This window comes from Providencia sp. PROV223 (genome assembly GCF_028479245.1).
In the GTDB taxonomy this organism is placed as follows: Bacteria; Pseudomonadota; Gammaproteobacteria; order Enterobacterales; family Enterobacteriaceae; genus Providencia; species Providencia rettgeri.
In genome coordinates, this window is record NZ_JAMPNG010000010.1 from 115344 (window position 1) to 172880 (window position 57537).

60 protein-coding genes and 1 other RNA gene are annotated in these 57537 nt (G+C 41.7%); 30 read left to right on the forward strand and 31 right to left on the reverse strand.

Translation table 11 applies throughout. The features are described 5' to 3' along the window. The first annotated feature begins 63 nt into the window (after window positions 1-63). The 9 genes from PR767_RS12855 to dagF all read left to right on the forward strand — a co-directional run bounded on the left by PR767_RS12855 (window position 64) and on the right by dagF (window position 8292). Entirely contained in the window at window positions 64-2034 is a 1971-nt protein-coding gene (locus PR767_RS12855) for a BglG family transcription antiterminator (RefSeq protein ID WP_109911696.1), read from the forward strand. A 482-nt stretch (window positions 2035-2516) separates the two neighbouring features. Next, a complete protein-coding gene (locus PR767_RS12860) occupies window positions 2517-2855 on the forward strand; it encodes a PRD domain-containing protein (RefSeq protein WP_004908366.1) in 339 nt (112 codons plus the stop codon). Window positions 2856-2887: 32 nt separating this feature from the next. After that, window positions 2888-3253, forward strand: a complete 366-nt coding sequence (locus tag PR767_RS12865) for an SFCGS family glycine-rich protein (protein WP_004908363.1) — start codon at window positions 2888-2890, stop codon at window positions 3251-3253. Further along, window positions 3253-3549, forward strand: a complete 297-nt coding sequence (locus PR767_RS12870) for a DUF4312 family protein (RefSeq protein ID WP_004258180.1) — start codon at window positions 3253-3255, stop codon at window positions 3547-3549. The genes PR767_RS12865 and PR767_RS12870 overlap by 1 nt, the downstream gene beginning before the upstream one ends. A gap of 26 nt (window positions 3550-3575) precedes the next feature. After that, window positions 3576-4367 carry a DUF4311 domain-containing protein gene (locus PR767_RS12875; protein ID WP_004258184.1) on the forward strand — a complete coding sequence of 264 codons (792 nt, stop codon included), beginning with the start codon at window positions 3576-3578 and terminating at the stop codon, window positions 4365-4367. A gap of 2 nt (window positions 4368-4369) precedes the next feature. After that, on the forward strand, window positions 4370-5020 hold the full coding sequence (locus tag PR767_RS12880) for a DUF4310 family protein (protein WP_004908356.1): 651 nt from the start codon (window positions 4370-4372) through the stop codon (window positions 5018-5020). Between the two features lie 294 nt (window positions 5021-5314). Next, window positions 5315-6454 (forward strand): amidohydrolase/deacetylase family metallohydrolase, encoded by a 1140-nt coding sequence (locus PR767_RS12885; RefSeq protein ID WP_109911695.1) that lies wholly within the window; start codon window positions 5315-5317, stop codon window positions 6452-6454. Further along, the gene (locus tag PR767_RS12890) at window positions 6438-7550 is read left to right on the forward strand and encodes a DgaE family pyridoxal phosphate-dependent ammonia lyase (protein ID WP_004908346.1); all 1113 of its coding nucleotides are present in this window, start codon (window positions 6438-6440) and stop codon (window positions 7548-7550) included. The genes PR767_RS12885 and PR767_RS12890 overlap by 17 nt, the downstream gene beginning before the upstream one ends. Window position 7551: 1 nt before the next feature. After that, window positions 7552-8292, forward strand: a complete 741-nt coding sequence (gene dagF / locus PR767_RS12895) for a 2-dehydro-3-deoxy-phosphogluconate aldolase (RefSeq protein ID WP_109911693.1) — start codon at window positions 7552-7554, stop codon at window positions 8290-8292. A 137-nt stretch (window positions 8293-8429) separates the two neighbouring features. Here the strand turns inward: dagF and PR767_RS12900 are convergent, their stop codons facing one another. From PR767_RS12900 to rsmI, 3 genes are all read right to left on the reverse strand, one after another. Then, window positions 8430-9506, reverse strand: coding sequence for a 4Fe-4S binding protein (locus tag PR767_RS12900; RefSeq protein ID WP_272520410.1), 1077 nt, complete (start codon window positions 9504-9506; stop codon window positions 8430-8432). A 455-nt stretch (window positions 9507-9961) separates the two neighbouring features. After that, window positions 9962-10335: RNase P RNA component class A (gene rnpB / locus PR767_RS12905), an RNA gene on the reverse strand. A 94-nt stretch (window positions 10336-10429) separates the two neighbouring features. Beyond that, window positions 10430-11302, reverse strand: coding sequence for a 16S rRNA (cytidine(1402)-2'-O)-methyltransferase (gene rsmI, locus PR767_RS12910; protein WP_109911691.1), 873 nt, complete (start codon window positions 11300-11302; stop codon window positions 10430-10432). A 61-nt stretch (window positions 11303-11363) separates the two neighbouring features. Here rsmI and PR767_RS12915 point away from each other — a divergent pair, with 61 nt between their 5' ends. The 4 genes from PR767_RS12915 to dolP all read left to right on the forward strand — a co-directional run bounded on the left by PR767_RS12915 (window position 11364) and on the right by dolP (window position 14771). After that, window positions 11364-13061 carry a penicillin-binding protein activator gene (locus tag PR767_RS12915; protein ID WP_109911690.1) on the forward strand — a complete coding sequence of 566 codons (1698 nt, stop codon included), beginning with the start codon at window positions 11364-11366 and terminating at the stop codon, window positions 13059-13061. A gap of 39 nt (window positions 13062-13100) precedes the next feature. Next, window positions 13101-13481 carry a YraN family protein gene (locus PR767_RS12920; RefSeq protein ID WP_004908329.1) on the forward strand — a complete coding sequence of 127 codons (381 nt, stop codon included), beginning with the start codon at window positions 13101-13103 and terminating at the stop codon, window positions 13479-13481. A 114-nt stretch (window positions 13482-13595) separates the two neighbouring features. Next, window positions 13596-14186: a DnaA initiator-associating protein DiaA gene (gene diaA / locus PR767_RS12925; RefSeq protein ID WP_004908326.1), complete on the forward strand. Its 591-nt coding sequence runs from the start codon at window positions 13596-13598 to the stop codon at window positions 14184-14186. Window positions 14187-14195: 9 nt separating this feature from the next. Next, the gene (gene dolP / locus PR767_RS12930) at window positions 14196-14771 is read left to right on the forward strand and encodes a division/outer membrane stress-associated lipid-binding lipoprotein (protein ID WP_109911689.1); all 576 of its coding nucleotides are present in this window, start codon (window positions 14196-14198) and stop codon (window positions 14769-14771) included. 63 nt (window positions 14772-14834) lie between these two features. Here the strand turns inward: dolP and mtgA are convergent, their stop codons facing one another. From mtgA to arcB, 3 genes are all read right to left on the reverse strand, one after another. Beyond that, window positions 14835-15557, reverse strand: a complete 723-nt coding sequence (mtgA, locus tag PR767_RS12935) for a monofunctional biosynthetic peptidoglycan transglycosylase (protein ID WP_272520411.1) — start codon at window positions 15555-15557, stop codon at window positions 14835-14837. Between the two features lie 8 nt (window positions 15558-15565). Next, entirely contained in the window at window positions 15566-16216 is a 651-nt protein-coding gene (gene elbB, locus PR767_RS12940) for an isoprenoid biosynthesis glyoxalase ElbB (RefSeq protein WP_272520412.1), read from the reverse strand. 232 nt (window positions 16217-16448) lie between these two features. Continuing rightward, window positions 16449-18794 carry an aerobic respiration two-component sensor histidine kinase ArcB gene (arcB, locus tag PR767_RS12945; RefSeq protein WP_004908312.1) on the reverse strand — a complete coding sequence of 782 codons (2346 nt, stop codon included), beginning with the start codon at window positions 18792-18794 and terminating at the stop codon, window positions 16449-16451. A 300-nt stretch (window positions 18795-19094) separates the two neighbouring features. On the opposite strand from arcB, the gene PR767_RS12950 reads away from it, so the two are divergent. Beyond that, window positions 19095-20501 carry an FAD-dependent oxidoreductase gene (locus tag PR767_RS12950; protein ID WP_272520413.1) on the forward strand — a complete coding sequence of 469 codons (1407 nt, stop codon included), beginning with the start codon at window positions 19095-19097 and terminating at the stop codon, window positions 20499-20501. A 72-nt stretch (window positions 20502-20573) separates the two neighbouring features. Here PR767_RS12950 and sspB read toward each other — a convergent pair whose 3' ends face one another. The 5 genes from sspB to zapE all read right to left on the reverse strand — a co-directional run bounded on the left by sspB (window position 20574) and on the right by zapE (window position 24524). After that, window positions 20574-21065: a ClpXP protease specificity-enhancing factor gene (gene sspB, locus PR767_RS12955; RefSeq protein WP_004908309.1), complete on the reverse strand. Its 492-nt coding sequence runs from the start codon at window positions 21063-21065 to the stop codon at window positions 20574-20576. Window positions 21066-21072: 7 nt separating this feature from the next. Beyond that, on the reverse strand, window positions 21073-21714 hold the full coding sequence (sspA, locus tag PR767_RS12960) for a stringent starvation protein SspA (protein WP_004908304.1): 642 nt from the start codon (window positions 21712-21714) through the stop codon (window positions 21073-21075). A 536-nt stretch (window positions 21715-22250) separates the two neighbouring features. Then, a complete protein-coding gene (gene rpsI, locus PR767_RS12965; RefSeq protein WP_004258235.1) occupies window positions 22251-22643 on the reverse strand; it encodes a 30S ribosomal protein S9 in 393 nt (130 codons plus the stop codon). 14 nt (window positions 22644-22657) lie between these two features. Continuing rightward, window positions 22658-23086 (reverse strand): 50S ribosomal protein L13, encoded by a 429-nt coding sequence (gene rplM / locus PR767_RS12970; protein WP_004258237.1) that lies wholly within the window; start codon window positions 23084-23086, stop codon window positions 22658-22660. A 307-nt stretch (window positions 23087-23393) separates the two neighbouring features. Then, window positions 23394-24524: a cell division protein ZapE gene (zapE, locus tag PR767_RS12975; RefSeq protein WP_109911685.1), complete on the reverse strand. Its 1131-nt coding sequence runs from the start codon at window positions 24522-24524 to the stop codon at window positions 23394-23396. A gap of 355 nt (window positions 24525-24879) precedes the next feature. Between zapE and zapG the strand changes: the two genes are divergently transcribed. The 3 genes from zapG to degS all read left to right on the forward strand — a co-directional run bounded on the left by zapG (window position 24880) and on the right by degS (window position 28237). Continuing rightward, complete coding sequence (gene zapG, locus PR767_RS12980) at window positions 24880-25284, forward strand: Z-ring associated protein ZapG (protein ID WP_004908297.1); 405 nt, start codon at window positions 24880-24882, stop codon at window positions 25282-25284. Window positions 25285-25662: 378 nt separating this feature from the next. Then, a complete protein-coding gene (locus tag PR767_RS12985; RefSeq protein ID WP_004908295.1) occupies window positions 25663-27057 on the forward strand; it encodes a Do family serine endopeptidase in 1395 nt (464 codons plus the stop codon). A 115-nt stretch (window positions 27058-27172) separates the two neighbouring features. Beyond that, the gene (gene degS / locus PR767_RS12990) at window positions 27173-28237 is read left to right on the forward strand and encodes an outer membrane-stress sensor serine endopeptidase DegS (protein WP_109911684.1); all 1065 of its coding nucleotides are present in this window, start codon (window positions 27173-27175) and stop codon (window positions 28235-28237) included. Between the two features lie 107 nt (window positions 28238-28344). On the opposite strand, the gene murA is transcribed toward degS, so the two are convergent. The 7 genes from murA to mlaF form a co-directional block, all read right to left on the reverse strand. Further along, on the reverse strand, window positions 28345-29607 hold the full coding sequence (gene murA, locus PR767_RS12995) for a UDP-N-acetylglucosamine 1-carboxyvinyltransferase (protein WP_115167915.1): 1263 nt from the start codon (window positions 29605-29607) through the stop codon (window positions 28345-28347). Window positions 29608-29659: 52 nt separating this feature from the next. Next, window positions 29660-29914 carry a BolA family iron metabolism protein IbaG gene (gene ibaG, locus PR767_RS13000; RefSeq protein ID WP_004258269.1) on the reverse strand — a complete coding sequence of 85 codons (255 nt, stop codon included), beginning with the start codon at window positions 29912-29914 and terminating at the stop codon, window positions 29660-29662. A gap of 222 nt (window positions 29915-30136) precedes the next feature. Further along, entirely contained in the window at window positions 30137-30427 is a 291-nt protein-coding gene (mlaB, locus tag PR767_RS13005; RefSeq protein WP_109911682.1) for a lipid asymmetry maintenance protein MlaB, read from the reverse strand. A gap of 1 nt (window position 30428) precedes the next feature. Then, window positions 30429-31058, reverse strand: a complete 630-nt coding sequence (gene mlaC / locus PR767_RS13010; RefSeq protein ID WP_004908281.1) for a phospholipid-binding protein MlaC — start codon at window positions 31056-31058, stop codon at window positions 30429-30431. Between the two features lie 35 nt (window positions 31059-31093). Further along, on the reverse strand, window positions 31094-31597 hold the full coding sequence (gene mlaD, locus PR767_RS13015; RefSeq protein WP_102137924.1) for an outer membrane lipid asymmetry maintenance protein MlaD: 504 nt from the start codon (window positions 31595-31597) through the stop codon (window positions 31094-31096). 3 nt (window positions 31598-31600) lie between these two features. After that, window positions 31601-32383 carry a lipid asymmetry maintenance ABC transporter permease subunit MlaE gene (gene mlaE, locus PR767_RS13020; protein WP_004908276.1) on the reverse strand — a complete coding sequence of 261 codons (783 nt, stop codon included), beginning with the start codon at window positions 32381-32383 and terminating at the stop codon, window positions 31601-31603. Window positions 32384-32389: 6 nt separating this feature from the next. Continuing rightward, window positions 32390-33193: a phospholipid ABC transporter ATP-binding protein MlaF gene (gene mlaF, locus PR767_RS13025; protein ID WP_004908275.1), complete on the reverse strand. Its 804-nt coding sequence runs from the start codon at window positions 33191-33193 to the stop codon at window positions 32390-32392. 479 nt (window positions 33194-33672) lie between these two features. Here mlaF and kdsD point away from each other — a divergent pair, with 479 nt between their 5' ends. The 11 genes from kdsD (at window position 33673) to rnk (ending at window position 41330) form a co-directional block, all read left to right on the forward strand. Further along, window positions 33673-34641 (forward strand): arabinose-5-phosphate isomerase KdsD, encoded by a 969-nt coding sequence (gene kdsD, locus PR767_RS13030; protein ID WP_004908272.1) that lies wholly within the window; start codon window positions 33673-33675, stop codon window positions 34639-34641. Window positions 34642-34655: 14 nt separating this feature from the next. Continuing rightward, the gene (gene kdsC, locus PR767_RS13035; protein WP_272520414.1) at window positions 34656-35216 is read left to right on the forward strand and encodes a 3-deoxy-manno-octulosonate-8-phosphatase KdsC; all 561 of its coding nucleotides are present in this window, start codon (window positions 34656-34658) and stop codon (window positions 35214-35216) included. Between the two features lie 16 nt (window positions 35217-35232). Next, the gene (lptC, locus tag PR767_RS13040) at window positions 35233-35808 is read left to right on the forward strand and encodes an LPS export ABC transporter periplasmic protein LptC (protein WP_004908267.1); all 576 of its coding nucleotides are present in this window, start codon (window positions 35233-35235) and stop codon (window positions 35806-35808) included. A gap of 1 nt (window position 35809) precedes the next feature. Beyond that, window positions 35810-36370: a lipopolysaccharide ABC transporter substrate-binding protein LptA gene (gene lptA, locus PR767_RS13045; RefSeq protein WP_004908264.1), complete on the forward strand. Its 561-nt coding sequence runs from the start codon at window positions 35810-35812 to the stop codon at window positions 36368-36370. A 5-nt stretch (window positions 36371-36375) separates the two neighbouring features. Next, window positions 36376-37101 (forward strand): LPS export ABC transporter ATP-binding protein, encoded by a 726-nt coding sequence (gene lptB / locus PR767_RS13050; RefSeq protein WP_004908261.1) that lies wholly within the window; start codon window positions 36376-36378, stop codon window positions 37099-37101. A 41-nt stretch (window positions 37102-37142) separates the two neighbouring features. Continuing rightward, window positions 37143-38588 (forward strand): RNA polymerase factor sigma-54, encoded by a 1446-nt coding sequence (rpoN, locus tag PR767_RS13055; protein ID WP_109911679.1) that lies wholly within the window; start codon window positions 37143-37145, stop codon window positions 38586-38588. A 22-nt stretch (window positions 38589-38610) separates the two neighbouring features. Then, window positions 38611-38898 (forward strand): ribosome hibernation promoting factor, encoded by a 288-nt coding sequence (gene hpf / locus PR767_RS13060; protein WP_004258306.1) that lies wholly within the window; start codon window positions 38611-38613, stop codon window positions 38896-38898. A 93-nt stretch (window positions 38899-38991) separates the two neighbouring features. Next, window positions 38992-39459, forward strand: a complete 468-nt coding sequence (gene ptsN, locus PR767_RS13065; protein WP_004258311.1) for a PTS IIA-like nitrogen regulatory protein PtsN — start codon at window positions 38992-38994, stop codon at window positions 39457-39459. Window positions 39460-39578: 119 nt separating this feature from the next. Continuing rightward, window positions 39579-40430 carry an RNase adapter RapZ gene (rapZ, locus tag PR767_RS13070; protein WP_004258318.1) on the forward strand — a complete coding sequence of 284 codons (852 nt, stop codon included), beginning with the start codon at window positions 39579-39581 and terminating at the stop codon, window positions 40428-40430. A 5-nt stretch (window positions 40431-40435) separates the two neighbouring features. Continuing rightward, a complete protein-coding gene (gene npr, locus PR767_RS13075; protein WP_004258320.1) occupies window positions 40436-40708 on the forward strand; it encodes a PTS phosphocarrier protein NPr in 273 nt (90 codons plus the stop codon). A 211-nt stretch (window positions 40709-40919) separates the two neighbouring features. Continuing rightward, window positions 40920-41330 carry a nucleoside diphosphate kinase regulator gene (gene rnk / locus PR767_RS13080; protein WP_004908251.1) on the forward strand — a complete coding sequence of 137 codons (411 nt, stop codon included), beginning with the start codon at window positions 40920-40922 and terminating at the stop codon, window positions 41328-41330. Between the two features lie 131 nt (window positions 41331-41461). Here the strand turns inward: rnk and PR767_RS13085 are convergent, their stop codons facing one another. Together PR767_RS13085 and pmbA are read right to left on the reverse strand one after the other, a co-directional pair. Further along, window positions 41462-41929 carry a helix-turn-helix domain-containing protein gene (locus PR767_RS13085; RefSeq protein ID WP_109911678.1) on the reverse strand — a complete coding sequence of 156 codons (468 nt, stop codon included), beginning with the start codon at window positions 41927-41929 and terminating at the stop codon, window positions 41462-41464. A 197-nt stretch (window positions 41930-42126) separates the two neighbouring features. Then, window positions 42127-43467 (reverse strand): metalloprotease PmbA, encoded by a 1341-nt coding sequence (pmbA, locus tag PR767_RS13090; protein WP_164529166.1) that lies wholly within the window; start codon window positions 43465-43467, stop codon window positions 42127-42129. 185 nt (window positions 43468-43652) lie between these two features. On the opposite strand from pmbA, the gene yjgA reads away from it, so the two are divergent. Next, a complete protein-coding gene (gene yjgA, locus PR767_RS13095; protein WP_004258329.1) occupies window positions 43653-44198 on the forward strand; it encodes a ribosome biogenesis factor YjgA in 546 nt (181 codons plus the stop codon). Between the two features lie 71 nt (window positions 44199-44269). On the opposite strand, the gene PR767_RS13100 is transcribed toward yjgA, so the two are convergent. From PR767_RS13100 to PR767_RS13150, 11 genes are all read right to left on the reverse strand, one after another. Then, entirely contained in the window at window positions 44270-44857 is a 588-nt protein-coding gene (locus PR767_RS13100) for an RBBP9/YdeN family alpha/beta hydrolase (protein WP_004908243.1), read from the reverse strand. Between the two features lie 60 nt (window positions 44858-44917). Next, complete coding sequence (locus PR767_RS13105; RefSeq protein ID WP_004908240.1) at window positions 44918-45205, reverse strand: barstar family protein; 288 nt, start codon at window positions 45203-45205, stop codon at window positions 44918-44920. A gap of 12 nt (window positions 45206-45217) precedes the next feature. Further along, a complete protein-coding gene (locus PR767_RS13110; RefSeq protein ID WP_110731670.1) occupies window positions 45218-45706 on the reverse strand; it encodes a ribonuclease domain-containing protein in 489 nt (162 codons plus the stop codon). Between the two features lie 109 nt (window positions 45707-45815). Next, complete coding sequence (gene tldD, locus PR767_RS13115; RefSeq protein WP_004908235.1) at window positions 45816-47261, reverse strand: metalloprotease TldD; 1446 nt, start codon at window positions 47259-47261, stop codon at window positions 45816-45818. A 5-nt stretch (window positions 47262-47266) separates the two neighbouring features. After that, on the reverse strand, window positions 47267-48118 hold the full coding sequence (gene nit1, locus PR767_RS13120; RefSeq protein WP_004908231.1) for a deaminated glutathione amidase: 852 nt from the start codon (window positions 48116-48118) through the stop codon (window positions 47267-47269). Continuing rightward, a complete protein-coding gene (gene yhdP, locus PR767_RS13125) occupies window positions 48118-51909 on the reverse strand; it encodes an AsmA2 domain-containing protein YhdP (RefSeq protein WP_272520415.1) in 3792 nt (1263 codons plus the stop codon). Before yhdP ends, nit1 begins: the two co-directional genes overlap by 1 nt. A gap of 13 nt (window positions 51910-51922) precedes the next feature. Further along, window positions 51923-53392 (reverse strand): ribonuclease G, encoded by a 1470-nt coding sequence (rng, locus tag PR767_RS13130; protein WP_004908223.1) that lies wholly within the window; start codon window positions 53390-53392, stop codon window positions 51923-51925. Further along, window positions 53389-53976 (reverse strand): Maf family protein, encoded by a 588-nt coding sequence (locus tag PR767_RS13135; RefSeq protein ID WP_109911673.1) that lies wholly within the window; start codon window positions 53974-53976, stop codon window positions 53389-53391. The genes rng and PR767_RS13135 overlap by 4 nt, the downstream gene beginning before the upstream one ends. Before the next feature lie 35 nt (window positions 53977-54011). Beyond that, window positions 54012-54500, reverse strand: coding sequence for a rod shape-determining protein MreD (mreD, locus tag PR767_RS13140; RefSeq protein ID WP_004908217.1), 489 nt, complete (start codon window positions 54498-54500; stop codon window positions 54012-54014). Window positions 54501-54544: 44 nt separating this feature from the next. Continuing rightward, window positions 54545-55513, reverse strand: coding sequence for a rod shape-determining protein MreC (mreC, locus tag PR767_RS13145; protein WP_109911672.1), 969 nt, complete (start codon window positions 55511-55513; stop codon window positions 54545-54547). Window positions 55514-55598: 85 nt separating this feature from the next. Further along, window positions 55599-56642 (reverse strand): rod shape-determining protein, encoded by a 1044-nt coding sequence (locus tag PR767_RS13150; protein ID WP_004908213.1) that lies wholly within the window; start codon window positions 56640-56642, stop codon window positions 55599-55601. A 605-nt stretch (window positions 56643-57247) separates the two neighbouring features. Between PR767_RS13150 and PR767_RS13155 the strand changes: the two genes are divergently transcribed. Then, window positions 57248-57537: alcohol dehydrogenase catalytic domain-containing protein (locus tag PR767_RS13155; protein WP_198635209.1), on the forward strand; the 290-nt coding region annotated here is incomplete at its 3' end.

Below are 57537 nucleotides of genomic sequence, written 5' to 3' on the forward strand. Positions count from 1 at the left end.
TTGACACGCTTGTGTTAGAGTCCTGCCATTAGCGAGCAAAAAAGACGTAATTTTATTGCTCAAATGCTTTTTCGTTTTGATTTTAAAGGTGTTTCCGTGGCTCTATTCACTCAACAGCGACATAATCAAATTTTTGCTCAAATTCTGAATGAGGTTGTTCCTCAAGACGAATTAGCAAAAAACTTTTCCGTTTCTACTCGAACTATTCGTTCTGATATCAATGAAATCAATGAATTGATACAGCCATATAGTGCACATATTGTGTATGAACGAGGTCGTGGTTACCGGTTGAACATTGAAGACGAAGCCCTATTTGCGACCTTTACTCAACAAAATGATGAAGACGATCATATCCCTCGAACGAGCAAAGAGCGCATTGATGCACTGCTATTAAAGCTCTTAATGCTATCACTTCCCGTAAAGCTTGATGATATCGCTGAGGAATGGTTTATCAGCCGAGGCACTTTACAACAAGATATGGGGGCGGTGAGAGAACAGCTGCAAAAATACCAAATTGCATTAGAAAGTATTCCTCACCAAGGTATTCGTTTGAATGGTAGCGAGTGGGCAGTTCGAGCTTGTATGACTGAAACTTTATGGCGTCGTTATTGCGCACAGATATCGCCTGATTTAACCACTTTCCGCCCCGATTGTCTGGATAATTTAGACCTGTCATATATCGATAAAGTATTACATAACAGTTTGAATCGTTTTGATATTCGGATTAGCAATGAAGGCCATTTATACCTAGTTTTTAATTGTGCGGTCACTATTTTGCGTATCACTCGCGGCCATGAGCTCACCACTGCGGTCAAAAACGATGACAGTGAAGAAGTGATCCGTAAAGCGTGCGATGAAATCTCCAAAGGTTTGATCTACTTTCTTGGCAATGACCTTTCTGGGGCGGAACTCAGCTATTTGCATGACCAAATTGTTGCCCAACGTATTAGTAACCAAGACTCTAGCACGCAAAAAAGTGGTACTCATAATGAGCTATGTGAATATATTTTAAATTATATTAATGAATTATATAATTATGACTTACGAAATGATGAAAAGCTCAAAAAAGATCTCAATACGCATCTTGCGGCCTTAATCACTCGCCTGCAGTATCATATTTCTACACCAAATCCGCTATTATCTGATATTAAACAATACTATCCGTTTGCCTATGACGTCACACTCAGCGCATTAACCAGCGCAAGTAAACAATTACTCCCCCACCCAATCAGTGAAGATGAACTGGGTTATCTTGCAGTTCATATCGGTGTTAGCCTCGAACGTAACTATGGCGCAGGGTCAATTCGCCAAACAGAAGTACTGGTAGTCACCGATGCAGGAAACTCCACGTTTCGCGTGGTTGAATCTAAAATCATGCGTGAGTTTCCACAACTCAAATTTAGTCGAGGGTTAACATTACAAGAGTATGAATCCTTGGATGAAGTCACTGAAGATTTCGTGATAACCACAGTACGAATTTCAGAGAAAAACAAGCCTGTTATTAAAATCGCGCCTTTCCCAACGCCCTATCAGCTAGAGCAAGTTGGCCGCCTAGCTATGGTTGATCAAACTCGCCCTTATATTATTGAGCGTTTTTTTGATGAACGGTTCTTCATGGTAATTAATGAAAAAATTAGCCAAGAAGAGCTCTTTCAAATGGTTTGCCATAAATTACAACAAGAAGGCTATGTAACCCCCGATTTTTATCCATCACTACAAGAACGTGAATCAATTGTTTCCACATTGCTCGGGGAAGGCATCGCATTACCCCACTCTTTAGGCTTACTTGCCAATAAAACGGTGGTTGCAACCGTTGTGGCCCCAAAAGGCATTGAATGGAATAAAGAAACCAAAGAGAACGCTTATGTCATTTTCTTGTTGGCTATTAGTAAAACAGACTATGAAGAAGCGATGGCTATTTATGATTTATTCGTTACCTTTGTAAAGGAAAAAACGACTCGTCGCTTAGTAAGTGTCAAAAATTTCAATGAATTCCAAGTGATAGCTAAAGATAGCTTAGCACGTATCCTCTAATCTGATAGCAACTTCCACTTCGTAGTGGAAAAGTGGAAGTTGCTGACTTTTACGTGATCCTAACCACAACTCTCGCAAATATTTTCCTATCCTAAACGGCCTGTTTTACGCACAGAGTAACTAAGTGGAAGCTATTACAATCAACACAACATAATTTCCATTTATTGTTTCCACTTTTCTTTCCAGTTCCTTTTTTCAATTCCATTTTTTATGTAAAAAAATAATCAATTGATAAACAACATATTTTATTCGAAGTATTGTTATTTTTATCCTTTTTAGATAATTGATTGATGTCAATTTTTCCACTTAACTTCCACATAGAACAAAAAACATACCAATCCAACTAATATTTATTTCCAAATAATTTCCACTTTGAAGTGGAAATTCACTGCCTGCAAAAAATACCAATAAACGTCTAATGTATAAGGCATGAAGGAACAGAGTAGTCTAACTTGCAATATTACTTTGGATTTTAAATAGTTATGAGTGAATCAGTTGTCGTTTTTAAAATGTTAGAACATAACCTTGATATTGATGAGGTGACACAAAAACTGCTAGCAGTGATTACTGACTGGCTCAAGCAGGAGGATTGCTACACCACGGATGTACAACAACAGATGTTGGAATCTCATTTACGTGCCATGGTCGGTAGAGCAAAAACGGGTGAAGCCTTACCAGAAGTTGATATCAGCCTATTTGATGAAATCTCTGAACATTCGATTACGCTCGCGCAACGGGTTGTTGACACACTTCCCGGTTTAGCACCTGAAGAAACCTATTTACTCTCTGTTCACTTTGAAGTTGCACGTTCAAATGATTAATTACTAATTTGGTAGGATTTGGAGAATATTTTATGAAACAGATAGTTGTTGTTATCGGTGACCGTTTAGGTAAAGGCCAAAAAGTAGCGGCGGGTGTTGAAGCTGCTGGCGGTAAAGCGATTGTTGTTCCAGGTGTCGCCGCTGACATGAAACTTGGCGATGTGATGAACGCAGAACAAGCCGATTTAGGTATCTCATTTTGTGGAAGTGGTGGCGCTGGTGCAATCACAGCTCAAACTAAGTATGGCTATAAAGCTCGCTATGGGATGCGCTCCATTGAAGAGGGAGAAACCGCAATTGCAGACGGTTGCAATGTATTAGGTTTCGGTTTTATGGACAAGGAAGAGTTAGGCGAGCGCTTAGTAAAAGCATTCAATAAAAAATACGGCAACGCTTAATGAAAAAATCTATCGAAACGGTTGTACGGGTTACAGGGCAAGGCGACACTAAGCAAAAAGCGATAGCTGACGCCTTAAATTCAATTCAAAAAACCGTACTGAAAAACAGCACAGACATCATCCTACGAATTGAACCAAAGGATGTTGAAGTGATTAGTGCTCACTCTCATTCGCGGACAGAAAAATTTCTTTTTCTCTTTTTGCCACGCAAACGTGAACATTTTCGTGTTGTACTCGACGTTTCGCTGGATGTCACTTTACTTTCTGTCAACGAAATACCATTTACAGAACAATAATAGCAATCAGGTCTGGAGTTAATTCCATGAGTGAAACTGCATCTTTTCTAGAAATATTGGGCATGTCCCTGATCATCGGTGGGCTCTGCGGCTTTGGCTTAGGCGCAGGGGCTGCGCGTATGTTCCACGCACCAACCGTACAAGGTATGGGGGCATTCCGTACATTGGGTGAGCTGAACGCGTGTGAAGGCGACCCAGCATCTCACTTTTCTTTTGGCTTAGGATTTTTCTTTAATGCATGGGCATCATCAGTTGCTGCAGGGGCATTTACACAAGACGTTGACCACCGCATCATCCCAAACTGGGGTGCGGCAGCGCTGTTAACCAAAAATCGTAGTGTCGCTGACACACTGCATAACCCGAAAAAAATGGCGATTGCTTGTGCCATCATCGGGGCATTAGTTGTCGCCTTCTTAAACACAACCGCTTCCGCAGTTCCGGCTGCACTGCAAACGACAGCCATTAATGTACTAGTGCCTGCCGCAAACTTGTTAGTTAACACAGTGATGCCAGTCATCTTCTGGTTAGCTGCTATGGATGCTGGTCGTCGTTCAGGTTTCTGGGCAACATTATTTGGTGGTTGTGCTCAGTTAATCATGGGGAATGCTATCCCGGGTTTAGTTTTAGGTATCTTGATTGGTAAAGGCGTTGATGACAACGGCTGGAACCGTATCACTCGCACAATGATGATAACCGTGGTTCTCTTGTTCGTTCTCAGCGGCTTCTTCCGTGAGTTCGACCTGAAGATGATCACCTCTTTCAACCTAGATAAACCATTGTGGCTTGAATACGTCCACGGTCTGCTGAGCGGGAAATAATCATGACAACTGAAATTAACAAACAAGATTTTTGGTACGCAGAATGGTCCTTCCCGATTTTTGTTGGATTGCTATCTGCTGGGATCTTCGCCGGTACCCACATGTATGTCGTCTACGGCTTTGGTGCATTTAACGAAGTAGCGTTCGTCGCCATGTTACGTGCAGGCTTAGATACAGGGGTTTACGGTGCAGTCGCCGCATTCGGTGCAAGTTTCTTATTTGCTCGAATCATCGAAGGGTCACTGGTTGGTATTTTAGATATTGGTGGGGCGCTACAAACTGGTATTGGGCTGGGTGTTCCTGCTCTATTCCTCGCTGCGGGTTGGGATATTCTAGTCACTAACTTCTGGCTTTCATTAGTGACAGGTTTATTCCTTGGGGTATTAATCGGTTTACTGATTGTCTTTGCACGTAAATTTACCATTGCCCAAGCCAACTCAACCTTTGGTGCAGACGTCATGATGGGTGCGGGTAATACTTCAGGTCGATTCTTAGGCCCATTGATTATCTTAGCCGCCATGGCAGCTTCTATTCCAATCGGAATTGGTTCTTTAATCGGCGCATTGATTTTCTATGTATGGCAAAAACCGGTTGCCGGTGGCGCCATTTTAGGTGCGATGTTATTTGGTTATTTCTTCCCAATCGTCGCCTAACTAGTATCCTCCCGGAGCATCTGCTCCGGGTTACTGAATAACATCATTAAAAACAGGCTCGAAATAGTTCAAAGAGTAGCGTAAGAGTAACCAACAACGCTGCGATTGGCATTATTTAGAACAAGTATTCAAGTATTTTAGCATGCTCTAGATAATTCAAATTGCAGCTAGGCGACAAACGACGATATCCCTAGGAGCATACAAAAGTATGTGACTAGGGTAGCGGAAGTGCTGCCAACAACGCTGCGGTTTGAAGTATGACGAGCATCGAGTATGAGTATAAAGAGGGCAACTATGTACACTCTAATCATCAAACAAGGTAAGCGTATCGATGGCTCGATTATCGATATTCTTATCAAAGATGGAAAAATCGAAGCAGCAGGCCCTGAGTTAGCCTGTAACCAGCAAGCTGACAAAATTATTGATCTCCAAGGTAAAACTTATGTCAGCGCCGGATGGATTGATTCTCACGCACACTGTTTTGTTGAGTCACCTATTTACTTCGATGACCCTGATTTAGCAGGAGCCGCTGGCGGAGTTACCTCACTGGTTGATGCAGGCAGTGTCGGTGCTGATGATATTGATAAATTTTATCAACTGACACAAAAATCGAAAACCAATGTCTTTTCTCTGTTAAATATTTCACGCATTGGCATCATTGCACAAAATGAATTGTCCGATATGAACAACATCAATGATGCCTGCTTTCAAGACGCTATCGAGCGCCACTCAGGCTTTGTTGTTGGTATGAAAGCCCGTATGAGTAAAAGTGTGGTTGGTGAAAATGGTATTGCACCACTGATTAAAGCTAAAGAAATGCAGAAAAAACACCATCTTCCACTCATGGTGCATATCGGCAACAACCCACCGGATATCGATGAAGTCGCTGATTTACTGACACGTGGCGATATCATCACTCACTGCTTTAATGGCAAACCCAATAAAATTTTAGGCGAAGATGGCTACCTAAAGCCCTCAATTGCTCGCGCACTCGCACGCGGAGTCATATTAGATGTTGGCCATGGCGGTGAGAGTTTTAGCTTTAAAGTTGCCGAACAAGCCATGCGCATCGGCACTTACCCTGACATTATCAGTTCCGATATTTACCACCGCAACCGCGTTAATGGCCCTGTTTATAGCCTCGCTTTTGTGATGACCAAATTCCTGTGTATGGGCTTTAGTGCGGAACAAGTGCTTCGCTGCGTTACCGAAAAAGCCGCCAATTTCTTATCATTACCCGCGAAAGGCTATTTAAGGCCCGGCTTTGACGCCGACATAACCCTTTTTGACCTTAAAGAAGAGCAAACCGAGCTCACGGATGCAGAAGGCGAACACCGTATAGGCACTCACCGCTTCGTACCATTGGCTGCTATCGTCGGTGGAAAACACATTATTCATGCACAAGGTGAATCAGAACATGCAATCGATTTATGATAAATATCAGTTAAAACACGTTATTAATGCCTCTGGCCGCATGACAATTCTGGGTGTTTCAACGCCAACTCCGGAAGTTGTTGAACGTGTTGCTTACGGATTAAATAATTATTTTGAAATTAAAGACTTAGTTAATAAAACTGGCGAATACATTGCTAATCTATTAGATGTTGAAGCCGCAGTTGTTGTTTCCTGCGCATCTGCCGGTATCGCACAAGCTGTTGCAGCGGTAATTGTACAAGATGATGATGATTTACTGCTTAATTTGCATTCATCCGACAAAGTTGTGCCTCGTGAAATTATTTTACCTAAAGGCCATAACGTTAATTTCGGTGCTCCTGTCGATACAATGGTGAGCTTAGGTGGTGGTAAAGTGGTCGAAGCGGGCTTTGCTAACGAGTGCAACGCCGCCCAGTTAGCTGCAAAAATCACCCCCAATACCGCCGCTATTCTGTATATCAAATCCCATCATACCGTACAAAAAAGCATGTTAACCGTGGAACAAGCCGCCAAAGTGGCTCATGACCACCAGCTACCACTGATCGTTGATGCTGCCGCTGAAGAAGAGCTCACAGCTTACTACCAAGCAGGCGGCGATATTGTGATTTACAGTGGCGCAAAAGCGATTGAAGGCCCAACAAGTGGCCTAGTTATTGGTAAAAAACAATATGTTGAGTGGGTAAAACGCCAAAGCCAAGGTATTGGCCGTGCGATGAAAGTGGGTAAAGAAGGTATTTTAGGCCTCACTCTTGCTATCGAACAGTACCTGACAGCGACAAAAGAAACTGGCCCAGAAATGGTCAATCGAATGAGTAAATTCATCAGCGATTTGAATGCAATTAAAGGTATCTCTGCTCAAGTGGTCTGGGATGGCGCTGGACGTGATATTGCTCGTACTGAAATTAGCTTTGATGAAAAAACAATAGGCAAAACTACCTACCAAATCATGGCTGAGTTAAAACAAGGTGATACCGCGATTTACTTCCGTGAGTACAAAGCCAACGAAGGAAAAGTGGAAGCTGACATTCGTAGTGTTAGTACTGAACAACTTGATGTTATTTCTCAGAATATTCGTTTGTTAGTAGAAGGAATTTAAAATGAAATTGTCACCGAATTTTTATCGTGACCGCGTGTGTTTAAACGTCTTGGCAGGCAGCCATCAAAATGCAAAAGATATCTATGCTGCAGCAGAAACCTTTGTTGTTGTTGGTGTTTTATCTAAAAATTACCCTGACTTAGAAAGCGCGATTGCAGATATGCGTATTTATGCCCAAAAAACCGATAATGCATTATCAGTTGGCCTGGGTGCTGGCGACCCAAATCAATCAACCATGGTATCGTTGATTTCAAAAGAAGTGCAACCGCAGCACGTTAACCAAGTATTCACTGGTGCCCCAATTAGCCGTGCACTATTAGGCCAAAACGAAACCTTCGTGAATGCGCTCATATCACCGACAGGCACGGTGGGTATGGTAAAAATTTCCACAGGCCCATTAAGTTCTCAAGCGCCAGATGGCATTGTTCCGATTGAAACTGCCATTATGATGCTTAAAGACATGGGTGCTGACTCTGTTAAATTCTTTAATATGAAAGGGTTAACATATATTGAAGAATATAAAGCCATTGCCAAAGCTTGCGCTGACTTTGATTTTTCTTTAGAGCCTACAGGCGGCATTGATTTAGATAACTTTGCTGAAATTTTGCAAATTGCTCTTGATGCAGGCGTGAAAAAAATCATTCCTCATATCTATAGCTCAATTATTGATAAAGATACTGGCAATACGCGCCCTGAAGATGTACGTCAGTTATTGCAGATGGTTAAGCAAGCGGTTAACTGATGGGGTAGTAAGTAGTATGTAAGAAAATAAATATAAGCGAGAAATAAGTATAAATAAGCAGTACAAAATCTGTCATCACGACAAAACAACAAGTTGCCCCGCTTATTATCATATGTAGCGGGGTTTTTTATTGTGCATCAATGGCCTATCATTCTTGCATTTGGAATAATATGAAACCAATAATTATCGGGTACTGGGCTATCCCAAACGCCAAAATACATAGCAACCCCAATAGTGATAAATAAAATTGCCAAGGTTAAAATAGCCATCATCCTACCCGATAACCGAAATTGATGTTTTTTTGCTGGCAATTGCAATGAAAAATCCAGTGTTGATGCAACAGGGCAAGATTCCACGCAAGTCATACACCCCGTACATTCGAGCGTTCTTACCTGAATTAATTTATCAACAGGGATGTGGGATGGGCAGTTTTTCGCACATTTTCCACAATCAATGCAACTTTCCACATTTCGCCGAATTTTAAATGGTGAAAATAACGAAAACAGCCCTAGCAATGCACCATAAGGACACAAATAACGGCACCAAGCATTACGAATAAACAAGCTTGCCACCACTAAAACCGCAACACTGACCAGCGCAAACAAGCTAATATAGCGAAAGAAATCCAACATTTTGACGTCAATGATGATCCCATAAGGTGACATCATAAAGTATTGGATCATCTGCGCAGACATGGAAAATGCAATATAGAGAAAGAAGCTTAATAGTAAATATTTTAAACCTCGTAGGGGGATATCTAGCCATTTAGGTAAACTGATTTGTTTTTGATAACCAAACAGTTTTTGGCCTATTTTTCCCGTATATTCCGATATAGTGCCTATCGGGCACATCCATGAACAAAATGCTTTTTTGAGCAGTAAGCTAATCAAAATAAAAGAAACAAGCAGAAACATTGAAGCCGCATGAATTGGCGGGAAACTCCCCGTCTCCAACGTATATTTTAAATTCATTAACCCCGCAATCGGCAGCCAACCTTCAATTCCACCAGGGCGAGGAAGGTGAACTGTCGCTCCTCCGGTTTCGTAGTAACGCACCCAAAAATAGAAGGTGATGCCAATATAAATATTGATCGCCAATAGCGTTAACTGTACAAATTTACGCCATGTTGATGCATTACGCCAATCATTCCAAGGGAGCTTACCCCCTGTAGTACCAGGGCGACGTTGGTACCTTACACGTGGTTTTTCTTTCATGTCCGCACATCTCTTTAACATGCATTATAAATACCACTATTGTATTTACATATTCACAGGGCGCATTGATTTGCATCAGAGGGTTGTGATGTTGATGAGTTGATGAGTTGATGAGTTGATGAGTTGATGTATCAAATGGTGAAGACAAGCCAGAAAAGAAAGAAGAGAAGTATTTTTATATTAAATCAAAAGATTATGATTTTTTCTAAATAGTTCGTGTTATACCGAGGCGGCAAAATGAAGACAGCGCGGGGAGCATACAAAAGTATGTGACCCGTGTGGCTGAATGCAGCCAACACAGGTACAGCTCGAAGCATTATAAACTGAAATTTTTTCTAAATAATTCGAGGTGTGCCAAGGCGGCAAAATGAGGAAATCCCTAGGAGCATACAAAAGTATGTGACTAGGGCTGACGAGTGACGCCAACACAGGCACAGCTTGAAGTATGACGAAAAAATGGGAGTTGGCCGATAAGCCGGGTTCTGTCTTGGACAACCATTCATCTAGGCCAGCACTTACGCACTGGCTCCAGCAACCTACCCGAGTTCAATGCGGGCCGCACCATATGAACCCCTATTTGGTCTTGCTCCGGGTGGAGTTTACCGTGCCACGAACTGTTGCCAGTCGCGCGGTGCGCTCTTACCGCACCCTTTCACCCTTACCTGATCCTGTAAACAGGCCATCGGCGGTTTGCTCTCTGTTGCACTAGTCGTAGGCTCGCGCCTCCCAGACGTTATCTGGCACCCTGCCCTATGGAGCCCGGACTTTCCTCCCCTCTACCCGTCTCCCGAAGGGACTACGATAAAGCAGCGGTTGTCTGGCCAACTCCGCGGCGAATTATAGGCACTTTGCTGAGTCTTGTACAGACTCTAACGACTTTCATTTACCACTTATATAAATGAACTCGTCTATTTGCTCAAGAATCATTCACTATCTTGATTATCAAGCATCAATTTATACAGCATATTTTTCTTGAGGCCATAAATTTCAGCCGTGATCGCCGCCGCTTTTTTAGGGGGTAATTCTTTTTGTAATAAATTTAATGTTCTCACCACTTCAGGGGAAACTGCGGAGTCATCGACTGGTTTTTTATACCCTTCGACAATCAACACCATTTCGCCACGGTGACGATTTTCATCTTCTTTTACCCAAGCGAGTAACTCTCCCACAGGGCGACCTTCAATAGACTCCCATGTTTTAGTGATTTCACGCGCTAAAACAACATGACGCTCCGGCCCCCAGACTTCCACCATATCTGCTAAACTGTCTAACAAACGGTGGGTTGATTCATAGAAAATCAGCGTGCGGGTTTCTTGTTCGAGTGATTGCAATACATCTTTACGGCCTTTCGTTTTAGCCGGTAAAAAACCTTCATAACAAAAACGGTCTGAAGGTAAACCCGCGGCGGATAACGCAGTAATAGCAGCACAAGGCCCCGGTAAAGGTACAACACGAATACCCGCTTCGCGACAACGATTGACGAGATGATAACCCGGATCATTAATTAAAGGTGTACCCGCATCGGAGACTAATGCGATACTATCACCTTGTTGAAGTCGACTAATTAATTGATCTGCCTTTTGCTGTTCATTATGATCATGCAGAGCAAACAACCGTGCATTTATCGCAAAATTCTGTAATAGAATGCCTGAATGCCGAGTGTCCTCTGCAGCAATAAGGTCAACATGTTTAAGAACATCCAACGCACGTTGCGTGATATCCCTCATATTACCAATTGGGGTAGGAACGATATACAGCGTGGATGCCATAACCACAGCTTGATTAGGTTGGTTCATTGTTTCATCCGAATAGCCGGTTTAAAATTAAGCAATTGAAAAATACACCATTGGATACAGTATGCGTCCTTCAATTTTTTTGCATTTGAAAAAAGGGTTAATCTGCACAGCAATGCTGTCCACATTTGCTCTGTCTGGGTGCCAAATTGTCTCGGAATATTTTCCGTCAACCCAAAAAACACCTGAGCAAAGCGCATCTGATGATGCTAGCCGTTACCAAGCAATCATTGATGCAGCACAAGGTAAGCCTTCAATGGAGGCGATACGTGCCTACATTAGCCAAGAACCTTTATTAAAAACAACCACTGAACGCCAAGCTAACATTGATGGGTTATGGCAGATGTTAACACAGTTAACGCCAGAACAAATTCATGGAATTAGTGCCGATGAAAATATTCTCCAAGGCTGGGTCGATCTTTTAGATATTTATCAAAATAACCGAGATGACACAGATGCCTTACTTGCTGGCTACAACGATTGGAAAATGCGTTACTCAAATAACCCTGGAGTGACGACAACACCAACCCTTTTACTGCAAGCGATGATACCTCAAGTGGGTAAAAATCCTAAGATTGCGTTGTTTTTACCCATGAGTGGGCAAGGACAAGTATTCGGCCAGGCGATTATGCAAGGCTTTATGGATGCGCAAAAAGGTCTGCCTCAAGGGTCTCCCTCTCAAGACGCTATAGATCCCCCAAGTAGTGGAAATGATGTCCTCGACCAAATTTATGAACAAGTTGCTGCAACAACAGGTAATACCCCTACTGCTAGCGATAGCGATGTAGTGGCATCCACTTTACGTATCGATGCAGCCCCTGTGAATACCCAAAGCGTCAAGGTGTTTGATACCACTAATAAACAAATGCCTGCGCTTATTGAGCAAGCAAAAAATGAAGGCTTTAACCTGATTGTTGGGCCATTATTAAAAAGTGACGTTCAAGTTATTACCCAAATGGGGGCTCCAGTTAGCGTGCTTGCGCTCAATGAGCTTGATGCGAACCAATTACAGCCTCGACCAAATCTTTGCTATTTTTCATTATCACCAGAAGATGAAGCACAGAATGCGGCCGCTTATATGAAAGCTGAAGGTAAGCAAATGCCATTGGTATTAGTTCCCGCTAATGCTTTCGGCGATAGGATAGCCAAAGCCTTTGCTCAAGGGTGGCAAGAAAAAGGGGGGGGAACCGTTTTAATGCAAACCTTTGGGTCCATCCCTTCACTAAAAGAGTCAATTAATCGTGGTGCAGGTATCCGTATGACAGGAACGCCAGTGAATACCGGAGCACAATCGATAGATTCACAATATGTCGATTCAACCGGTGCGATTGACGGTGTTTATATTGTTGCCACTCGTGATGAGCTCACCTTAATCAAACCAATGATTGAAATGGCGATTAGTTCCCGTTCCCGCCCTGCACTTTATGCAAGCTCTCGCAGTAACCAAGCCGGATCTGGCGCAGACTACCGCTTTGAAATGGATGGCGTTAAATTTAGCGAAATTCCTTTACTCGCAGGTGCAAACAATAACTTACGTAAACAAGCCCAACAAAAGCTGAACAATGATTACTCGTTATTCCGCTTATATGCCATGGGTATTGACGCATGGTCTTTAGCCAACAATTACGACAAGCTTCAACAATCGGGGCAATTTCGTATTAATGGCGCATCTGGAACCTTAAGCACCACACCAAACTGTGTGGTGTTCCGAGAATTACCTTGGTTACAATTTAAACAAGGTAAAGTGGTTTCCGCGCAATAATATTGTTCAATACTTCATCTTTTTTCAGACAAGGACGTCATGAAAATTATGCCAAAAGCCATACAATGGTTAACAGGCCGGTACTATGAAAATCAAGTGCTCGCTTTCCTGAAACAGCAGGGACTAACATTTGTCGAACGTAACGCAAGAAACCGAGGCGGAGAAATCGACCTCATTATGCGAGATAATACAGGTTGGGTATTTGTTGAAGTTCGTTTTCGCAAAAATTGTGATTACGGAGATGCACTTTTATCAGTAAACTGGCGCAAACGTCGAAAGCTATTAGCTGCCGCCAAATTTTGGCTCTCACAAAGGCAAGAAAGTTTTGAAACCAGCGCATGCCGTTTTGATATCTGCGCCATCACTGGAAACCAATTTGATTGGATACAAAATGCATTTAACGAAAATGATGTTTATTAACAAATGTGATAATCAGCTTTATATACTGATCATGCAGTCAACAAAGCTATAATTCAAATATAATAGCGACACAAAAATGATTTGAATTATATCGAGGCGACAAAGGAAAAACTCGTGCTAGACCGAATAAAAGTTTGTTTCACTGAAAGCATCCAAACTCAAATAGCAGCGGCTGAAGCGCTGCCTGATGCCATATCAAGAGCCGCAATGATGATGGTTCAATCTTTACTCAATGGCAACAAAATTCTATGTTGTGGTAACGGTGCTTCCGCCGCTACCGCACAACGTTTTGCTGCGAGTATGATCCATCGCTTTGAAACTGAGCGCCCTAGCTTACCCGCCTTAGCGCTTAATACCGATAATGCCGTGCTAACTGCGATTTCAGGTAGTAAGCAACCTTCTGAAATTTATGCGAAACAAGTTAGAGCATTAGGGCAACATGGTGATGTTTTGATGGCGATTTCAACCCATGGTAATAGTAGTGATATTATTAAGGCCGTTGAAGCTGCGGTGACTAGAGACATGACAATTGTCGCGTTAACAGGTTATGACGGAGGGGAACTCGCTGGCTTACTGGGTCCTCAAGATGTTGAAATCCGCATACCATCCCAACGAAGTGTTCGAATTCAAGAAGTTCATCTTCTTACTGTAAATTGTCTGTGTGACCTTATAGACAATACTCTTTTCCCACATCAGGACGATTAAGGAGACAAAATGCGATTAATACCGATTTTTGCCATAGTCATCAGTACTGTTTTATTACAAGGCTGTATTGGGGCTGCAGTCGTAGGTTCTGCTGCTGTTGCAACGAAAAGTGCCACAGATCCTCGCAGCGTTGGCCAGCAAGTTGACGATGGAACTTTAGAAGCTCGAGTTAGTGGGCAGCTGAATAAAGATAAGGAAATCACAGGTAAGGCTCGTATCATTGCGACCGCTTATAAAGGTAATGTCCTGTTAACTGGCCAAAGTCCTGATATGGCTTGGGCTGAACGAGCAAAACAAATCGCCTCTAACGTTGATGGCACCATCGCAGTCTATAATGAAGTTCGTAGCGGTGAGCCCGTTGATTTGGGTACGGCTTCAAAGGACACTTGGTTAACAACCAAAGTGAAATCGAAAATTCTTGCTAGTGATAGCGTTAAATCTGGTAGTGTAAAAGTCATTACTGAAAACGGTGAGGTTTTCTTGCTAGGTGTTTTAACAAGGCAAGAAGGTGATGCAGCGGCAAAAATTGCTAGTGAAACAGACGGTGTTCGTCGAGTTACGACCGCTTTCACTTATCTTAATTAATCATAAACAATAATATATTGTTATAAAAACAAAAGCCGTGGGTTAAAAACCATGGCTTTTTTCTTATTCATCCACTAATTGGTTTATTTTCAGATAATTCTTACCTCCTAATAAGTGCATTTGATTCAAGATCCAAGCCTGCCTTTTGAGAACATAAGAAGATGGGTTTTTCACGCTATACCTATGAGGATTAGGTAAAACTGCTGCTAATAGTGCTGCTTCATTCATTGAAAGCTTGCTAGCCGGCTTATTAAAGAATTTATTTGCAGCCTCTTCTACACCAAAAACACCATCACCAAACTCAACTATATTAAGGTAAACTGTCAATACTCTTTGCTTTGACCATAAGAGCTCCATAATAGGAGTCATTACTGTCTCCAGCCCCTTTCTTAACCAGCTTCTTCCACCCCATAACCACAAGTTTTTCACTGTTTGCTGCGAGATCGTTGAAGCCCCTCTAATTGTTTGTTTATTACTCAAGTTGTGTTTGTAAGCACGCTCTATTGCATCAAGGTCAAAACCCCAGTGATGAGGAAAATTTTGATCTTCCGCAGCAATTACTGCTAAATAAATATACGGAGAAATGTGATTTTCATCTACCCATTCAGAATGAGATACATAAGAAAAATTTAAGTTTATCCATGCGGTGATTTGTCGTTCAATCATCACTGCAGAAAAAGGCACTGGTATGTATTTAAATAAAACGACTGAACAAATCCACACCACAAGTAATGAAAATGTGATCTTCTTTAACCAGTGCCATAATTTAGAAACAATAGTTCGCATTCAAATAATCACGCCATTTCCAATACTTTCTTAACAAGCTTATTAATACCCGTATTTGCTTCAGAAATTGATTGAGCCAGCATATAAGCAGGTGTTGTAACAACTCGGTTAACTTCATCAATTACAATATCATCAACAGCACATTTAATATGTTTCCCACCCATAAGTTCTATTTGAGCAATCGTTTCACTATCATCACCAATAGTTAGTACTACTGATGTATTTAACATTTTAGGAAGCATCACAGGAGCAATACACATCAGTCCTAGCGGCTTTTTTTGTTGGTGCATTTGGCGTACTAAACTTAATAGTTCTTTATTAATTTCACACTCACTTCCTTTAACGGCGAAATCACATAAATTTTTTGCCACACCAAAACCACCAGGAATTATGAGGGCATCCAGCTTTGAAGCATCAGCTAAGGATAAAGGCGATATTTTTCCACGTGTAATGCGTGCAGACTCTTCCATTTGGTTACGTTTTTCTGATTTTAACTCACCATTAATATGATTAATAACAGTAAATTGAGAATCATCAGGCGCAAAAAAATGAACTTCAGCATTATTTTGGCTCAAAGCTAGCATAGTTAATACTGACTCATGGATCTCACTTCCATCAAAAACACCACAGCCACTTAAAATAACCGCAATTGATTTCATATCTTCCTCCATTTGTAGTAAATTATCTCTCAGGCGCTAAGGTGCACAAACATCAATCTTCATCACAGATTTTAATGAATCTTGTAACAGATTCGCAAAATTTTGGTATCTTGATGTTGCCCTTTACAGTGATATACCTAATTTAGTGATTTGCAAAATACAAAAAAAATATGCAAATCAATGATTTCCCTGGTGTTGGCGCAGTATTCGCGCACCCCAACTTCGGTTGGGGTTATTTTTTTGTACGCTGATCAACCCAGTTTCTCAAAGTTTCTATATCTGCTTTCCAATCCTGTTTTAATTCATCCACCCATTCCTGTACATTGTCCCACCATGCTGGTAAATCAGGAGATTGAATCTGTTGTGCAATTTTCTGTAAGTTCTTTAAGCCAACAGAACCTGCCGCTCCTTTGATTTTATGGGCTTCCTCCACAATGCCTTTTTGGTCTTTAGCCACCATGTTCGAATCAAGAATAGCTAAGTAGCCTGGAAGCATTTTTTCAAAGACATCTAGCCCGTCATAAATAAGCTTAGGGCCAACTAATTCAATATACTGCTCTAGCATATCGCAATCTAATTTGGATTCATCAACACTTGAAGCCTCATGCTTACTCGGTGCTTCTTCAGGTCGCAAGGATTGATCCCCCCAAAATTGTTCAATAACCTGGGTCAGTGCTGGAACTGATAATGGCTTACTCAATACGCCATCCATACCGGCATCAAAGTATTCTTTTTTGTCTTTCAGAACATTTGCAGTTAATGCAATTAATGGTGGTAAATCTTGCTTATCGTACTGCTGTTTGAGTTTCCTAGAAATATCAAGGCCTGTCATATCAGGTAATTGGATATCCAATAACACTAAATCATATTCACCAGGAGCAAACATCTCGAGGGCATCTTTACCATTCATTGCCACATCAACGGTATTACCTAAATTTTCTAATACAGAACAGGCAACAACGACATTCAGTTCGATATCTTCTACGAGTAAAATATGTAATGCAGGCAATGGGTAATCGTCTTCACTCTCTTGCTGTTCAACAACATCACTTTCAACCACAGGCGCTGTAATGGATAAAGTAAAAGTAGAGCCTTGCCCTATTTCACTTTCAACTTGAATATCGCCGCCCATATTTTGTGCTAAACGACGAGATACAGAAAGCCCAATCCCCGTTCCAGTAGCCGGTTTACCGCCAGCAGAATCTGTCACTTGATAATACATTGCAAAGATTTTATCTAGCTCATCCCTAGGGATACCTATGCCACTATCCTGAACCCTGAAAAACAGTTTATTTTCAGCTTCTTGCCAAATACTAAGCTTCACTTCACCTTTTTGCGTAAACTTAACTGCGTTACCAATTAAATTCCACAATATCTGCCGCAAACGGGTCCCATCAGTTAACACCGTTTTTGGTAATGCAGGAGCGACATCCATGACAAATTTAAGCCCTTTCGGCTGCACTAATAACCCACTTAAATTCTCTAAATCATTCACAAATTCAGATAATGTGATTGGTTGGTTATCTAACTGAACCTTGCGACGCTCAATTTTGTCCATCTCTATAATATCATTGAATATATTACCCAATGTAACCGCACTTACATGGATCGTTTTTAAATAGCTAGATTGTTCCGAAGTTAAATCTGTGTCTAATAAAATCCGGCTCAAGCCAACAATGCCGTTAAGGGGTGTACGAAGCTCGTGGCTGATTGTAGAAATAAAGGTGGTTTTCTCCCTACTCGCGTTCTCTAACGCCTCCTGGTAGCGTTTACGTTCCGTTATATCGCGCCCAAAGCCCATCAGACCATGTCGTTTGCCAACTCGATCATAAAAAGGCACTTTACGGAGTTCAAAACAGGCTTTACGGCCGTCTGGATATACCAACCATTGCTCATAGGTAAGAGAAACATTATGACGAAAAACTTTTTCATCGGTTTCCATAACCTTAGAGGCAATTTCAACATCATAAATATCTAACGGAGTTAACCCAACTAAGTGTTTTTCACTTTTTCCAGTCAACAGTTCCATTGCCCGGTTACAACCTGAAAACTCATTATTTTCGTTGCGGTAATAAACCAAGTCAGGTGAGGCATCAAGAAATGAACGAAGTAAAACAGATTGCTGCTCAAGTTCAATTTGTGTTTGCTCACGATATTTCATTTCTTGCTTTAATTGTTCAAGGAGCTCTAAATGAGCACGCTCAGCCTTTTCTCGCTCTTGAATTTCAAGGTTAAGCTGTTCAATATTTCCCTGTAATTGAGTGTTTAAATCAGCATCACGCTTTCTCATAACTTCAAGTTTATCAACCATTCGCGATAAACGCTGCCGAGATTCCTCAAGTTGCTCAACCACCACGGACAAAAAATAAACGGCTAACGGAGTGATGATTAACCCAAAGAAAATTGACCCGACCATATCGAGGCTATCAACATGCCCTCTTAAAAAAATTGTCACTGCCATTTGCATTATCATGGCGAGAACAACCAGTGCCGATGCGAGTAATAGGGAAAAACGCACTAACCCGAGCTTCATCATTAAATCGACATAGTATTGCGCAAGGCCGCGAAGTACTTTCATAACCACCCCTTAGTTAAATTCTCTTTGAATCATATATCAAACAAGGCAGTTTCGGATGATTATTCACTCGAAATGTCGATCCCGCTCATTCAATAGCCATTTTTTACTATTAATGATAAAAAACAATCAGGTATTTTCTTTGTGTTAGATAAAGTAAAAATTTACCTTGGATAGTTTTTAATCATAATTACATAAAAATCAAAATAATAACGCTATTGTTCCTTGGGCAAGACCGCTAAAATCAAAGAAAAAGCCCCTGCTATCTCAAGTAAAATCAGACAAAATTCAGTAAGGAATGCCATGAATTCAAATATTTTCGGTTCCCAACGTCGCGAGCCGCCCAAAAAAGCGCTGGCAATCCGCAAAATAGCGTTTACTGAAATCTATGCGCCCGATAATGCCGTCGATGCACAACAGCAAGCGAGCCGCTGTCTATCTTGTGGTAGCCCATTTTGTGAATGGAGGTGCCCACTACATAATCCAATATCAAAGTGGCTCAGGCTTGCTGCTGAAGGAAAAATTATCGAAGCTGCTGAATTATCTCATCATACCAATAGTTTACCTGAAATTTGTGGGCGTGTTTGCCCACAAGAAAAACTGTGCGAATTAGCATGTGTACTTAATGATACAACTGGTTCTATCACTATCGGTCATATTGAGCGGTATATTAATGATGCTGCTTTTGCGATGGGGTGGCGCCCAAACCTTTCCCATATTAGCCCCGTTAACAAACGTGTCGCCATTGTTGGCGCAGGCCCGGCGGGTCTTTCTTGCGCCGATGTGCTTATTCGTAATGGTGTAAATGTCGTCGTTTTTGATAAGCACCCTGAAATAGGTGGGCTACTAACCTTTGGTATTCCGTCATTTAAGCTAGAAAAGGAACTGATGATCCAACGACGGGAAATATTTACAGAAATGGGCATTCAATTTCAATTAAATACCGAGGTAGGTATAGATGTCTCTCTAGATGAGCTTCTTTGCAGTTATGACGCCATTTTTATTGGTACAGGTACTTACCAAGCAATTCGAGGCAACTTACCTAAAAAATCGATTCAGGGCGTTTTTGAAGCACTTCCCTATCTAATCGCAAATACACGCCATTTAATGCAACTTCCCATCTCTAAAAACGAACCCTATGTTAATTTACACTCAAAAAGAGTTATCGTATTAGGAGGTGGAGATACCGCGATGGATTGTGTACGTACCGCTATTCGTCAAGGCGCAAAGCAGGTTAGCTGTCTCTATCGTAGAGATGAACAAAGTATGCCAGCCTCACAAAAAGAAGTCGCCAATGCGTTAGAAGAAGGCACTCAGTTCCATTTTAATATACAAGTCACTGAATTTGTCGTTAATGAGCAGCAACAACTTATAGGCGTTTATGCCACTCGTACACAAAATGGCGAATTAGAAAATGGTCGTTATCAAGTAGAACCACTTGAAGATTCAACCTTTTTTATCGAAACCGACACCATAATTGTCGCTTATGGATTTGCCCCTCATAACCAAACTTGGTTAGAAAAACCGTTAATTAAGCGTGATAAGTATGGTCATATTTTAGCAAACCGTAATAGCCGATTTCCGTTTCAAACTTCTCAAGAAAAAGTATTTGCCGGAGGGGATATAATCAGAGGCTCAGATCTTGTTGTGACTGCTGTTGCTGATGGGCGTAATGCTGCCGAAGGTATTTTATTATTTCTAGAAGTTTAATTTCTTATTGATATAAAAAAACAGAGGGTTTTGCCCTCTGTTGATTAATATACTGTTAACCTGACCAATGGATTATTTGACAATCCTTAATGAAGGCCGACCTTTTGGTGGCCGCGGTGGCTCATCATCTGATGGCTCATGTGAATTTTCATCCACAGATTCAGCTTCATGAACTAAAGCAATGTTGTCTTCAAGCTCTTCAACTTGTTCAAAACCTGCTGATAACTCTGCATCATACGCAGCTTCAGGCTCAAACATCATTCCAGCCCCATTTTCACGTGCATATACCGCCATAATTGCGGCCATTGGGACATAAACTTGGCGAGGTATTCCACCAAAGCGAGCATTAAAACGCACTTCTTCATTGGTTATTTCAAAATTACCAACAGCTCTTGGCGCAACATTCAATACAATTTGCCCATCACGAGCAAATTCCATAGGAACGTTAACAGCAGGAACGGTGACATCAACCACCAAATGCGGAGTCATATCGTTATCGAGCAACCATTCATAGTGAGCGCGTAACAAATAAGGGCGACGTGGTGACATTGCTGTCATTTCCATCATTCTTTTAGCCTCTTGTAGACAAACGCATTTCGCGCTCAGATTCAGTCAACGATGCTAAAAATGCGTCACGTGCAAATACACGTTGCATATACAACTGCAAGTATTTGCTACTAGATGGGTTCAATTCAATACCAAGTACAGGTAAACGCCATAGTAACGGCGCTAAATAGCAATCTACGAGACTAAATTCTTCGCTCATGAAGAATTCCATTTCAGCAAAAACAGGTGAAACCGCGATCAGCTCTTCAGATAGTTGACGGCGGGCATTTGCTGCCTCTTGCGCACTACCGTTCTCTATTTTGCTCATTAATGAATACCAATCGCTTTGAATACGGTGCATCAATTGACGACTCGTCCCACGTGCAACTGGGTAAACAGGCATTAATGGTGGATGAGGAAAACGCTCATCAAGATATTCCATGATAATGTGTGGGTCATAGAGAGTCAGGTCACGATCGACTAATGTTGGAACACTCTGGTATGGGTTGAGATCGATCAGATCTTGAGGCAGATGACCGGGTTCAACATGTTCAATTTCAACACTTACCCCTTTTTCAGCCAGAACAATCCGTACCTGATGGCTAAAAATGTCAGTAGGGCCAGAGAACAATGTCATTACCGAGCGTTTATTAGGAGCGACAGCCATTAAAACCTCCAAAATACAAAATGGACGAAATGTAATTAATTTTTAATTACCCATTACCCATTTTAAAATCCCCTGTGTTTAACTTTCATTTATCCATATTGGAAGTCAACACAACCCTCCCGCACAGTAAAGGCGAGAAATGCGAAATAAAAAAACAGGGGCGTATTCTAACAGATTTTGTACAACTTAGGGGGGCTACATCGAAAAAATCATAGATTTATTTCATTTTAAGGATAAAATAGTAAAAAATTTAGAGTTATGACAATATAAAAACAAAAAATACAGAATAAAAACCTTAAAGTTAACTCTATAGTTTGGACTATGTTTAATTAAAGTATCTCAGTATCGCTCACTAGTGATTATTTTAGACTAAATTATGATGTTTAACTTTAGATTATATTCGTTCTTTTATAAAGAGTCATAATTAGACACTGTTACCTGTCATAAATAATAAAAATGTAAGTAAAACAATAGGCAATAAAAAACCCGCCATAAGACGGGTTTTTTCATCAATTTTATACCCAAAGGGTAATAAATTAACGTTTGGAGAACTGTGGACGACGACGTGCTTTGCGCAGACCCACTTTTTTACGTTCAACAGAACGCGCATCACGGGTAACGAAACCAGCTTTACGCAGATCAGAACGAAGAGTCTCATCATAAGCCATCAGTGCACGTGTAATACCGTGACGGATTGCGCCTGCCTGACCTGAAATACCACCACCTTTAACAGTGATGTACAGATCCAGTTTTTCCAACATTTCAACCAATTCTAACGGCTGACGAACTACCATGCGCGCAGTTTCGCGACCAAAGTATTGTTCCAGTGTACGTTGATTGATTGTGATGTTACCGCTACCCGGCTTAATAAAGACACGAGCAGATGAGCTTTTGCGGCGACCAGTGCCGTAGTATTGATTTTCAGCCATTGCTATAATCCCGATTAAATGTCAAGAACTTGCGGTTGTTGAGCCGCGTGGTTGTGCTCATTACCTGCGTAAACTTTCAGTTTACGGTACATTGCACGACCCAGAGGTCCTTTTGGCAACATGCCTTTAACCGCGATTTCAAGCACACGCTCAGGACTGCGAGCAATCATTTCTTCGAAAGTTGCTTGCTTGATTCCACCTACATGGCCAGTATGGCGATAGTAGATTTTGTCTTCGCGTTTATTGCCGGTAACAGCAATTTTTTCTGCATTCAGAACGATGATGTAATCACCAGTATCCACGTGCGGAGTATATTCCGCTTTATGCTTACCGCGCAGACGGCTAGCAATTTCAGTTGCAAGACGGCCTAAAGTTTTGCCATCTGCATCAACAACGTACCAGTCGCGTTTTACGGTCTCTGGTTTAGCTGTAAAAGTTTTCATTAAAACTTACCCAATATTGAAGTTACACGTTGGTGAACACTCATGTTCATAAGCTTTCTGAGGTTCACACGACTCTTTGTCCAGTAAACCTACCCCTTCGAGCAGCCTAACTGGCATTAATGCGTTATTTTTTGGGAAATAAAAAACAACGCTGTAACGTGGGGTCGCAAGATTATAGAGAAGTCAGAAACAAAAATCGACCCCAAATGCATTTTTTTTACGTTTGCTCAAATAAACATCGCATCTTGTATTTAAATTATGCGATTTAGATGATTTGTTCGCTAACAACTCGGTTTTATCGTTAACCTTAAGTTAAATGCGGTATTTTCAGGTACTCTTCACTTTGCATTTCTTGCAATCGAGATAAGCAACGTTGGTATTCGAATGCTAACAATTGCCCCTGATACAGCGATTCCATTGGCACTTCAGCGTTAATCACTAATTTAACTTTTCGTTCGTAAAACTCATCAATTAACGCTAAAAACCGCCGAGCCGGGTTTTCATCGTTGGTTCCCATCACAGGTACATCGTACAGTAAGACGGTGTGATAACAGTTGGACAGGTAAATATAGTCATTTTGACTACGAGGCTCCTCACACAATACTTTGAAGCCTATCGCAAGAACACCTTCTGCAGCACGGATAACGGGCATTTTTCGGTGGTTAACCTCTAAAACAGGGTTCACCTCACCTTCTTTTCCTGCCAATTTTACAAACACCTCATCAAGATGTTGTCGGTTTTCATGGTTAATTGGCGATAAAAATAAATGTGCTTGCGTTAAAGTTCTTAAACGGTAATCAATACCTGCATCGACATTCATCACATCACAGTATTTTTTAATTTGCTCAATCGCAGGTAAAAAACGTGCCCGCTGCAAGCCATTTCGATAAAGATTATCAGGGATGATATTTGAAGTGGCGACAAGAGTGATGCCCCGAGCAAAGAGCCCTTCTAGTAAAGTGCCTAGGATCATAGCGTCTGTAATATCTGACACAAAAAATTCATCAAAACACAAGACATCTGTTTGTTTTTTAAACTCATCCGCAATGATATCTAGTGGGTTCTCTTGCCCTTGCAGTGCCATCAAATCTTCTTGTACTTTTTTCATAAAGCGATGAAAATGTAAGCGAAGTTTACGCGTACCCGGTAAACTTTCATAAAACATATCCATTAGCCACGTCTTTCCACGCCCCACCCCGCCCCACATATATAGCCCTTGTATGGGGACAACCGGTACTGTTGACGTTTTACCTAGAAGGCGGTTAAAGCGCTGCTTTAAACCTGAAGGCTTATCTTGTAAAGTGGAAGAGGTTGCATTAACAAGCTGCTGATATATTTTATCTAGGCGTTCTACAGCGAGCTTTTGTACGTCATCTGGCTGATAGTTTCCATCAGCTAGCGCTTGTTGATAACGCATTGTAGGGGTCATCGGCGACATTAACTGAATAATCCTTAAAAATTTTTCGGTTTTTTTACCGTTATTTGATATACACTGCCTTTATTATAACCAGATTCAGTTATCATTTAACTTTCGGTTAACGAGCCGCTATAGAGTAAGGAAATTCGATTTAAGATTCCACTCTTAATATCTTAATAAGTTGTTGACTATTTTAGCCTGTCTAATTCAAAGCTTGTCGATTTTGTCATCACTTAACTAGTCAAATTACAATATGTTAAGACGCTTTACTTGACGCTTACATGCAACTTGAATTATTTAAGGTATAGTAACGGTAACAACACTACGTTTCTGCGAACATTGAATCTGTGAACATTGAAGTAATGAAGGAGTCAGCATGACCTGGGAGTATGCATTAATCGGATTGATTGTGGGTTTTATCATCGGTGCATTAGTTGTGCGCTATGGCAACCCAAAGCTTCGCCAGCAAAAAACAGCGCAGGCTGAGCTAGACAAAAAAAGTACTGAACTTGAAGAGTACCGTAAAGAGCTTGTGAGCCATTTTGCTCGTAGCGCAGAATTATTGGATAAAATGGCGCGTGATTACCGTCAGCTTTATCAACACATGGCACAAAGTTCGTCTGAATTAATGCCTGATATGCCAGCGCAAGACAACCCATTTAACTATCGTTTAACCGAATCTGAAGCAGATAACGATCAAGCGCCAGTTAAAATGCCACCAAGAGATTACTCAGATGGTGCATCGGGTCTTTTCAGGCCTATCGAAGAGAAAGAGAAGTAAGTTTTTATCTTTTATCACCAGTAAGCACCACTTACTGGTGATTTTCTACCAAATGCACTAAATTTAGTCGCTTTCCGTGTATCTTTCATGATTAAATTTTTATTTAATAATTCTGAACAAGATTTCCATCCAAATATAAATTAATAATTTATTTACCTACTGTATAGAAGTTATGGTTTCACTTAAGTTGCATGTAAATAGATGTAAAAGAGTGGATATTCGCTACCCGTAAGGGGAACTTTTGCGCATAATCGGTAGTCATAGTCATCAGTAAAATTGAATCTGATACCAACCAATATTATCTCAACGCATTGTGTTTCTTCTAAAATTGTATCTACAATGAGTTGATAATTTATTCTTAAGAGAATCGACTAAATTATGAAAAGAAAAAACTTTTTTCTTACCGCGGTAGCAATGAGTTTAGGTTTATCTTTAGCGGCTATCCCTGCCGTAAGTAGCGCAGCATTACCTGCAACTTTACCTGCAACAGCACAAAGCCAGAACATGCCTAGCTTAGCTCCAATGCTTGAAAAAGTATTGCCTGCTGTAGTTAATATTCACGTGTCAGGTACGCGCGTACAAAACCAACAAATTCCAGAAGAACTTAAATTCTTTTTTGGCCCAAATGTACCACAACAGCAACAAAGCGTACGCCCATTTGAAGGCTTAGGTTCGGGGGTCATTATTGATGCTCAGCAAGGTTATATTTTAACCAATAACCATGTTATTGATGGCGCTGACAAAATTCAAATTCAATTAAATGATGGCCGTGAAATTGCCGTTAACTTAATTGGTAAAGACCCGCAAACAGATATCGCGTTATTGAAAATCAGTAATGCAAAAGATATCAAAAACTTAACAGCTGTTAGTATTGCAGACTCCGACAAATTACGTGTGGGTGATTTTGCGGTTGCCGTCGGTAACCCATTTGGTTTAGGGCAAACAGCGACATCAGGCATTATCTCCGCATTAGGCCGTAGCGGTTTGAACCTTGAAGGTCTAGAAAACTTTATCCAGACCGATGCTTCCATTAACCGTGGTAACTCTGGTGGCGCACTCGTTAACCTAAACGGTGAATTAATCGGTATCAATACCGCAATCTTAGCACCTGGCGGCGGTAATATCGGTATCGGCTTCGCGATCCCAAGTAATATGGCTAAAAACCTTAGCGAGCAGTTAATTAAGCATGGTGAAGTAAAACGCGGGATCTTAGGTATCAAAGGTACTGAAATGAACTCCGATATCGCTAAAGCATTCAATATTGATGCACAGCGTGGCGCTTTCGTGAGCGAAGTTTTACCTAAATCATCCGCAGCTAAAGCAGGCATTAAATCCGGTGACGTTTTAGTCTCTGTTGATGGTAAACGTATTAATAGCTTTGCAGAGTTAAGAGCTAAAATCGGTACTAGCCAAATTGGTAAAGAAATTACTATTGGCTTGATTCGCTCAGGTAAACCAATGGAAGTCAAAGTGGTTCTCGAGAACGACGAAGGCTCTGCAACTAAAGCCGAAAAATTGAGTGAATCTTTATTAGGTGCAACGATTTCGAATGCAACGGTAAGCAACACCAAAGGTGTTCAAGTTGATAGCGTCGCGCCTAAATCACCGGCGGCTGCCATTGGCCTAGTAAAAGGCGATTTAATCTTTGGTGTCAATGACGCTCGTGTTGAGACGATTGAACAATTCCGTAAGATTATCGATGCTAAACCTCCGGTATTAGCCATGAAAGTATTGCGTGATGGTGAAACCTTATATTTACTGATGAGAAATTAATTCATCAAAAACCATCTGAAAACCAATAAAACAGGTACAGTATCACTCTGCTGTACCTGTTTTTTTATGTTATGCTCTGAACATGTTTAAGCAATAACTAAATATTCTATATCCTATGGTGAAGAAGCTAACTTTATCTGTCATGCTTGGCCTGTTGACTGCATTGATTATTATCGTTGCGGTTCCTTCTTTGCGCCCTCAAGGTTTAGCCGACTTATTATATGGTAAAACAAATAGTGAGCCCGTCAGTTATAATAAAGCGGTACGTCGTGCTGCACCTGCAGTGGTCTATGTTTATAGCAGTTCAAAAGGCAGTTTTTCTCAATCAGGACGTGAATTAAAATCCCTCGGTTCAGGTGTGATCATGAGCCAAAATGGCTACATCATCACGAATAAACATGTGGTTGATAACCCAGACCAAATTTTAGTGGCTTTACAAGATGGTGCTATTTTTGATGCCCTCCTAGTTGGCTCAGACCCATTGACTGACCTCGCCGTATTGAAAATTGATGCCGATAACTTACCTGTTATTCCAATTAATACGCAACGAGTCACTCATGTTGGTGATGTCGTACTGGCAATTGGAAATCCTTATAACATAGGTCAAACCGTTACTCAGGGGATTATCAGTGCGACAGGTCGTGTTGGGTTAAGCTCTACTCGCCGACAAAACTTTCTTCAAACCGACGCCTCAATCAACTCAGGTAACTCTGGCGGAGCATTAATTAATACCGAAGGTGAGTTAGTAGGCATCAACACGCTTTCTTTCACTGCAGGTCAAGGCATTAGTTCTGAAGGGCTAAGCTTTGCTATTCCTACCGCACTAGCCACCAAAATCATGGATAAGCTAATTCGTGATGGCCGAGTGATCCGCGGTTATATTGGTATTACCGCACGCGAATTGCCTCAAATTAGGTCAAATAACAATAATATCAATCAAATACAAGGCTTACGGGTTTTCCAAGTTGCCCCAAATGGGCCAGCGGCTAAGGCTGGTATACTGCAAGGGGATATTATTTTATCGGTTGATGGTAAACCGGCTATTTCAGCCGCGGAAACTATGGATTTAGTTGCAGAAATCCGTCCCGGAAGTAAAACGGCAGTACAAATTTTACGAGATGGCGAAATTAAAAATATTGATGTGATTATCGAAGAAATTCCTGAAGAACAGGCTGGGTAATCATTAGAAATACATTTGCATAAAAAAGGTTGTTCGATATCGAACAACCTTTTTTGATTCATCGAATAGGTAAATAAAGCCACCAGCCTATTTACCTTATCAAGGTATTAATCATCTGAGTGCACGCGCTGAATATCAGCACCTAAACCACGTAGTTTATCTTCGATATGCTCATAACCACGGTCAATATGATAAATACGGTCAACTGTCGTTGTCCCTTCCGCAATACAACCCGCTATAACTAAACTCGCAGAAGCTCGTAAATCCGTTGCCATCACCTGTGCACTGGTTAATTTTTCAACACCATGACATAACACAGTATTACTTTCAATTTCAGCATGAGCCCCCATACGGATTAGCTCAGGGATATGCATAAAACGATTCTCAAAAATCGTTTCAGTGATCATGCCAGCACCATCAGCAACAAGATTAAGTAAGCTAAACTGTGCTTGCATATCCGTTGGGAACCCTGGGTGTGGCGCCGTACGTAATGTCACTGCTTTCGGGCGTTTGCCTTCCATATCTAGGCTAATCCAGTCATCACCTATTTCAATTTTAGCTCCTGCTTCACGCAATTTAGCTAACACCGCATCTAAAGTATCTGGACGAGCATTACGACAGATAACCTTGCCGCGCGAAACCGCGGCTGCAATTAAAAATGTTCCCGTTTCAATACGGTCAGGTAGTACTTTATAAACACCCCCACCTAAACGTTCAACACCTTCAATAACAATACGGTCAGTCCCTGCACCCGTAATTTTTGCACCAAGGGTATTTAAGAAATTAGCAGTATCTTCAATTTCAGGTTCACGTGCCGCATTTTCAATTGTTGTGGTTCCTTCAGCTAAAGTCGCAGCCGTCATAATAGAGACTGTCGCACCCACACTGACTTTATCCATCACAATGCAAGCACCTTTTAAGCGGCCATCGACCGTTGCTTTTACATAACCATCTTCTAAAGCAATCTTTGCGCCTAATTGCTCTAAACCTGAAATATGTAAATCAACTGGACGAGCACCGATAGCACAGCCACCTGGTAAAGAAACTTCACCATGACCAAAACGAGCGACCAATGGCGCCAAAGCCCAAATGGATGCACGCATGGTTTTAACAAGGTCATAAGGTGCACAGTATGTCGTTACAGTGCTTGCATCGACGTACACTGAGCCATTGCGTTGTACTTTAGTACCAAGTTGATTCAGTAATTTAATCGTTGTGTCGATATCCCTCAAATGAGGGACATTCTGTATTTCTACTGGCTCTTCAGCCAACAGAGCAGCGAACAGAATTGGTAATGCCGCATTTTTTGCGCCAGATATAGTGACCTCACCCTGTAAGCGGGTTGGTCCTTTAACTAAAAACTTATCCATTCAAGTATTCTCGTATGTCGAATTTTACAGTCTGTTCGCTTAGGCTTTGTAATCAAAGGCCACTAAGTTTACGATCGCGCTCCCATTGCGCAGGGGTGTACGCTTTAATAGACAAAGCATGAATGCGGTTATCCGCAATATACTCCATTAAAGGCGCATAAATTGCTTGCTGTTGCTTAACACGGCTCATACCGTCAAACATGTCACCGACCGCGATAACCTGAAAGTGGCTACCATCACCAGTAACAATAGCCTCATTCAGAGACAATTTTTCCATCAATACTTGCTTAATTTCGTTGGTATCCATAATGACTCAATTTATTAATTATTTGTGATTTATAATTTTACTCTAAATAGTGCAAATTGCATGCATAGCATACAGAGGCATCGCAATAAGAACAGTCAGAGCTCAATCCTCTATCCTAAAGGATTAGGCTTAACACTTAAACCAAAGAAAACGCCTCTCGTGCCGAAAAGCACATAGAGGCGCTTATTTTTACATAACTTGACCCAATTTAGGATATTTAACCTAATTGAGGATAACCCCTTGAACCCCGTATAGCTCAATCAATGTGTTCAAGTTATCACTGACACCGGTTATATTCAGTGAACGGTTTTTAGCTTGGAATTCACCTTTTAAGCGAACTAGCATCGCCAACCCTGTTGAGTCAACATGTTTGAGACCAGAAACATCTATATTTTCAATGCGTTCCAGCGATGAGTCTTTTTTATCCCAAAACGACATTAGCGAATCACGGTCTAACGTCCCGGTGAGATAAAGTGTTGTTTCATTGAGTTCCCATGCTAACAACTGACTCATATTACTTTTTCTCTTCTAAAGTAATTGGCGCTTTTGCACTGATTTCTAACTGTTTTGTTAAGCCATCGACACCTTGCTTACGTAAAATATCACCCCACTCATTTTGCTTAGTCGTGATCATACTCACGCCTTCTGCAATCATGTCGTAAGCTTGCCAGTAACCTGTTTTACTATTTTTACGCCATTGGAAATCTAAACGGACGGGAGGACGGCCGTTGGTATCAACAATAGTCACGCGAATGGCGACAATGTTTTTATCTCCCAACGGTTGCTCTGGGGCTATTTGATACGTTTGGCCATGGTACATTGCCAATGCTTGACCATAGACTTGTTCGAGGTAATCTTCAAATGCGTTGAAATAAGCCTCACGCTGTGCTGGAGTTGCCCCTTTATAATAGGTTCCTAACACCAAAGCCCCTGCATATTTAACTTGTACATAAGGTAATAATTCCTCACGAACAATTGTTCTAAGATACTCGGGGTCTTGCTTAATTTTCGGTTGCTCTGATTTCAAGCGGTTAAACGTTTTCGCCGCCGCTTCATCCATTAATTTATAAGGGTTGGTTTGGTCTACTGCCATGGCAAATGGCGCGATTGCCAACATAGCAACCATCATTAAACGTTTAAACATAATTCATTCCTTTATTCTTCAAAGGGAACACCAAATTACTGTGCAGTTGACTCTGGCTCTGCACCTTGGCTATCACCACTTTTATATAAAAACTGGCCAATTAAGTCTTCTAATACCATAGCCGGCTTAGTATCTTCAAGACGCCCGCCATTTTTTAAGATTGCGATACCTAATTCTTCGTCATCTGGACCAATATTCATCGCAATATATTGTTCTCCCAACAACCCTGACGTCCGAATTGATAGTGAGCTCGAATCAGGAATATTGTCGTATTCACTCAATAAATCAATTTTAACTTCAGGAACATAGTTCTTTTTATCTAGCGTGATACTGGCAACTCGACCAATCACCACACCACCCACTTTGATTGGCGAGCCTTCTTTTAAGCCACCAATATTTTCAAAAGATGCTGAAATTTGATAGGTGGATTGGCTTCCTATCGATTTTAAATCAGCGACTTTTAAACACAAAAAGATAATTGCGGCAATCGCCAGCAACATAAAACAACCAACCCATATTTCACTTTTTTTACTTTGCATGACTTAGTTCCCAAACATCAGTGCGGTAAGTACGAAATCCAGTCCTAAAACAGACAATGACGCATGCACAACTGTTCTTGTTGTAGCTTGGCTTATCCCCTCCGAAGTTGGGATGGCATCATAGCCATTAAATAATGCGATCCAAGTAACTGTGATAGCAAAGACTAAGCTTTTAATCACACAGTTTACTAAATCTAGCCGCCAATCAACGGAAGATTGCATTGAAGCCCAGAAAAAGCCTTCATCAATCCCCTTCCAGTCAACCCCAACTAGTGCGCCACCTAAAATACCGACAGCAACAAAAATTAGAGATAACAACGGCATACTAATAAAACCAGCCCAAAAACGTGGCGCGATGACGCGCCTTAGAGGGTCAACCGCCATCATTTCAAGGCTAGAAATCTGTTCTGTCGCTTTCATTAAGCCAATTTCAGCAGTTAATGCAGAGCCCGCTCGTCCAGCAAACAACAATGCGGTTACAACAGGGCCTAACTCACGCAATAGTGAAAGCGCCACCATCATACCTAAGCTAGCTTCAGCACTAAACGTCGTGAGAACCAAATAGCCTTGTAACCCCAAAACCATCCCAATAAATAACCCAGAGACAGCAATGATCAGCAATGATTGCACACCAATGGCGTACAATTGCTTCATCAGTAATGGCCATTGTTTACGAAACTCTGGTTTACCGAGTAAGGCGCGAAACAGCATGTAACCTGCTCGACCAAACGCGGAAAATATATCAATCCATCGGCGTCCGAAGCCTGCTATCGCCTTTAATATCATTTTATTTTACCCTAATAAATCAGCCAGATAATCATTGGCGGGAAAACGGAATGGAACAGGCCCATCAGCAATGCCATCAAGGAATTGTCGTACACGAGGGTCTTGGTTTTCTCGCAATTCTTCACCCGTTCCCTGAGCAATGACATGCTGCTGCGCAACAATATAAGCATTATCTGCAATACTCAATACCTCTGGAACATCATGGGAAACCACGACACAGGTGACACCCAGCGCTTGATTAAGCTCATCAATCAATTTAACCAAAACCCCCATAGTAATCGGATCTTGGCCGACAAAAGGTTCATCAAACATGATTAAATCTGGGTCAAGCGCGATAGCACGTGCTAACGCAGCACGCCGTGCCATACCTCCTGACAACTCAGATGGCATTAATTGAGCAGCGCCACGTAAACCAACCGCCTCTAGTTTCATCATCACCGTCGTATGAATCAGCGATTCTGGCAAGTTAGTGTGCTCACGTAGAGGGAAAGCCACGTTATTAAATACGTTCATATCCGTGAATAACGCCCCGGATTGAAACAGCATGCTCATCTTTTTACGAGATTGATACAGCTTTGAGCGTGACAGCGCTGGAATATTGTCGCCATCAAACCAAATTTCACCTTCATTTGGCCGTAATTGCCCACCAATCAAGCGCAGTAATGTGGTTTTACCAATCCCTGATGGCCCCATAATTGCCGTAATTTTTCCACGAGGAACCGCCAGATTAATATTTTCAAATATTTTCCGGCTTCCACGAGTAAAGGACATGTTCCGTACTTCAATTAAGTTGTCTGTCTGTGCTTGCATTGTTAAATAACTCGTTATACACCACGCGTAAATATTTTTTATCCGTTCAGATGTTACCGAAAGATAAACTGAAAATCGTCAAATATCACAACAAAATAGAATTTATAGTATTATAGCGTTGAAAATATGACTTTTAGTGTTACAACCCTGTTTTTACCTTCAGGTAACAGAGAAAAAACAATATAATTTACCTATAGTCAGCAAAAGCTTTTACTATTAACAGCAGATAGCTCTTAGAATGTTGTGATTTACCTAGCTTGAGGATACTCGAATTTGCCTATCCATTTTTGGTTCAAGATGCTAATGAAATCGTCTTGTACGTATTAAATTCTACATCGAAGTCCCGAAAAATACTCATTAAGTATAAAACTAACATTAAAAATAGCTTAACTGACAAAATACTTACTGATACCAAGTATTCGTTATACAATTTAATTTCGCTAATCCGATTAACTTAAAAGCTACGCATGGAACTAGAAATGTCAAACTTCGATTTTCAGAAAGTAGGTAAAGAAGTTCTCCATATCGAACACGAAGGTTTAAAAAACCTAGAACAATATATCAATACTGACTTTGACCGCGCTTGCCAGCTCATTTTTAACTGTGAAGGTAAAGTCGTCGTAATGGGAATGGGGAAATCGGGGCATATTGGCCGTAAAATTGCCGCCACACTAGCGAGTACAGGAACACCATCATTTTTTGTTCATCCGGGAGAGGCCAGTCACGGTGACCTTGGGATGATTACTCATAACGATGTTGTGTTAGCCATTTCAAATTCTGGTGAGTCAGGAGAAATTTTAGCCTTACTTCCTGTTTTAAAAAGAATTAAAGTGCCTTTAATCTGTATGACTAACAACCCTGAAAGTAATATGGGAAAATATGCAGATGTTCATTTATGTATCAAAGTCCCTCAAGAAGCCTGTCCATTGGGGCTTGCTCCTACCACGAGTACAACAGCTACACTCGTGATGGGAGATGCATTAGCGATAGCCTTATTAACCGCCCGCGGCTTCACTGCGAATGATTTCGCACTTTCGCATCCGGGTGGCGCACTTGGGCGCAAACTTTTACTCCTCGTTCGTGATTTAATGAATACGGGTGATGAAATCCCCCATATTCCTAAAAGTGCGTCTTTACGCGAGGCTTTAGTGGAAATTACCCGCAAAAAACTGGGTATGACCGTTATTTGTGATGATGATATGAATATTGAAGGTATTTTCACTGATGGGGATTTACGCCGTATCTTTGATATGGGAATCGACCTGAATAACGCTAAAATTGCTGATTTAATGACCCCCGGTGGAATTCGAGTATCACCAACCATGTTAGCGGTTGAAGCGCTTAATTTAATGCAATCTCGGCATGTGACTTCGTTATTAGTTGCAAATGATAACAAATTAGTTGGTGTGCTACATATGCATGATCTGCTTCAAGCAGGTGTTGTATAACATAAGGAAATACCATGACGTCTACCTTGTTGGAAACCTGCTATGGCCCTGTTGCCAATACTGTTTTAACCAAAGCAGAAAAAATCAAATTATTGATCTGCGATGTTGATGGTGTCATGTCTGATGGCTTGGTCTATATGGGAAATAATTGCGAAGAACTCAAAGCCTTTAATGTCCGTGACGGCTATGGGATACGTTGCTTATTAACTTCCGGTATTGAGGTCGCCATCATTACAGGAAGAAAAGCGAAGCTTCTTGAAGATAGGGCCCAAACATTAGGCATTACATATCTTTACCAAGGTCAAAGCGATAAGCTTTTGGCGTATCACGAACTGTTAGATACACTACAATTATCAGCTGAAGAAATAGCTTATATTGGGGACGATCTGATTGACTGGCCTGTTATGGCTAAAGTAGGCTTATCCGTCGCCGTCGCGGATGCCCATCCTTTGTTATTACCGCGAGCGGATTATGTGACTCGCATTGGCGGAGGAAAAGGCGCAGTCCGCGAACTTTGTGACCTTATTTTGCTTTCTCAAGGCAAACTGGAAGAAGCAAAAGGTTTATCAATATAACGAATAGATTGAATTCATGAGCAATGCGAAGAAGTGGTTAATTATTATTTTATCCTTGGTTGTATTAGGGCTTATCGGCTGGAATTTAGCAGGTAGTGATTCTGACAACCAAGAGGATAAAGTAATTAATGATGGTCAACCTAATTATCAAACTGATGATTCAGTGACTTTTGTCTATAATCCAACGGGTAATTTAGCGTATAAACTCGTTTCAGATAAAATAGATAACTACACTGAAGGAAAAATCACGTGGTTTTCAAAACCGGTTCTAACCACTTATAACGAAGCGGGCGAGCCAACTTGGACGGTTAAGGCTTTCAAGGCTAGGTTAACGAACGATAGAATTCTCTATTTATATAGCGATGTTCAGGTTGATAGCTTAACCAAAGACTCGCAGATCCAACGAATTACAACTGAGAGTGCAGTTGTCAATTTGACAACACAAGACGTTTCATCTGATGATAAAGTGACCATTATTGGACAAGGTCTCAATTCTACCGGTATGAAAATGAAGGGAAACCTTCGTACAAGAACGGCTGAATTAATCGAAGATGTTAAAACTCATTATGTGTTACAACCAGAAGAGCATTAAAATGAATCAAGTAACTAAGAAACGTTTTATTCAAGGAGCTGTTGCCAGTGCAATCTTGGCTCTTAGCCTACCTGCAATGGCATTAAAAAGTGATACGCAGCAGCCAATGACGATTAATTCGGTCAAACAATCTCTTGATTTAGAAAAAAACGTCACCACCTTTACTGATGATGTTGTTATTAAACAAGGTTCTATTGATATCAGAGCCAATAAAGTGGTTGTAACACGTCCAAGTAGTGACTCGGATAAAATTGTGATTGAGGCCTTTGGTACCCCGGTTACCTTTTACCAATTACAGGATGATGGCAAACCAATTAAAGGCCATGCCAGCAAAGCCCGTTATGAGGTCGATAAACAGCTCGTCACCTTAACAGGCAATGCTTATCTTGAGCAGTTAGACAGCAATATCCAAGGTGACAAAATTACCTATTTGGTTCCTACGCAGCAAATGGAAGCATTTAGTGATAAAGGTAAACGCGTCACCACTGTAATACTGCCAGCCCAATTGCAAGAAAAAGGCCCAGCAGCGAATAAAAATTCATCAGCAAGTAAGAGTAAATAACTGTTATGGCTACACTAACCGCTGAAAATCTAGCTAAAGCCTATAAAAAACGTAAGGTCGTTGAAGATGTCAGCCTGGAAGTTAAATCAGGAGAAATCGTTGGCTTGTTGGGACCAAACGGTGCCGGTAAAACCACAACCTTTTATATGGTTGTGGGTATTGTTCAGCGGGACGCTGGCAAAATTATGATTGATGGTGAAGATATCAGCCTTCTACCACTGCATGAACGTGCTCGTCGTGGAATTGGCTATCTTCCTCAAGAAGCCTCAATTTTTCGCCGCCTCAGCGTTTATGATAACTTAATGGCTGTGTTAGAAATTCGCGAAGATTTGAGCTCCCAGCAACGTAAAGAACGTGCTGAGGAATTGATGGAAGAATTTAGTATCACCCATCTTCGGGACAGTATGGGGCAGTCGCTATCCGGTGGGGAACGCCGCCGTGTGGAAATTGCGCGTGCACTTGCTGCTAACCCAAAATTTATTTTATTAGACGAACCTTTTGCGGGTGTAGACCCTATTTCCGTCTTAGATATCAAAAAAATCATTCAGCACTTAAGAGATTACGGCCTCGGCGTTTTAATTACCGACCATAATGTGCGGGAAACCTTAGATGTGTGTGAAAGAGCCTATATTGTCAGCCAAGGGCACTTAATTGCGCATGGGTCACCAACCATGATCTTAGAGAACGAACAAGTGAAACGTGTATACTTAGGTGAAGGTTTCCGGTTATAAATTATCGTGTTGTCATTTTTTAGGGAGAATAAAACAGATTCATGAAGCAAAGTTTGCAGCTTAGAGTCAGTCAACAACTTGCAATGACCCCTCAATTGCAGCAAGCTATCCGCTTGTTGCAGCTGTCTACACTTGAGCTTCAGCAAGAAATTCAACTTGCCTTGGAAACCAACCCACTTCTTGAACAAGAAGAGTTGAATTCCGAGCCCGAATCTATTGACTCCCTAAATGAAAATACCGATACCAGTGAACTCGATACCAAAGACGCTCTTGAAAATCATGATATGCCAGATGAGCTCCCTTTAGATGCTGATTGGGATGAAATATATACTGCAGGAACACCGTCAGGGACCAGTAACGATTATAGTTTTGATGAACTGCCTGTTTATCAAGGTGAAACGACACAAACGCTGCAAGATTACTTGACATGGCAAGCTGAGCTGACCCCTTTTACTGACACAGACAGGGCAATCGCTACTGCCATTATTGATTCAATAGACGATTCCGGTTATCTGACAACAGCAATTTCTGATATACATGAAGGGATTGATAACCCTGAAATTAGCATAGAAGAAGTCATCGCTGTCCTAAAGCGTATTCAGCATTTCGACCCGCTGGGTGTTGCAGCACAAGATTTAAAAGAGTGTTTATTAATCCAATTGTCGCTGTATCCTCAGCAAACTGATGGGCTACAAGATGCAAAGCGCATTATTAGTAACCATATTGATTTGCTGGCTAACCGTGATTTTCGCCAGCTGGGTAAATTAACTCGCTTAAAAGAAGATGCGCTAAAAACCGCGATAGACCTGATTTTAACGCTAAATCCAAAACCCGGCCAATCCATCAATACTGGGGAATCAGAATACGTTATTCCTGATGTTTTAGTGAAAAAAATTGCTGGGCACTGGCAAGTTGAGTTAAATACAGATAGCATCCCTAAACTAAGTATTAATAACCATTATGCTTCGATGCTAAATAATTCAGCAAATGAAGATGACTCGCAATATATTCGTAGTCATCTGCAAGATGCAAAATGGTTGATTAAAAGCCTTGAAAGCCGCCACGAGACACTCTTAAAAGTCGCGACTTGTATTGTAGAACAGCAACAAGAATTCTTTGAGCTGGGTGAGGAATATATGAAACCGATGATACTGGCCGATATCGCCTATCAAGTGGACATGCATGAATCAACCATCTCACGAGTAACAACTCAAAAGTTTCTCCATAGTCCACGAGGCATTTTTGAGTTGAAGTATTTTTTCTCCAGCCATGTTAATACGGACACAGGTGGCGAAGCCTCTTCAACCGCAATTCGAGCATTGGTGAAAAAACTGGTTGCTGCTGAAAACCCAGCAAAACCATTGAGTGACAGTAAATTGACGAGTATGCTGGCAGAACAAGGCATTCAAGTCGCTCGCAGAACTGTTGCTAAGTATCGAGAATCGTTATCCATTCCGCCCTCTAACCAGCGTAAGCAGCTGGTTTAATTGATAAAATAAGGAAGATTGTATGGAATTTCAGATTACTGGACACAATATTGAAGTTACTCCTGCATTGCGCGAGACTGTTGAGAAAAAACTCAAAAAATTGGAGCAATTGTTTGATCGTATTAATGGTATCCAAGTTGTCTTGAAAGTTGAAAAAGTTCAGCAAATTGCTGAAGCAACCGTGCAAGTTAATGGAGCGGATCTCCACGCATCAGCGGAAGAAAACGATATGTACGCTGCTATAGATATACTCGTAGACAAACTGTCGCGCCAATTAACCAAACATAAAGAAAAACTGAGACAACATTAATACATTGACGCGGCTTATTAATTAGCCGAATAATGTTTCAAACCAGATGGTGGGATACATCATCTGGTTTTGTAGTCCTAAGTGAACAATAAAATGAATAGTGATATAGAAATCCAGTTAAACGTTGTTTTATCATCAGCCTGTACACGTAATAATATTGTGTGCACCAGTAAAAAAAGAGCTTTAGAAATTATTAGTGAGCTGGCTGCCGTTGAATTGGAATTACCTGAAAATACGGTATTTGAAGCGTTATTAACCAGAGAAAAAGTTGGCACAACAGGTATTGGCGGCGGTATTGCCATTCCTCATGGAAAGCTGAACGAAGGTGAAAGTAGCCGTGCTGTCGGTGTCTTTTTACATTTAGAAGAGCCGATTGCTTTTGATGCAATTGATAACCAGCCTGTTGACTTGCTTTTCGCTTTACTCGTGCCATCAGACCAATGTAAAACGCACCTGCATACGTTGTCGCTTATCGCCAAAAAATTAGCCGATAAAACGCTCTGTAAACGCCTGCGCAGTGCACAAAGTGATGAAGAGCTATACAGCATAATTACAGAGTAAGCGATAAATTATGTATCTTGCCATATGCAAATGATATTGTTATGGTTTCTAAGTAATATTAATTGGCAAGTACTGCTTTTCAAGAAACACATTATTAAGAAACAAAAGGGAGCAAGCTCATGGTGCTGATGATAGTCAGCGGCCGTTCCGGTTCGGGGAAATCCGTTGCCTTACGTGCGCTGGAAGATATGGGTTTCTATTGCGTAGATAACCTACCGGTTGTATTACTGCCGGAGTTAGCGAATTCACTGGCTGATCGTAATATTTCAGCAGCGGTAAGCATCGACGTGCGTAATATGCCCGACAATCCAGAGATTTTCGAAGAAGCGATTGATAAATTACCATCAACCTTCTCTCCTCAATTATTGTTTCTAGATGCCGACCGTAACACGCTTATACGTCGTTATAGTGACACTCGTCGGTTGCACCCACTTTCAAGTAAAAATCTTTCGCTTGAAAGCGCAATAGATGAGGAAAATGAGCTACTTGAACCTTTACGCTCTCGTGCTGATTTAGTTATTGATACCTCAGAAATGTCCGTTCATGAATTAGCTGAAATGCTAAGAACACGTTTGATGGGCAAACGTGAGCGTGAACTGACAATGGTGTTTGAATCCTTTGGTTTCAAACATGGTATTCCTATTGATGCCGATTATGTATTCGATGTGCGTTTTTTACCAAACCCGCACTGGGATCCGAAATTACGCCCAATGACAGGTCTTGACCGGCCCGTTGCTGCATTCTTAGATAGGCATACTGAAGTCCATAACTTCATCTACCAAACTCGTAGTTATTTAGAATTATGGCTACCGATGTTAGAAACCAATAACCGTAGCTATTTAACTGTTGCGATTGGCTGTACAGGAGGGAAACACCGTTCAGTATACGTCGCAGAACAACTTGCCGATTATTTCCGTTCCCGTGGTAAAAATGTGCAGTCACGCCACAGAACATTGGAAAAGCGTAAATAACAGCAATGACCGTAAAAGCCACAATAACGCTCAAAAATCGGCTTGGGATGCATGCACGGCCTGCCATGTTACTCTATGATTTAGTTAAACAATTTAACTCTAGAGTTATTTTGCGTAATAATAATCAAATTGAGGCGGAGGCCGATAGCGTTATTGCGATGTTGATGTTAGACTCAGAACAAGGCAGTAAGATTGATATCGAGGTTAGCGGTCCGGATGAAAATCAGGCCTTGTCTGCAATTATCAACCTATTCGAAAACAGGTTTGACGAAGAATAGTTGATGAAATGATGAAAAATAGCAGAGTTTCAAGCTAGCTATAGCATGTCAATCAGTAGATTTTTATCTAGGCAGGCTTAGAGATCGTGATCATGATCTCTTCCCTTTAAAGCGTATAGCGCCTAATATTTTAAACAAACTTATTTCTAGCGACACCCCCTACCTTATGGGTGGGGGGTGTTTGCTTTGTATGTCTCTATTGGAGTGTGGTATGACAAAGCCAACAATTATTATCAATGATTTAGATGCTGAACGTTTAGATGCACTGATGGAACAGCCGGCTTATGCGGGCACACCGGTTGCCGAAGCGCTCAATGATGAACTTGACCGTGCAGATATTCTTAGCCCACAAGAAATCCCTGCGGATGTGGTCACGATGAACAGTACCGTTCGCTTTTTGGATTTAATCAGCAACGAAGAACGCACACGCACCTTAGTTTACCCAGCGTCACTGAAAGATAGCGCGGAGCAACTGTCTGTGATGGCTCCGATTGGTGCAGCCTTGTTGGGCTTGCATGTAAACGATGAAATCAGCTGGGAATTGCCAAACGGTGTTCAAACACGTGTTCGTGTACTTGAAATCGTTTATCAACCAGAAGCAGCTGGTGAGTTCCACCGTTAATCACGACAACGGCTGAATTAAAGAAGGCTTAGCGAAAAAAGTTTTATTTAAAAAACTCAGGCAAGTCCTCTAACCTATTCAGGCACTCAATTGAGTGCCTTTTTTGTTTTAATAGGTAGTAAGGATATAAGCTAGTGCTTTTTAGTCATATTTATCAATCTATTATTTTCCCATTGGTGAAAGAGCTTATCCAATAAAAACAGTTTGATTACCTTTATCGCTAACAGCCCGCCCCAAATAGCACTAACCCAAATAGGCCAATGGCTCTCTGGTGTATAAATATAATTAGCGGTATACAGTATTACGCATACAATAATCGCTGTTATTATATTTTTAAGTAACTTTGTTTCATTTCTTACCCGCTTTTTAGCCTCTTCTATCCGATGATCTAGCTCAATACTTTCGGGTAAAGGTGTAGATGTCAGTTCAGACACACTCACATTAAATACTGATGCTAATGCACTGAGTGTTTCTAAGCTAGGTACTTCACCGTTTTCAATTCGTTGGATAGTTCTTGTGCTCAGTGATGATAGTAGAGCGAGCTGTTCTTGAGACCAAGCTCGCGCTAATCTCAATTGTTTAATTTTATTTTCCATCATAACCTACCTTAAAAATCGAATGATCTTAGGAGATGGCTATACTGTCAGCATAATGCAATCATGACCACGACAGCATGACGACAGAGCGACGACACCGCAGTGACAGTGGTAAATACTATTTTATAGAATAAAAAACGCCCAATAACAAATGTATTAGGCGCCTTGTTTCACACAAAACAGAGGAAGAACAAAAGGAGTTACTCTCCTGCAATGCTCATTTCTGGGATCAATACCGAACCACACTGAATATTACTGCGAGTTTCAATATCATCAGCGATAGTCACCATATTCGCCCACATATCTTTTAGGTTTCCAGCAATAGTAATTTCACTCACTGGGTACTGAATCTCACCATTTTCGACCCAAAAACCTGAAGCGCCACGAGAATAATCTCCTGTAATCCCACTCACCCCTTGACCCATTAACTCAGTAACGATTAGCCCTGTTCCCATTTGTTTCAGTAATGCATCAAATGAAAGCCCTTGGCCTGCAATACGCCAGTTATGGATGCCGCCCGCGTGGCCAGTGCTTTGTAAACCTAGCTTTCTTGCTGAATAGCTGGTCATCAACCACGTTTGTAGAACACCATTTTCGACGATATTGCGTTCACAAGTGCGAACACCTTCGCTATCAAAAGGTGATGATGCTAATCCCCCCATTAAATGCGGTTGCTCATTGATAGTTAGCCAGCTTGGTAGAATTTGTTTTCCTAGGCTATCTAATAAGAAAGAAGATTTACGGTAAATACTGCTGCCACTAATAGCACCAACTAAGTGGCCAAATAGACCTGTTGCCACTTCGGCCGCAAAAATAACAGGCGCTTTCATCGTAGGTAATTTACGAGGTGACAAACGAGATAAGGTGCGACGAGCGCACTCCTGCCCTACCCACTCAGGGGACTGTAATGCGTCTAAGCTACGACCGATCGTATAAGCGTAATCACGTTCCATCTCACCATTTTGCTCTGCAATCACACAACTCGACATCGAATAGCGGCTTGAGCAGTAGCTTTGCAGCATACCATGGGAGTTGCCAAACACACGTACACCATAGTGCCCATTAAAACTGCCGCCTTCGGTATTCACAATGCGGGGGTCTGCATTTAATGCTGACATTTCTGCAACTGATGCTAAGCGGATAGCTTCTTCGGGAGAAAGTTCGCTCGCTTGAAACAAATTGAGGTCAGGAGCTTCAAAAGCCAACAAAGATTTGTCTGCCGGCCCTGCACACGGGTCTTCTGAGGTGTAATTAGCGATATCAATTGCCGCCTGAACGGTGCGTTCAATCGCTTCAGGGCTTAAATCTGTAGAAGAGGCACTACCTTTACGTTGTTGATGATAAACGGTGATCCCTAATGCCCCATCACTGTTAAACTCAACATTTTCGACTTCCCCTTGGCGGGTACTCACACTAATTCCTGTGCTTTTGTTTACTGCGACTTCCGCAGCATCACAACGTGTTTTTGCAAATTCTAATGCGTGTGCGACGGCTTCTTCGAGTTTTTTACGTTGTTCAGTGACTTGTTCAGTTACACTCATGCTTTAGTCCAATCAATAATATGGGGGAAACGTGATTTTCTGCCCTAACACGTAAATGCTAGGTAGTCATAGAGGGGTTTTCCCAGTTACAATATATAATAGATGAATGTTAACACTCACAACACAGTAAATCATATTAATTACGCGTAATTAAACCACTGTGTTCGGTAAAAAGGAAAATCGATATGGCCAAACAGCCTGATGACTGGCTGGATGATATCCCAGCGCCGCAAGACGAAGAAGACGAGGAAATCATTTGGGTCAGTAAAAGCGAAATTAAGCGCGATGCTGAGATCCTCAAAAAATTAGGGGCTGAGCTCGTTGATTTAAGTAAAAGTGAATTAGAACGTATTCCGTTAGATACTCAATTACTTGAAGCTATTGAACTTGCTCAAAAAATCAAACGTGAAGGCCGTCGTCGCCAATTACAATTGATTGGTAAGTTATTACGTTCACGTGAGGTTGAGCCGATTACAGAGGCTCTGGATAAGCTTAAAAACCGTCACAACCAACAAGTAGTCATTTTACATAAACTGGAAGACTTACGAACCCGTTTATTAGATGGCGGTGATGAAGTCATTGAAGACGTAGTTGCCCTGTTCCCACAAACAGACAGGCAACAATTGCGTGCATTAGTCCGTAATGCGAAAAAAGAGCGTGAAGGCAATAAACCGCCAAAAGCCTATCGCCAAATCTTTCAATATTTGAAAGATCTGTCTGAAATGGCTTAATAAATTATCCCCTATGCTACGGCTAGGGGATTTTTCTTGGTAAATGTACCTAGTATTCTTACCAGCCATAACTAGCTAAAATGCGCTTTGATTGTATCAAGTAGTGTTTTGAACTCAGTATAGCCTTCTCTATCAAGGAAATGCCCGGCAGATTCTTCAATAATAACCTGTGTTTTTAAAGCCTCTGCCAATGCTTTCGAAGACCTTGGTGACACAATTTCATCATTGGTTGATATAATCGATATTCGATTATTTGCTATCTGTATGAGTTCATCATAATTCAATGGCTCAAGGGTGTGATGCTGTAATTCTGGCAATGTTTCTTGCGTTTCATCAAACCCTGATACCAATACATAACCCGCTACCGATTGCCTCGTATTTTGCAAAAATCGTAATGCGGTAATGCAACCTAAGCTATGACCAATCAAAACCGTATTTTCATCAATATCAAAAGGTAAGTGTTGTAAGCGCTGCTGCCACCTTTTAGGGTCGGGAGTTAAAGAATCAGGCATGGTGGGGACGTTAACAAAAGCGCCTAAGGCTTCAAGCTCTGATTTCAACCATGGAAACCAATTTTTATCAGGGGATGCCGTATAGCCGTGAACAATAAGGAATTTTTTTTCTTTTAGCGGAAATGCAGTGCAGGTAACGTTATTCATCCTAAAGACCCCTATCAGCTCAGTTATCTTATTTAGACTTTACCATGAGTGATAGGAATATTAGTTAGAGCTTTTTGTTATATCTAAAGCAAAAACGAACTCTTCTTCCCACATATCTTGTGCGTCATTCATCACATCAATAACATCTGCGAATTTTATACGTTGTTCGGCTGTCATATGTGAAAACGTGATGGTTACAGGCAACTCAATGCCAGCGGAAACCATGTCCCACAGGGCATCAAGATTATAGCCAAACCAATCAGGAAGGGAAAATTGTTGAGCAAATTGGTCATAAAAATCATTCAATGAATTTATTTGCCTGAAATCAAAGCTCACCTGTTTGCTCATTATGATTTTCCTTTAGTGGACTTGAGTAAAGCTCTTATAGTGGTCATGAGTCACAAAAATCATCCCATCCGATGAGTACAGCAAACGGTCTGCCCCGCGATGACCACAGCGATAATTGATATCTGCTTCAAACCACTGACGCCCTTGTGCAATTGGCAAACTTTTTTCACGGTTAGAAAAACGGTCTCCGCCAATTGCTCTTCCAGGTAACACATCGCAAAGATTACCTTTTTTCGCATCCCATCCGGCTTCACGGGCTTGTTTCTTCGTCATATAGAAAGCTGGAAGTTTTTGATATTTTTCCATAAAACTAACCACGTTGTCTTGTGCAGTTAGCTTATCAATCGGTTGTGGTGTTTCTTTTGGTGTTATCGCTTCACGAGAAGGTGGATTGCTTTGATTAATGGATGGTTCAGATGGTGTTTTATCTCCACCATTGAAATAAAGGCTAATCACAATCAAAATAGCCATCAATACGACAGGTAAAAAACGTTTATTCATAACACCTCAGTTGTTTTGTGCTTTACAGGCAAACAATCGCCCTAGTCACAACATCGACAAGAAGTTGTCTCCAGGGCGAGCAGAGCCTAGTTTATATCGCCATGAACGATTACGCGGTACCGCCAACGGTCAGTTTGTCCAGTTTTAATGTAGGTTGGCCTACACCAACAGGAACACTTTGGCCTTCTTTGCCACAAACACCAACACCTTTATCTAGCGCTAAGTCATTACCAACCATTGAAATCTGCTGCATAGCTTCAACACCTGAGCCTATTAACGTAGCCCCCTTCACAGGAGAAGTAATCTTACCTTTTTCAATCAGGTAAGCTTCTGATGTTGAAAATACAAATTTACCTGAGGTGATATCTACCTGACCACCACCAAAGTTTGGCGCATAAATGCCTTTATCCACACTAGCAATAATTTCTTCTGGCGTTGATGTCCCTGCTAACATGTAGGTATTGGTCATACGCGGCATCGGTAAGTGCGCATAAGATTCACGACGTGCATTACCTGTTGGAGTAACTCCCATCAGGCGTGCATTCAGTTTATCTTGAATATAATTACGTAAAATACCATTTTCTATTAGGACGTTATACTGCCCAGGCACCCCTTCGTCATCAATAGCGAGAGAGCCACGACGGCCCGCTATCGTGCCATCATCCACGACGGTACACAGTGGTGATGCGACTTGTTCACCAATTTGGCCTGAAAATACAGATGTGCCGCGACGGTTAAAGTCACCCTCTAAACCATGCCCCACCGCTTCATGCAATAGAACCCCAGGCCAACCGGCACCTAGCACAACAGGCATCATTCCCGCAGGAGCCGCAACTGCAGACAAGTTCACCAGTGCCATACGCACCGCTTCGCGTGCATATTGTTCAGCAACTACTTGCCCTTGGTGAATTTCCAAGAAATATTCATAACCATAACGACCACCACCGCCACTTGCACCGCGTTCGCGCTTGCCGTCATGTTCCACCAGCACGCTGACTGACAAACGCACTAACGGGCGAATATCTGCCGCCAAAGTACCATCTGTTGCGGCGACTAACACTTGCTCATAAACACCGGTTAAACTAGCATTGACCTCAATGACACGCGGGTCTTCTGCGCGTGCAACTTGGTCAACACGATGCAGCAAATCAATTTTTTGTTCCCGCGATAAGCTTTGCAGTGGATCTGCCACTGAATACAATTTTTTATATTCAACGTTAGTTAAAATTTGTGATTTACCAGAGCCTTGCTCATTCACAATGCTGCGTGCAGCGGTAGCACTTTGTGTCAGCGCGTGTAGCGAAATTTGGTCTGCATAAGCAAAACCCGTTTTTTCACCACTAACAGCTCTCACACCAACACCTTGGTCGATATTGTAAGAGCCATCTTTGATGATCCTATCTTCAAGCACCCATGACTCATGGAAGCTCGATTGAAAGAACAGATCCGCATAATCTAGATGGCGCTCAGATAACAAACCTAAAATGTCATACAGATTTTCTTGCCCAAGGCGGTTGGCGGCCAGCAAATGTTCGCTGACAGAAACTAAACTCATATTCGTTACTCTTTGGTTTCTTTTTTAATCAATGATGTCAATTGCGGTCTAAAACGGTTGTGTTTCACCACTTTTATTTGCTCGCGCATGACACTCAAGCTGTCTGTTTTAATATTCAGTACCGTAGAAGCGACTGCATCCACGTTCTTTTTCATCACTTTACCCCACCCATCAACCGCAAGGCTATGCCCCCACGTGCGACGTGTGCCGTGCACACCGACTTGAGCAGGTGCTAAAATATAGCATTGGTTTTCTATCGCACGAGCTCGTAATAACGGCTCCCAATGTGCTTGACCGGTGTAACGGGTAAATGCCGCTGGTACAGAGATAATTTCTGCACCTTGCTCACGTAATGCTTGGAATAAACCAGGAAAGCGTAAATCATAACAAATCGTCATACCAAGGCGACCCACCGGCGTATCAACAACGGTAATATGTTCACCACGCTGATAAATCACGGATTCGTTATAAGTGCCTTGTTCATCTTCGATATTGACATCAAACATATGAATTTTATCGTAGCGCGCTTTAATGTTTCCTTCAGCATCAAATAATAAGCTACTACTTGTAATACGTTCGGGATCTTCACGGCTAATCATTGGCATTGAGCCAATTAAAATCCAAACATGATAACGTTTGGCCATTGCGCTGATCGCTTTTTGCAAAGGGCCTTTTCCTTGCTCTTCCGCTTGTTTACGATAGGTCGCTGCATCTGCAAATAACAATGCGTTTTCAGGTGTCAGTACTAACTCAACAGTTTCTGGTAACTGTTTGATCTGTTGTTCGATTTGCGCCAAATTGTGTTTAGTATTATTTCCACTACATAACTGCAAAAGTGCAACGTTGCCATTTTTCATTACTCTTGAGTCTCCTTCAGTTGACGTAATACTTCATCAATTTTCGGCTCGTCCAAGCTACCTGTTACTCGGTAACGAATAACGGAAACTTTACTCCATAGTGGACCGAGCACTTTCGTTGCCGCAAATACGGCAGCGCCTGCAAATGGGTTTACCACAAACGCGGTTGCTACTCCTACTGTAGCAGATATTTCCGGTGTAATGACGGCTTCAACATTAATTTGGCGTTTAACGAGGTCAATTTGACCATTAAAAGCAATATCGGCAACTAAACCATCAACATAGGTATTTTTCGAAACCAGTACACCATTTTTAATGGTCGCATCACCTTTAATGGAATCAAAATCAAAGTCATCACTAAATGTATCGCTAAAATCAAATCGTAGTTTACGCAACAGCGCATCAAAGCTGACTAGACGCAATATTTGCCCTGCACGACCGCCCCCCATTTGTGCAATCGCTCCTTTACCCAATTTTGCAGACATTTTACCATTTAAAGAGGCAATATCTGGTGACCAAGGCAAATTAGCCCAATCTAAATCAAATTCAATAGTATAAGGTGATTGGATAATGGGAACCAATATACCAAAATACGCTGCTGTTTCGTCAAAAGCTTCGCCGGTCAATGAACCTGCAATTTGCGTTTTATTGCCGTTTTCGCTATTCCAAATAGCATCTAGCGTTAATTTCGTAACACTGTTATCTAGCGTGCCATCGGTCAGTTGCAATAACGTCCCTTTAGGTTGGATATTCGCACTAATTTTACCCAATTTCTGCCCAGCAACCCAACATTCTTTACAATGAAACTGCAATTGTGGCCATTGGCTAAAATCAAATTGTGTTGTGGCAAGGTCATTGATTTGAGCACTAGAGGAAGTGCTAGGGTTGTAATACAAATAATCAATAGCGACCTGCCAAGGCTGTGAAGCAAAGATTTGTAACGAGCCTTTTAGGTTTTCACTGTTGATACTGACCAACTGCTCAGGCCGTTGTAAATCATAAGAAAAGTTTACTGCGTTCCATTGCTGCCCAGCGAGGTAGATTGATGGAATATTGACCTGGAGCATATCCGGCAAGCCAATATTCATACCACCTTCGCGGCTATGGGATGACACTAGTAACCCAGCTAATTTCTCCCAGTTCATATCAGTAATCGCTGGCAAATCGACAATAAAAGCTGAGTTTTTAGGGAGTTCAGGAATACCGTCACGCCATTGGGCAATATGGGCTTTTAATAAACTCAGAGGTTTGTCACTCAATCCCCATTGAGTATTAAAACCAATACGCTTACCGATATCACCACCAACCACCAACTGTTCTGTGGTTCCTTTTGCTTGAACATTAATTTGCCCAAGCTCTGCTAACAAAGCGTTATCAATAGCAGGTAGTTGGCTTTTCAGTTGTTTTAGCCCTGCGGTGACGTCTATTTGTAAGCCAACGGGTTCTTTTGCCGTATTCGGAATGGTGATAGCGACTTGGCTTTTCCAGTCAGTGGTTCCTGATAATTTTTGTTTAATCTCAGCAGGTAACATTGCCAACTTATTCACCGCCCAGTTTCCGCTAATATTCACATCCACTAAATAATTTTTTGCTTGGTCAGTGGTAGTGAAATCGACAGTAATTGGCTGTTCAAACCAGTGTCCACGCAGGTTTTCACCGCGTAAATCTCCATTGTTAAACTCAAAGCTGCCCGTCAAAGCAGAAATAGTGCTATCAATTGGCTGAATATATAAATCGTTTTTATTGAGATTGACCTTTCCTTTGGCGACAACATCCTTACCCGCCACCAGTGGAATAGATAACCCTAACTGGCCATTAACAGTTCCCCCAATTTGTAACTCTTCAAGCGTATCGCCAATTGAGTGGTTCATCGGGGTATGCACAAAATATTGCTGGATTTGTTTTCCAGTTCCATTGATATCTGCATTGATATACAGCATTTCTTTAGTGTAATCAGGGATATTGGCATCAAGATTGGTTGCTGTGGCATCCGCCAGTTTTACCGTTGGTGCATGCATAAATAGCCCTGCACGCCTAAAGTCTAAATCCATATCTAAGTTCAATAATGCAGGCCATTCACTGTCATATTCGAATGTCGCATTACGCAGAGGGACATAAACTTGGAATTGCCCATCATTGTTATCGTATGGGAAATGAGCTGGATCACCTTTATAGACCAACGTCGCATTATCTACACTACCTGCGATAATGGCTTTCGTCAGGTAATCCGCCACATCTTGCCCCATTAATTTTTGTGGGAAATAACGCCACGCATCCCCTGCATCATCTAAACGAATTCCGGCAAGAATGGCGAGATCGGCATAATTTCCTTTTTTCGCTTTTGCGTAACGAAACTCACCATTTGCCCAAAGAGACTGAGCTTGTACCTCTAATGATGGGCTCCACAGTTTAAATTCACTGTCATTATTTACCCAATGGAACTGACCTGTTGCCGTCTTTATTAAAAAAGGAGCTTTAAATTCATCGCGATAGTCCACTTCACTATCTTGCAAGCTAACTGTGGCACTACCACTTTGCATGCCACCAATTAAAACACCCGAAAAATGATTAACTGAAGGCAACTCTTTCCATTTTTTCCAGCTGACATTTTGCCAATCCATGTTGATTTGTACGTTTTCAGGCATGTTTTGTGTGATATCAAGCGCAAATTCACTCACTACACCAGTTGGTTGGCGATGTTGCCAATCTTGTACCATTTCAGGAGTCAAAAAAGAAAATGTGGGCAAAACTTCGCTTAAACGTTCGAGTTCAATATCTTTAGCACGGATGCGCCAATGGTCATTATCTTGATATTTTTTGCTGGCAGGCAAATACAATACAGAGACGCTCCCTTGCGGCCAGATGAACTCATTGGTTTTCAAGGTATCAAGCTCAGGAATGTTAAATAACCACCCATTCCCCTGCCTTTTCATTCGCAAAAGCAAATCATTAACTTGTAGGTTTTGGGCTAATTCGCCCGTTCCCCAGTTAGCTTCGCCTTGTCGTAGTTGAATAAGGCCGCTGTCAATTCGATGATTTCTCAGGGTTACCCAAGAAGACAGGCTAAAATTGGCATCCCGCAATGAAGTATTGTCACGCAGCCAGCGGCTAAGCCATGGCTGCATATCAATATTATCCGCTTGTAGATAAAAAATACCGTCACTTAACACGCCGTTTTTATCTGACACATCAAGCTTTACTTGTAGATAGCCATGCTGCTTATTAATGGTTTCAAGACTCACAAAACCTTGAGCACGATGCCGTTCATTGTCATTCAGCCATGAAAGCTCGGGTAAAATCAGCGTTGTTTTTTGTTCAGAAGGTGTGAGGAAGGTTAATTGGCTTTCTTTTAATATAAAGTGGTCGAATTGCCGTAAAAATAGCTCTTCAATGCTATCTAAAGACTCGCCTTTCGCGGAGTCTCCAAGGCTTAAAGGAACTTTATAATCAACATTTAACTGATAGAAGGTTAAATCACGAAAGCGCCAGCGTAGAGAAAATAATGAGCTCCAGATATCTAATTCAACAGTAATGGTATTCGCGGTAACATCCGTAGTTTTACTCTGTAAAGCGACATCGGATAACGTCAGTACAGGGCCAAAAGATTGCCAAGCCCCTTCGATTTTACCAATTTGTACAGATACATCGGTCTTTTTTTCAACATAATCGACCAGATCTTGTCGATAGTTGTCAATATTTGGCAGAAGAAAACGCAGCCCTGACAGCACTAATGCACACAGCAATAATATAACCGCGGTCGTCACCAGTGCTACACGTGGCAGTCGTCTCACTCAAATCTCCTTATTACATCATTACGACGTCAAAACGTTCCTGACTGTAAAGAGGTTCAGTCTGAACTTTAACTTGCTTCCCAACAAAGATTTCAACTTCTGCAAGGGCATGTGATTCATCCCCTTTAAGGACATCAACCACCGCTTGGGATGCATAAACTAAGAACCTATCTGCATCGATAGTCCGGTGAACGCGAACTATTTCACGTAAAATTTCATAACAAACTGTTTCTACTGACTTAACGGTTCCACGCCCTTGGCAAGTTGGGCAGTCGTCGCATAACACATGTTCTAGGCTTTCTCTTGTGCGCTTACGCGTCATTTCAACTAAACCCAGTTGCGAAAAACCATTAATGGTGGTTTTGACTTTATCTTTGCTCAATGCCTGTTCTAATGATGCTAGCACACGGCGACGATGTTCAGGGTCAACCATGTCGATGAAGTCAATAATAATAATACCGCCTAAGTTACGTAAACGCAGTTGCCTTGCTATCGCTTGAGTCGCCTCGATATTAGTATTGAAGATGGTTTCTTCAAGATTACGATGACCAACAAATGCCCCAGTATTGATATCAATCGTCGTCATGGCTTCAGTTTGGTCGATAATCAAATAACCACCTGATTTTAGCTCCACTTTTCGATCCATGGCTCGCTGAATTTCGTTTTCAACGTCAAACAAGTCAAATATTGGCTGATTACCTTGATAAAGTTCGAGCTTAGCCGTCATTTCTGGTACATACTCTTCGATAAACTCTTGCAATTGAGTATAGGTCAAACGGGAGTCAACACGAATACGATCAAGATGAGCACCTGCAAAATCACGGATAATGCGGTAAGCAAGCGCTAATTCACCATAGATTTTTGTGCGAGTCACATTACGTTTTTTTCGTTCAATCACTTTCGCCCACAGGCGCTTTAAGAAGGCCGCATCCTGTTTAACTTCCTCTTCCCCGACCCCTTCTGCTGCCGTACGGATGATAAAACCACCATTTTCATCACAATACTGTGAAACACACTCTTTTAGGCGTTCTCTTTCAACTTCACTTTCAATGCGTTGAGAAACGCCTACATGGGAAGCTCCTGGCATAAAGACCAAATAGCGAGAAGGGAGAGTTATATCTGTAGTAAGGCGAGCGCCTTTGGTGCCAAGGGGGTCCTTGACGACTTGAACGATTAAATCTTGTCCTTGCTTAACGAGCTCAGCAATATCCCTGACATGAAAGTTTTTTTGTTCGTCACCCGCAATGCATTCCGTATGGGGCATAATATCCGAAGCATGCAAAAAGGCCGCTTTATCTAGACCAATATCAACAAAGGCCGCCTGCATCCCCGGTAAGACACGGCTCACGCGGCCTTTGTAAATATTCCCTACTAATCCTCTTTTTGCTTCTCGCTCAACATGAATTTCTTGTAATATCCCACCATCAATATAAGCAACGCGCGTTTCAGATGGTGTAATGTTCACTAATAGTTCCGCAGTCATGACTTCCCCTTACCATCACTTAACGCTAAAAATCGCTGAATTAGCTCGTCTGTTTCAACCAGTGGTAAACCAACAACCCCATGGTAGCTGCCATTGATTTTACGTATAAAACGCCCACCAATGCCTTGAATTCCATAAGCGCCAGCCTTATCCATTGGCTCTCCTGACTGTATATAATCCCGTATTTCGAGTAAAGATAACTCGCGGAATGTCACATCTGTCACAATTAATGACTGTATCGTCTGTTGACGGTTGGATAAGGCAATCGCCGTCATCACTTGATGAGTTTTTCCCGATAACGCACTTAGCATCTCTTCTGCATGCTGGCAATCGCGCGGTTTTTCCAAAATTTTGCCTGCAAGAACAACAATAGTATCAGCGCCCAAAACAGGTTGATTATCGGGTGCTATCGCAACACCAGCTAAAGATTTATCTCGTGCAAGACGTTGAACATAGTCTTGAGGCGTCTCCCCTTCCTGCCACAGCTCTTCTACCTCTGGACGTAAGATTTCAAAAGTATAATTAAGTTGCTGAACAAGTTCACGTCGACGGGGTGAGCCAGACGCAAGATAAATTAAACACATAAACTGTATTCCCAGTCAGAGTGACAACTAACATGCTAACATACTGAAAATTGCCGACGAGTTTTACGTAAAAGCAAAAATAGCCATGGCCATAGAATACCATTCACTAAGCTATTCCAAAATACTTGCGGATGGAATAATACTTGTGATGATAAAAATTCAGCCCAAAAAACAGCAAGATCCTGAATGATAGTCAGCAACATAATCACCAACGCTTGCTGCCACAGCGCCATATTACGCAACAACTGGTGCTTATAAGAGACGAGATAGCAAATAATGCTAAAAGAGAGGGCATGTACCCCCAGTGCTGAACCCTGAATGGAATCAACGATAATCCCTAAGATAAAGCTCGTGCCAACACTCACACGGTGTGGTAGCGCCATCACCCAATAAGTGAGAATCAACAGAAGCCATGATGGCCGGTAAAAGCTGAGTTGCTCCGGCCAAGGCATGACTTGCAAAATCAAGGCAATAAAAAACGATAACCAAATGATGGCGCGGCCATTTCCACGATACTCATCCATGCTAATTTACTCTCTTGCCCATAACCATACTGTGTTTCCTCTACTTATGGTTGTGACGTCGGAGCCATTGAGGGTGGCAATGGAGGCCCCTGAATTTCATTCGGGTTAGGTAATACTTGCGGCAATACTTTCATTAAGCGTTCATTTGCTGCCCGATAGACTTCCGAAGGCTGTAGTGGCGTTTTAGGGTCGTTATCATTTCCCCATAATAACAGAAGGTAACGTAAACGCTGCAATTCGGCGCTCGGCTTCGCGCTAATGATGGTATACGCTCGTTGTGTGTCGTGTTTTACGGCAGAGACCACCCCTACTGGATAACCTTCAGGGAAACGCCCCCCTAGCCCTGACGTGACAAGGACGTCACCAACACGAATATCGGTATTTTCAGGTAACGGTTCTAATTGGATATCATCAGCACATCCAGAACCGGCTGCAATCACACGAACATCATTACGTAATACTTGCACAGGCAATGCATGGGTAGTGTCACAAATTAGCAGGACACGGCTATTAAAATTACTTACCCCAACCACTTGGCCAACAACACCTTTATCACTAATAACAGGCTGCCCTTCATAAACGCCTTCATTACTGCCTTTATCTATAACCACTTGGTCACGATATGGCGTATTCGCGCCTGAAATAACTTGCGTTACCATCATGTGTTCATCTTGGCGAAGTGGTGAGCCAAGTAACTCCCTTAAGCGTGCATTTTCCTGCTTAAGTTGCTCTAAAAGCAAGTTGTCCGCTTTTTTCAGTAATAGCTCTTGTCGTAAGGCTTTGTTTTCGAATTGCAGTTGTTCTCTTGAAGAGAAACTTTCCGAAATATTATCTAGAAATTGGCGTGGGCCATTCGCTAAAAAATAGAATGGGCTAACCGCCGTGTCTAAGTAGTTACGGACTTTATTGAAAGGCTCAAAACGATGGTCAATCACCACCAGTACAAGTGCAATGATTACCGCAAAAAATATGCGTAACTGTAGGGATGGACCTCGCCTAAAAATTGGCTTCATGTGTGGCTAAGTTTCGCTAATGTCAGAGGAACAAAAAATAGTCAAAACAGTTGGAGAACCTCCCCAACCGTTTCTAAAAGGCCATTTAGTCTTCGCTAAACAGGTCGCCACCGTGCATATCAATCATTTCTAACGCTTTACCGCCGCCACGCGCGACACAAGTTAGTGGATCTTCTGCAACAATAACCGGGATACCCGTTTCTTCCATCAATAAGCGATCTAAATTACGAAGAAGCGCGCCACCACCCGTTAAGACCATACCGCGTTCTGAGATATCTGAGGCTAGTTCAGGAGGACACTGTTCAAGTGCTAGCATTACCGCACTGACAATTCCTGTCAGGGGTTCTTGCAATGCTTCTAAAATTTCATTGGAATTCATTTTAAATCCGCGAGGCACACCTTCAGCAAGGTTACGACCGCGAACTTCAATCTCGTAAACTTCATCGGTTGGGAAAGCAGAACCAATTCCATGTTTGATGCGTTCTGCTGTCGCTTCACCTATCAGCGAGCCGTAATTACGACGTACATAGTTAATGATAGACTCATCGAAACGGTCACCACCAATACGTACCGAAGAAGAGTAAACAACGCCATTTAAAGAAATAACAGCGACTTCTGTCGTACCACCACCAATATCAACAACCATTGAGCCTGTAGCTTCTGATACAGGTAACCCAGCACCAATAGCTGCAGCCATCGGCTCTTCAATTAAGAAGACTTCACGCGCACCCGCACTTAGCGCGGACTCACGAATGGCTTTACGCTCAACTTGTGTTGCACCAACAGGCACACAAACAAGGACTCGCGGACTAGGGCGTAAAAAACTGTTACTATGAACTTGTTTGATGAAGTGCTGTAACATTTTTTCAGTCAAGAAAAAGTCAGCGATAACACCGTCTTTCATTGGCCTGATTGCCGAAATATTGCCTGGTGTACGTCCCAGCATCTGCTTCGCTTCACCACCGACTGCAGCAACGCTTTTTGGCGATCCAGAGCGGTCTTGACGAATAGCAACTACAGAGGGTTCATTTAATTTTACGCCTTGTCCTTTGACATAAATAAGGGTATTGGCCGTACCCAAGTCAATAGACAGGTCATTAGAAAACATGCCACGAAATTTTTTAAACATAACGAAAGAGTTATCCTGCAAGCTGGGGACGAATTTAAACCCGTCTACTCTACCAACCACTTGAAGCTGCCTCAAGGCGTTAATGAGCTGCTTCTATAAATATGGTTAATTCATCTATTTTTCACGTACCGTACTGTACATGCTTCTTATGTAAACGAAGCAGATAAAAACCCCAAAAATAGATATTAATTGTATTCTTTACCTACAGGATAAAATTATACAGAAAAACATCTACTCTTTGGTTGTTATATACTCCATCTTTTTCTTCCCAGTGTGACAAGTTATTGGGGCAACAAGTTCAAATATTATTTAGTTCTTTTTATTATTGCTACACACTGGCTATTTCCAATACAAATTGGGTGAATTCGCTGGGTGTTCGCTCTATTATCTACCAAAAACGCGGCAAATTTATGTCAATACGCAAAATGAATCCGTCGAGATGCGATATTTTGCATGATAAAAGCCTATTTATGCCAGAAAAAAATTATTTTTTACAAATTAATTACAATATTAATAGCTTAAACACTGTCACTACGTCAATGAATTACCCGCAAATTTTAGGCACTTTTAAAGTACATATTTAATCATTTTATTAGGAGTGAAAGATGAAAGCTCTCATCCTGCAACAATCGGAAGATAAAATTATCTCTGGCATTCAACCTCTAACGACAGAAATGCTCCCGGCCGGTGATATTATAGTCGATATTCATTGGTCCACACTCAATTATAAAGATGGGTTAGCCATTTGTGGAAAGGCGGGAGTTGTTCGCCAATATCCGATGGTACCTGGTATCGATTTTTCAGGCGTGATCCACCACAGTGAAGACCCACGCTTCCAAGTTGGCCAACATGTGCTACTGACTGGATGGGGGGTTGGTGAAACGCATTGGGGGGG

Excerpts from the sequence above, each read along its gene's own strand:
- PR767_RS12855 (WP_109911696.1), top strand. The coding sequence starts at position 64 with ATGCTTTTTCGTTTTGATTTTAAAGGTGTTTCCGTGGCTCTATTCACT.
- PR767_RS12860 (WP_004908366.1), top strand. The coding sequence starts at position 2,517 with ATGAGTGAATCAGTTGTCGTTTTTAAAATGTTAGAACATAACCTTGAT.
- PR767_RS12865 (WP_004908363.1), top strand. The coding sequence starts at position 2,888 with ATGAAACAGATAGTTGTTGTTATCGGTGACCGTTTAGGTAAAGGCCAA.
- PR767_RS12870 (WP_004258180.1), top strand. The coding sequence starts at position 3,253 with ATGAAAAAATCTATCGAAACGGTTGTACGGGTTACAGGGCAAGGCGAC.
- PR767_RS12875 (WP_004258184.1), top strand. The coding sequence starts at position 3,576 with ATGAGTGAAACTGCATCTTTTCTAGAAATATTGGGCATGTCCCTGATC.
- PR767_RS12880 (WP_004908356.1), top strand. The coding sequence starts at position 4,370 with ATGACAACTGAAATTAACAAACAAGATTTTTGGTACGCAGAATGGTCC.
- PR767_RS12885 (WP_109911695.1), top strand. The coding sequence starts at position 5,315 with ATGTACACTCTAATCATCAAACAAGGTAAGCGTATCGATGGCTCGATT.
- PR767_RS12890 (WP_004908346.1), top strand. The coding sequence starts at position 6,438 with ATGCAATCGATTTATGATAAATATCAGTTAAAACACGTTATTAATGCC.
- dagF (WP_109911693.1), top strand. The coding sequence starts at position 7,552 with ATGAAATTGTCACCGAATTTTTATCGTGACCGCGTGTGTTTAAACGTC.
- PR767_RS12900 (WP_272520410.1), bottom strand. The coding sequence starts at position 9,506 with ATGAAAGAAAAACCACGTGTAAGGTACCAACGTCGCCCTGGTACTACA.
- rsmI (WP_109911691.1), bottom strand. The coding sequence starts at position 11,302 with ATGAACCAACCTAATCAAGCTGTGGTTATGGCATCCACGCTGTATATC.
- PR767_RS12915 (WP_109911690.1), top strand. The coding sequence starts at position 11,364 with ATGCGTCCTTCAATTTTTTTGCATTTGAAAAAAGGGTTAATCTGCACA.
- PR767_RS12920 (WP_004908329.1), top strand. The coding sequence starts at position 13,101 with ATGAAAATTATGCCAAAAGCCATACAATGGTTAACAGGCCGGTACTAT.
- dolP (WP_109911689.1), top strand. The coding sequence starts at position 14,196 with ATGCGATTAATACCGATTTTTGCCATAGTCATCAGTACTGTTTTATTA.
- mtgA (WP_272520411.1), bottom strand. The coding sequence starts at position 15,557 with ATGCGAACTATTGTTTCTAAATTATGGCACTGGTTAAAGAAGATCACA.
- elbB (WP_272520412.1), bottom strand. The coding sequence starts at position 16,216 with ATGAAATCAATTGCGGTTATTTTAAGTGGCTGTGGTGTTTTTGATGGA.
- arcB (WP_004908312.1), bottom strand. The coding sequence starts at position 18,794 with ATGAAAGTACTTCGCGGCCTTGCGCAATACTATGTCGATTTAATGATG.
- PR767_RS12950 (WP_272520413.1), top strand. The coding sequence starts at position 19,095 with ATGAATTCAAATATTTTCGGTTCCCAACGTCGCGAGCCGCCCAAAAAA.
- sspB (WP_004908309.1), bottom strand. The coding sequence starts at position 21,065 with ATGGAAATGACAGCAATGTCACCACGTCGCCCTTATTTGTTACGCGCT.
- sspA (WP_004908304.1), bottom strand. The coding sequence starts at position 21,714 with ATGGCTGTCGCTCCTAATAAACGCTCGGTAATGACATTGTTCTCTGGC.
- rpsI (WP_004258235.1), bottom strand. The coding sequence starts at position 22,643 with ATGGCTGAAAATCAATACTACGGCACTGGTCGCCGCAAAAGCTCATCT.
- rplM (WP_004258237.1), bottom strand. The coding sequence starts at position 23,086 with ATGAAAACTTTTACAGCTAAACCAGAGACCGTAAAACGCGACTGGTAC.
- zapE (WP_109911685.1), bottom strand. The coding sequence starts at position 24,524 with ATGTCGCCGATGACCCCTACAATGCGTTATCAACAAGCGCTAGCTGAT.
- zapG (WP_004908297.1), top strand. The coding sequence starts at position 24,880 with ATGACCTGGGAGTATGCATTAATCGGATTGATTGTGGGTTTTATCATC.
- PR767_RS12985 (WP_004908295.1), top strand. The coding sequence starts at position 25,663 with ATGAAAAGAAAAAACTTTTTTCTTACCGCGGTAGCAATGAGTTTAGGT.
- degS (WP_109911684.1), top strand. The coding sequence starts at position 27,173 with ATGGTGAAGAAGCTAACTTTATCTGTCATGCTTGGCCTGTTGACTGCA.
- murA (WP_115167915.1), bottom strand. The coding sequence starts at position 29,607 with ATGGATAAGTTTTTAGTTAAAGGACCAACCCGCTTACAGGGTGAGGTC.
- ibaG (WP_004258269.1), bottom strand. The coding sequence starts at position 29,914 with ATGGATACCAACGAAATTAAGCAAGTATTGATGGAAAAATTGTCTCTG.
- mlaB (WP_109911682.1), bottom strand. The coding sequence starts at position 30,427 with ATGAGTCAGTTGTTAGCATGGGAACTCAATGAAACAACACTTTATCTC.
- mlaC (WP_004908281.1), bottom strand. The coding sequence starts at position 31,058 with ATGTTTAAACGTTTAATGATGGTTGCTATGTTGGCAATCGCGCCATTT.
- mlaD (WP_102137924.1), bottom strand. The coding sequence starts at position 31,597 with ATGCAAAGTAAAAAAAGTGAAATATGGGTTGGTTGTTTTATGTTGCTG.
- mlaE (WP_004908276.1), bottom strand. The coding sequence starts at position 32,383 with ATGATATTAAAGGCGATAGCAGGCTTCGGACGCCGATGGATTGATATA.
- mlaF (WP_004908275.1), bottom strand. The coding sequence starts at position 33,193 with ATGCAAGCACAGACAGACAACTTAATTGAAGTACGGAACATGTCCTTT.
- kdsD (WP_004908272.1), top strand. The coding sequence starts at position 33,673 with ATGTCAAACTTCGATTTTCAGAAAGTAGGTAAAGAAGTTCTCCATATC.
- kdsC (WP_272520414.1), top strand. The coding sequence starts at position 34,656 with ATGACGTCTACCTTGTTGGAAACCTGCTATGGCCCTGTTGCCAATACT.
- lptC (WP_004908267.1), top strand. The coding sequence starts at position 35,233 with ATGAGCAATGCGAAGAAGTGGTTAATTATTATTTTATCCTTGGTTGTA.
- lptA (WP_004908264.1), top strand. The coding sequence starts at position 35,810 with ATGAATCAAGTAACTAAGAAACGTTTTATTCAAGGAGCTGTTGCCAGT.
- lptB (WP_004908261.1), top strand. The coding sequence starts at position 36,376 with ATGGCTACACTAACCGCTGAAAATCTAGCTAAAGCCTATAAAAAACGT.
- rpoN (WP_109911679.1), top strand. The coding sequence starts at position 37,143 with ATGAAGCAAAGTTTGCAGCTTAGAGTCAGTCAACAACTTGCAATGACC.
- hpf (WP_004258306.1), top strand. The coding sequence starts at position 38,611 with ATGGAATTTCAGATTACTGGACACAATATTGAAGTTACTCCTGCATTG.
- ptsN (WP_004258311.1), top strand. The coding sequence starts at position 38,992 with ATGAATAGTGATATAGAAATCCAGTTAAACGTTGTTTTATCATCAGCC.
- rapZ (WP_004258318.1), top strand. The coding sequence starts at position 39,579 with ATGGTGCTGATGATAGTCAGCGGCCGTTCCGGTTCGGGGAAATCCGTT.
- npr (WP_004258320.1), top strand. The coding sequence starts at position 40,436 with ATGACCGTAAAAGCCACAATAACGCTCAAAAATCGGCTTGGGATGCAT.
- rnk (WP_004908251.1), top strand. The coding sequence starts at position 40,920 with ATGACAAAGCCAACAATTATTATCAATGATTTAGATGCTGAACGTTTA.
- PR767_RS13085 (WP_109911678.1), bottom strand. The coding sequence starts at position 41,929 with ATGATGGAAAATAAAATTAAACAATTGAGATTAGCGCGAGCTTGGTCT.
- pmbA (WP_164529166.1), bottom strand. The coding sequence starts at position 43,467 with ATGAGTGTAACTGAACAAGTCACTGAACAACGTAAAAAACTCGAAGAA.
- yjgA (WP_004258329.1), top strand. The coding sequence starts at position 43,653 with ATGGCCAAACAGCCTGATGACTGGCTGGATGATATCCCAGCGCCGCAA.
- PR767_RS13100 (WP_004908243.1), bottom strand. The coding sequence starts at position 44,857 with ATGAATAACGTTACCTGCACTGCATTTCCGCTAAAAGAAAAAAAATTC.
- PR767_RS13105 (WP_004908240.1), bottom strand. The coding sequence starts at position 45,205 with ATGAGCAAACAGGTGAGCTTTGATTTCAGGCAAATAAATTCATTGAAT.
- PR767_RS13110 (WP_110731670.1), bottom strand. The coding sequence starts at position 45,706 with ATGAATAAACGTTTTTTACCTGTCGTATTGATGGCTATTTTGATTGTG.
- tldD (WP_004908235.1), bottom strand. The coding sequence starts at position 47,261 with ATGAGTTTAGTTTCTGTCAGCGAACATTTGCTGGCCGCCAACCGCCTT.
- nit1 (WP_004908231.1), bottom strand. The coding sequence starts at position 48,118 with ATGAAAAATGGCAACGTTGCACTTTTGCAGTTATGTAGTGGAAATAAT.
- rng (WP_004908223.1), bottom strand. The coding sequence starts at position 53,392 with ATGACTGCGGAACTATTAGTGAACATTACACCATCTGAAACGCGCGTT.
- PR767_RS13135 (WP_109911673.1), bottom strand. The coding sequence starts at position 53,976 with ATGTGTTTAATTTATCTTGCGTCTGGCTCACCCCGTCGACGTGAACTT.
- mreD (WP_004908217.1), bottom strand. The coding sequence starts at position 54,500 with ATGGATGAGTATCGTGGAAATGGCCGCGCCATCATTTGGTTATCGTTT.
- mreC (WP_109911672.1), bottom strand. The coding sequence starts at position 55,513 with ATGAAGCCAATTTTTAGGCGAGGTCCATCCCTACAGTTACGCATATTT.
- PR767_RS13150 (WP_004908213.1), bottom strand. The coding sequence starts at position 56,642 with ATGTTTAAAAAATTTCGTGGCATGTTTTCTAATGACCTGTCTATTGAC.